We start from the raw sequence: 48,489 nt of genomic DNA, 5'->3' as shown, positions 1-48,489 counted from the left end.
GACTCGTGCTTTTTTTATTTAGTGTAAACGAAAGTTTTATTTCATTGTATGAGTGACAAACACAATGCCCAATTGTGATTCATATCATATATATAACAAACCGATGTATATTTTTCAGAAAAGTGTTAAGGAATAGGGGTAAGTATATTTTTATTCAAAATAGAGGGGAGGAAATGTCCTATATCGTTCTCGGGTAGATGAGAATGATTAGGATGAAAATATGGAAACAAAATATGAGGTTTGCATTGTATGTGAGAATACGAAAGATGATGGTATACATGTGCACACGAGTTTTATATGTGATGCTTGCGAGCGGGATATGGTAGAAACTGAAACGAATGATCCTAAATATATATATTACTTACAACAACTACGAAAAATTCAAATATCATATTTATAAATAGGCACACATGCCTATTATTTTTTTTGTTTTAATATCTCTGTATAATAGGTAGAGAATGAAAAGTAAGGAAGGAATGAATATGAATCAAAATCGAATACCTTTATATGAGGCATTAATCCAGTTTAAAGATAAAAGCCCCTTATCTTTACACGTTCCAGGTCATAAGAATGGTTTGGATTTTCCAGAGAGAGCACAAGTCGGGTTTAGTGATGTGCTTTCTATTGATGTAACAGAATTAACAGGATTGGATGATTTACATAGTCCGTTTGAATGTATAGATGAAGCACAGCAATTGCTGGCTGATGTATATGGTGCGAAAAAGAGTTATTTTTTAATTAATGGTTCTACAGTCGGAAATTTGGCAATGATTTTATCATGCTGTAAGGAACATGATATTGTTCTCGTACAAAGAAATTGCCATAAGTCTATTATCAATGGTTTGAAGTTAGCTGGGGTGAATCCAGTGTTTTTAGAGCCTTGGATTGATAAATTGTATGGCGTACCAGTTGGAGTCCAGCATGAGGTTATTAAGAGCACCATTGAACGATATCCAGAAGCAAAGGCATTGATTTTAACACATCCCAATTATTATGGTATGGGAGTTGATTTAAAGGAGAGTATTATGTGTGCACACGCACAGAAAATCCCTGTTTTAGTAGATGAGGCACATGGGGCCCATTTTTGTATAGGAGACCCATTTCCTAAGTCAGCATTAGAATACGGTGCAGATATAGTTGTACATTCAGCTCATAAGACATTACCTGCTATGACTATGGGATCGTATTTACATATCAATAGTAATTTAGTGAATGAAGAAAAAGTTTCTTCCTATTTAAGTATGTTACAATCTAGCAGCCCGTCTTATCCAATTATGGCTTCGTTAGATGTAGCTCGCTTTGCATTGGCAAATATGAAGGAGAAGGGTTGTCATGAAATTGTGGAGTTTGCGAGGCGATTTAGAGAAGAATTGCAGCGTATCCCACAGATCACTGTTTTACAGTATCCTTTGCAAGATGAAATCAAAGTTACGGTGCAAACACGCTGTGAGCTTTCTGGATATGAATTACAATCCATATTTGAAAAGCTAGGCATATACGTAGAAATGGCAGATCCATATAATGTTCTATTTATCTTACCATTGCAAGTGAATGAGCAGTATATAAAAGCAATAGAAGTCATGCGGGTGGCACTAAGTAATTATACAGTAACAGACAAGATACCATCTATTCGGTATACTTACAAAGGGAGCTTTTCTTCTTTACCATTTACTTATAAACAATTAGAAAAGTATAAGAAAAAAGTCGTGTCTTTACAAGAAGCTGCAGGGATGATTGCAGCAGACATGGTTATTCCTTATCCACCGGGCATTCCATTACTTATGTATGGAGAGGAAATTACTACAGAACACATTGAACAAATCTCTTATTTAGAAGAAATAGGTGCTCGTTTTCAAGGAAATATAAAATATATGAATGTATATGATATAGAAAGAAAGTAGGTTTTAGGATGAAGGGATTATTTGTAACGATTGAAGGACCAGAGGGTTCGGGTAAATCGACCTTAATTACAAAGTTATTACCGTACTTTGAGAAGAAAGAGCAGAAAGTGATAGCAACGAGAGAACCAGGAGGTATCGCAATTTCAGAAGAAATTCGTGAAATCTTACATAAGCAAGAGCATACGATGATGGAAGCACGTACAGAGGCATTATTATATGCTGCAGCACGTAGACAACATTTAGTAGAAAAAGTCATGCCAGCTCTGGAGAGAAATTACCTTGTATTATGTGACCGTTTTATTGACAGTTCCCTTGCTTATCAAGGATATGCAAGAGGACTAGGCGTGGATAAGGTATATGAAATCAATCGATTTGCAACAGAAGACTGTATGCCTAATTTGACAATCTATCTAGATATTGAACCAGAAGTGGGGTTAGCACGCATTGAAAAGGATGCTAATCGTGAAGTAAATCGTTTAGATATGGAAAGTATAAAATTTCATAAGCGCGTTCGTGAGGGGTACTTACAGCTTGTAGATCGTTTTGCAAACCGTATAGTTGTTGTAAATGCAGATCAGCCAATGGAAGAGATTATGGAAGAAGTTATTCAGCTTATAGAAGATAAATTGTTATAATAGAAGGAAAGTATAAAATAAGTGAGGTATGCATTATGACGAAGACGTGGGAGCAGCTTTCTGCTATACAACCCATTGGTGTAAAGATGTTGATGAATAGTATTGCAAAAGGGCGTATATCCCACGCTTATTTGTTAGAAGGCGCAAAAGGAACTGGCAAATATGAAACGGCAATTCAAATGGCAAAAAGCTTTCTTTGTTTACAAAGAAAAGGTGTAGAACCGTGTCAAATGTGTACGAATTGTCGACGGATTGATTCAGGAAATCATCCGAATTTACATGTTGTAAAGCCAGATGGGTTATCTATTAAAAAGCAACAAATCCATGATTTACAGGAAGAGTTTTCAAAGACAGGTTTAGAGGCGAATAAAAAAGTATATATTATTGAGCACGCAGACCGAATGACGGCAAATGCGGCTAATACATTATTGAAATTTTTAGAAGAACCAAGTAGTGATACAACGGCTATTTTACTTACTGAACAAAGTCATCAAATTTTAAATACAATTTTATCTCGTTGCCAAGTAGTAACATTTAGGCCTCTCGCAGCAGAAGCTTTAATTGAGAGATTGCAGGCAGACGGGGTTACAGTTTCTTTAGCCACCCTTGCAGCACAGCTTACGAATAGTTTTGAGGAAGCATTATCACTGTGTAATGATGAATGGTTTGCACAAGCACGAACTTTAGTGATAAAATTATGTGAAGCGCTCGAAAAAGATACCGCCTCTCTTTTTTTTGTACAAGAAAAGTGGGGAAAACACTTTGGAGAGAAGGAACAATTACAACAAGGTTTAGATATGCTACTCCTTATTTATAAGGATTTATTATATGCTCAACTAGGAGAGGAAGATCGTCTTGTCTTTCAGGAGCAAAAGGAGATGTTTCATTCTTTCTCCTATGCTCAGAAGCGCATTGTATCAGCTCTTTTTAATATATTAGAAGCAAAAAATAGAATCAACGCTAATGTAAATGCGCAGCTTGTGTTCGAACAGTTAGTGTTGCGGTTGCAGGAGGGATGACCGTTTTGTATGATGTAGTAGGTGTTCGTTTTAAGAAGGCCGGAAAAGTGTATTACTTTGACCCGAACCAATTCGATATCTCAGAAAATGAATTTGTGATCGTGGAAACAGTACGAGGTATTGAATATGGGAAAGTAGTTATTACAAAAAAACAAGTTGATGAAAACGATGTTGTACTACCGTTAAAGAAAGTTATTCGTATTGCGAATGAAAATGATCGTACAATTGTTGAAGAGAACAAACATGCAGCGAAAGAAGCATATCAAGTTTGTCAACAAAAGGTAGGAGAACACAAGCTTGATATGAAACTTGTAGATGTAGAATATACATTCGATCGTAATAAGATTATTTTTTATTTTACAGCAGATGGTCGTATTGATTTCCGTGAGCTTGTAAAAGATTTAGCTGCAATTTTCAGGACAAGAATTGAGTTAAGACAAATAGGTGTTCGTGATGAAGCAAAAATGCTTGGTGGTATCGGTCCTTGTGGTCGTATGCTTTGTTGTTCTACATTTTTAGGTGATTTTGAACCCGTATCTATTAAAATGGCTAAGGATCAAAATTTATCATTAAATCCTGCGAAAATTTCTGGTTTATGTGGTCGATTAATGTGTTGCTTAAAATATGAGAATGATGAGTATGAAGCGGCAAAAGAGCAACTTCCTGATTTAGATCAACGTATACAAACACCGCATGGTCTTGGACGCGTCATCGGATTAAATATTTTAGAAAGATTAATTCAAGTGGAACTAGTAGACAAGGAACGGATAGTAGAATATACGTTAGATGAATTAATTAATGAAGGGGTCGTTTCGAGTCAAACCACAGATTAATGAGGTGGGTGCTTGTGGAGAAAAAGGATATTTTTGCAGCAGTTTCTAGTATGGAAGAGCAAATTGGACATTTATATAAGCAGTTGGGAGAATTAAAGCAACATCTGGCAGAGTTACTTGAAGAAAACCAACATATTAAAATGGAAAATGAGAATTTGCGACGTCGTTTTGAAGAAGTACAGAATAAGGAAAAACAAAAAACTCAAAAAAGAAAAGAAATGAAACCGAAAACTGATATTGGCGAAGGGTACGATAACTTAGCCCGTTTATATCAAGAGGGTTTCCATATCTGTAATTTACATTATGGAAGTGTACGTAAAGAAGGAGATTGTTTATTCTGTCTGTCATTTTTAAATAAAAAATGAAATTACCTTTCCAATATATTGGAAAGGTAATTTTTTATACATAAGAGTAAAGATAAGATCAAATCGTTTTTGCTTTTACGAAATAGGGTAGGTTAACTATAAGAAAGGGAAGAATATATGCACTTATATGAAGATGAACGTTTAGATTATTTACTAGCAGAGAAAATGAAAATTATTCAAAGCCCCTCTGTGTTTAATTTTTCTTTAGACGCAGTATTACTTGCAAACTTTGCATGGGTTCCAATTCAAAAGGGAAGTTTGCTGGATTTATGTACAGGAAATGCCGTGATTCCGCTGTTATTAAGTACGAGAACGAAAGGCACGATTACTGGTGTAGAAATTCAAGAGCGTTTATATGATATGGGGATTAGAAGCATTCAGTATAACAATTTGGAAGAACAAATTCATGTAATACATGGAGATTTGAAGGATATGCCAGAGAAACTCGGGCGTCATAAGTATGATGTTGTAACATGTAATCCTCCTTATTTTCAAACACCAAAAACATCTGAAAAAAATATGAATGAACATTTAGCGATAGCTCGCCATGAAATTATGTGTACATTAGAAGATGTCGTTTATGCTAGTAGCCAGCTTGTAAAACAAGGTGGCAAGGTAGCATTTGTCCATAGGCCAAGTCGATTGCTTGACATAGTAACACTCATGAGAAAGTATAAGATTGAGCCAAAACGTATGCAACTTGTATATCCAAAGGCCGGTAAAGAGGCAAACACATTGTTAATTGAAGGCATTAAGGATGGAAATGCAGACTTGAAGATTTTGCCGCCTCTTTTCGTATATGAGGAAAATAATGAGTATACAAAGGAGCTTCGTTCGATTTTATATGGAGAAAAATAAACATTATTTTTACGTAGTAGAATGTTCAGATGGAAGTTATTATGCAGGATATACAAATCATATAGAAAAACGAATTCAGACCCATAATAGTGGTAAGGGAGCTAGATATACACGTGCTAGGCTCCCAGTTGTTTTAAAATACCTAGAGACTCACGAGGATAAACGAACAGCGATGCAAGCTGAATATCATTTTAAACAGTTAAAGCGAAAAGAGAAAGAAGAATACATACAAAAAGGAGAACGTTATGTGGCAGCAGAAAAGCTTTCAAGAAAATGAAAAGGGTGTCTTATATTTAGTTCCAACACCGATCGGTAATTTGGAGGATATGACGTTTCGTTCAATTCGGATATTGAAAGAGGCTGATATCATTGCTGCTGAAGATACACGGCAGACGAAAAAGCTTTGTAACTATTTTGAAATTGAAACACCAGTTATGAGTTATCATGAGCACAATAAGGACGTAAGTGGACAGAAAATTTTAGAGAAGCTAGCAGATGGAAAAACAGTAGCTCTTGTAAGTGATGCAGGTATGCCTTGTATTTCTGATCCAGGCTACGACATTGTTGTAGCAGCTGTAGAGGAGCAATATTATGTTATTCCACTTCCTGGGGCAAACGCGGCTCTTACAGCATTAATTGCATCAGGATTAGAAACGAGACATTTTTATTTTTATGGGTTTTTACAAAGAAATAAAAAAGAGCGCAAAGCGGAATTAGAAAAGCTTCGCTATGTTCCAACTACTATGATGTTTTATGAAGCACCACATCGGTTAGATGATACGCTAATTTCTATGAAAGAAGTACTTGGAGATAGAGAGATTGTATTGTGCCGAGAGTTAACGAAAAAATTTGAGGAATTTATTCGTGGCTCGATAGAAGAAGCGATTGAATGGACAAAGCAAAATGAAGTTCGTGGTGAATTTTGTATATTGGTATCTGGTTCAAAAGAGGAAGCTACTCCAGAGGAACAATGGTGGGAAGTTATATCAGTATACGATCATATCGAACATTACATAAATGAGCAAGGAATGTCTTCAAAGGATGCAATTAAAAAAGTTGCAAAAGATCGAGATTTGTCGAAACGAGACGTCTATCAAATCTATCATGTCGATAAAAAATAAGCTTCTCATAATTGAGAAGCTTATTTTGCTGTTTGAATATATTGTTGTAGTTCGTTTAAGACTTGTTCAGCGCCTTCTTTGCTTAAAATAATTTTGCCTTCAGCTAAAGAAAGGTTACCATCAGATACTTCACCAGTTACTTGGCAAGTCATGTTTGGCTTATATTTTTTTAGGATGATTTTTTCGTCATCAACGTAAATTTCAAGAGCATCCTTTTCAGCAATGCCTAATGTACGACGTAATTCAATTGGAATTACAACACGGCCTAATTCATCAACTTTACGAACGATACCAGTAGATTTCATATTCGTTATCCTCCTCATATTCTGTTAGTTTGCGAGTCTATATTTTAATTCGTCATTTTTCGACAAAATACCCTATGAACATATGATACCAATCATTTACATTTCCGTCAATTCTTAAATTATATATTTTATGAAAGAATTATAGATTTTTATACTTCTTATATATAATAGAAAATGAAAGAATTGTACAAGTATTTTTAAATTTTATCAACTTTTCAGAAAAAACACTGTATATTTTTTTAGAAATGAGTAATAGATGATAAAGATAATCGAGCATTAATTCGTTTTTATGCGTCAGTTTTTGATATACTGTTTATAAATACATATGAGGTCATTTGGGAGGCTTAAAACAATGACAGAGGAAAAGAAAACCTTTTATATTACTACTCCAATTTATTATCCGAGCGGAAAGCTTCACATTGGACATGCTTATACGACGGTAGCAGGAGATGCAATGGCGCGTTACAAGCGCATGCAAGGGTATGACGTTCATTATTTGACAGGTACTGATGAACACGGACAAAAGATCCAAAAGAAAGCAGAAGAATTGAACGTTACACCACAGGCATATGTTGATAACATTGTAGCAGGAATTAAAGAACTGTGGGAGAAAATGGACATTTCTTATGATGACTTTATTCGTACAACGGAAGACCGTCATAAAGAAGTTGTCGAAAAGATTTTTAAACAACTTGTTGATCAAGGTGATATTTACCTTGATGAATATGAAGGATGGTACTCTGTACAAGATGAAACATTCTATACAGAACACCAGCTTGTTGATCCAATTATGGAAGGTGACAAAGTAGTTGGTGGAAAAAGCCCAGATAGCGGTCATGCTGTAGAACTTGTTCGTGAAGAATCTTATTTCTTTAGAATGGGTAAATATGTAGATCGACTATTACAGTTCTATGAAGAAAACCCACACTTCATCCAACCTGAATCTCGAAAAAATGAAATGATTAATAACTTCATTAAACCAGGTTTAGAAGATTTAGCAGTTTCACGTACTTCTTTTGATTGGGGAGTTCGTGTACCAGGTAACCCAAAACACGTTATTTATGTATGGGTAGATGCATTGTCTAACTACATTACGGCATTAGGATATGGAACAGATAATGAAGAGAAGTATAAAAAGTACTGGCCAGCGGATGTTCATTTAGTAGGAAAAGAAATTGTTCGTTTCCATACAATTTATTGGCCAATTATTTTAATGGCATTAGATTTACCACTGCCGAAAAAGGTGTTTGCTCATGGCTGGATCTTAATGAAAGATGGAAAAATGAGTAAATCAAAGGGGAATGTAGTTGATCCTGTTACGCTAATTGATCGTTATGGATTAGATGCACTGCGTTATTATTTACTTCGTGAAGTACCATTTGGATCAGATGGTGTATTCACACCAGAAGGCTTTGTAGAACGCATTAACTTTGATCTTGCGAACGACTTAGGGAACTTATTAAATCGTACAGTAGCGATGATTGATAAGTACTTTGATGGAGAAATCCCTGCTTTTAAAGAAAATGTAACAGAGTTTGATCAAACGTTAGTAGCATTTGCACAAGATATATTGAAAAAAGTAGAAGAAGCAATGGAGAACATGGAGTTCTCAGTGGCATTAAGTTCTATTTGGCAATTGGTTAGCCGTACGAATAAATATATTGATGAAACACAACCTTGGGTATTAGCAAAAGATGAGAATGACCGTGATAAACTTGCTTCTGCAATGGCACATCTTGCAGAAATGCTTCGTCAAACAGGCATTATGCTTATGCCATTCTTGACAGCAACACCAAGTAAAATCTTTACGCAACTTGGCCTTACTGATGAAGCATATCATTCTTGGGATAGCCTTTCTACGATTGGTTGTATTCCTGCCGGTACGAAAGTGGTTAAGGGACAGCCGATATTCCCACGTCTAGAGGTGGAAGTAGAGGTTGAGTATATTAAAGAACAAATGAAAGGTTCTGCTCCTAAAGTGGAAGAGAAGAAGGAAGAGGAACCAAAAGCAGAAGAAATTACAATTGATGATTTCTTTAAAGTAGAACTGCGTGTAGCAGAAGTAATAGAAGCAGAGCCTGTAAAAAAGGCGGATAAATTGCTAAAGATTCAGCTTGATTTAGGGACAGAAAAGCGACAAGTTGTTTCTGGAATTGCTAAGTTCTATACACCAGAAGAATTAAAAGGGAAAAAAGTTATTTGTGTAACGAATTTAAAGCCAGTGAAATTACGTGGTGAATTATCACAAGGTATGATTTTAGCAGGCGAAGAAAACGGAGTATTATCGTTAGCGACAATTGATCAAAGTTTACCGAATGGTACAAAAATCAAGTAATCCTGACAAAATAAGAGATGTTTCACGTGTAACATTCGTGAAGCATCTTTTTTCGTATGAGGAATCTTTTTAAAAATTCCTTTTTTGTATTAAGATTGTACTATCGTTTTTATTACGTTGTTAGGATAGAGATTTTGAAACATGATAGAGTTTATTTCAAATAAAAGGAGTTATTTGCTATGTTGTTTGATACACATTCACATTTAAATGCAGAGCAATTTAAAGAAGATTTACAAGAGGTCATTGTAAGAATGAAAGAAGCTGGGGTTTCATATACGGTTGTAGTTGGTTTTGATGAAGCAACGATAAAAAAGGCCATGGAACTTGCTGAAACATATGATTTTATTTATGCAGCAGTTGGTTGGCATCCGGTAGATGCAATTGATATGACAGAAGAGCATTTAGCTTGGCTAGAAGAGTTGGCAGCGCATCCAAAAGTGGTTGCTCTTGGTGAAATGGGATTAGATTATCATTGGGACAAATCCCCGAAAGAAGTACAGAAAGAAGTATTTCGTAAACAAATTCAGTTGGCAAAGAAAGTGAATTTGCCTATTATTATACACAATCGTGATGCAACGCAAGATATCGTAGATATTCTGGCAGAAGAAAATGCAGCTGAAGTGGGAGGGATTATGCATTGCTTTAGCGGAAGCGTTGAAGTGGCACAGCAATGTATTGGCATGAATTTCTTAATTTCATTAGGCGGACCAGTAACTTTCAAAAATGCAAAAAAACCGAAGGAAGTTGCAATGGAAATTCCAATGGAAAAGCTATTGATAGAAACAGATTGTCCATACTTAACACCACACCCGTTTCGTGGTAAGCGAAATGAGCCAAGCTATGTAAAACTTGTAGCAGAAGAAATTGCTAACTTAAAGGGTATTTCGTATGAAGAAGTCGCAAAGATCACAACTGAAAACGCAAAAGGTTTATTTGGTATTGAATAAGGGGAAATGGAGAGCAAGATTTTTTTAAAAAAATCGTTTTATATAATTCCTTTTTTCTAAAAAAGATGCTAGCGATAATAAACAGTGAGGAAAACTTAGTTAATTAGCGGCTATTTGTATGAGGAAGAAAACAGGTAAAGAGTAAAGTGTTACAATAAGAAGAGTAGGCAGAGGATTTTTTTACCTCTGCTTTTTAAATTGTATCAATGGGAAAATAATAATGGAAAAGTATTCGTTTTTTTGTTTTACTAAGTAGAGACGAAATGAGTGTGGAGGCAGTCATGAAAATTAAAGAGATTATCGTTGTAGAAGGTAAAGATGATACAGTTGCAATTAAGCGGGCTGTTGATGCAGATACAATTGAGACGAACGGTTCAGCAATCGGTGATCATGTCATTGAGCAAGTCAAATTGGCACAGCAAAAACGAGGCGTTATTATTTTGACAGATCCGGATTATCCAGGAGAGCGTATTCGAAAAATTATTTCTGAAAAGGTTCCAGGTTGTAAGCATGCTTTCTTACCGAAAGAAGAGGCACTTGCAAAAAGAAAAAAAGGAGTCGGGATTGAACATGCTTCGAATGAATCTATTCGCCGAGCTTTAGAAAGTGTTCATGAAGAAATGGAAGCTTATACGAGCGAAATTAGTTGGAGCGACTTAGTGGATGCTGGTCTAGTAGGTGGCGAACAGGCAAAAAGTCGTAGAGAAAAAATGGGTAAACTATTAAAGATTGGTTATACAAATGCGAAACAGTTACATAAACGTTTACAAATGTTTCAAGTTTCAAAAGAAGCATTTGCGGAAGCATATAAACAAGTATTGCAGGAGGAAAAGAAATGAAGGATATCGCAACGCCGAATCGTACGAAAGACATTGTTGAAAAGTACGGATTTTCATTCAAAAAGAGTTTAGGGCAAAATTTTTTAATTGATACAAATGTATTAAATCGTATTGTTGATTATGCAGAAATCGGACCTGAGAGTGGGGCTATTGAAATTGGTCCTGGTATTGGAGCATTAACAGAACAATTAGCAAAACGTGCTAAAAAGGTAGTAGCCTTTGAAATTGATCAACGCTTATTACCAATTTTAGATGAGACGTTAGCTCCTTATGGGAATGTAACAGTTATTAATAAGGATGTTTTAAAGGCAGATGTGCATGAAGTATTTGGAGAGCAATTTGAAGAAGGGCAAGACGTAATGGTAGTAGCTAATTTACCTTACTATGTTACAACACCAATTTTATTTAAGCTGCTCGAAGAAAAGCTACCTGTTCGCGGATTTGTTGTTATGATGCAGAAGGAAGTAGGCGATCGTTTAGCTGCGAAACCAGGAACGAAAGATTACGGTTCTTTATCTATCGCAATTCAGTATTATACAGAAGTAGAAACAGTCATGACAGTTCCTCGTACTGTATTTGTACCACAACCCAATGTAGATTCTGCAGTTATCCGTATTTTAAAACGTCCACAACCGATTGTAGAAGTGACAGATGAGAAATTTTTCTTTGAGGTAGTAAGGGCAAGCTTTGCACAACGTCGTAAAACATTAATGAATAACTTATCAAATAATCTAAATGGTTTCCCAAAGGATAAAGAGTTATTAGAGTGTATTTTAACAGAAGTAGGCATTGATCCAAAACGAAGAGGCGAAACATTATCAATCGAAGAATTCGCGGTGCTGAGCAATGCATTAGTCTCTCATAAACAATAAAAAGACAGCTCGAATCGAGCTGTCTTTTTTGTCACCCTTTTCACTCCAAATTCATACGTTAAAAACAGAACATGGTTAGTGAGATGGCCTAATGAGTTTGGAGGTAGGATGATGGCTGTACATGTTGGAGACTTAGTGGAGCGACAATCGTATAATCGAGATATTCTTTTTCGCATTACAGAAATAAAAGGTGAGATTGCAATATTGTTTGGAGAAGAAGTTAGGCTCATAGCAGATGCACCGCTTGAAGATTTAATTCATATTGATCAGAGAGAGTATAAAAAAAGAGCAAGGCGTGAAAAGGAAACGATGGAACAGACGTACCGACTGTTTCATCAAGACTACGTTTTAATGAAACAACGTCATGAACATAATTCTACAGGTGGATATACGAGTGAAGTTAATTATTTTCAAATGCCAGGTAGGGTTTTGCATATAGATGGAGACCCGTTATATTTAAGAAAATGCTTAGATTTATATACAAAGATAGGAGTTCCTGTGCAAGGGATACATTGTAAAGAAACAGAAATGCATGAAAAGGTAGTCGATTTAATCGATCACTTTCGTCCAGATATTTTAGTAATTACAGGACATGATGCATACACAAAATCAAAAGGGGTTGTGGGCGATTTGGCGGCTTATCGTCATTCTAGGCATTTTGTACAGGCTGTTCGCGAGGTAAGGAAAAAATATCCCTCTTTAGATCAGTTGGTCATTTTTGCTGGAGCATGTCAGTCTCATTTTGAAGCTTTAATTAGAGCTGGTGCTAATTTTGCTAGTTCACCATCGCGTATTAATATTCATGCACTGGATCCAGTGTATGTAGTGGGTAAGATTAGTTTTACTTCATTTATGGAGCGCGTAAATGTATGGGATGTTGTTCGGAATACGATTACTGGGCAAAAAGGACTTGGAGGCATTGAGACTAGGGGACTTTTACGAACAGGGTTACCTTTTCAACATTATGAAGAGTGAGCAAGGTATATATGTGCCTTGCTTTTTTTTATGGAAAAAGGCGTGTACCTTAAACAAGGGTTTGTAAGTGTTTGGATAAAAAAAGATAAGAACGTACAGACTAGATAATGATTCTTTTACAATATAGTAATTCTTCTATCTATTCGAACGCATTAGGCTCTTGCGCAGGTATTGTCCATTATATAGACAATGATTGGGATAGATATATCACGTATTTATGTATTCACTCTAAATTACAGCGAGGTGTAGCAAAGAATATGTCAAAACGTTTAGATGAAATTAAAAGCGAATTAGATCATCATCTTGGGAAGCGGCTTATGTTAAAAGCGAATAGTGGAAGAAGAAAAACGGTGGAACAATCGGGTGTACTAGCAGAAACGTATCGTTCTGTTTTTGTGGTACAGTTAGATCAACAAGAGGATATGCTGCAGCGTGTTTCCTATAGCTATGCGGATGTTTTAACAGAGACGGTGGAACTGACATTTTATGATGATCCTCATAATGAGGTTATTTTAGGATAATTACTCACCACATTACATATATTCCCACAAATAAAGAGGGACGTTTTTTTGTAAACTAATTATACCGTAGCAAAATAAGGAGGGACCCTGCATTGAGTAGACGAAGAGGAGTCATGTCAAATCAGTTTAAAGAAGAGCTTGCAAAAGAGCTTGGATTTTATGATGTTGTTCAGAAAGAAGGATGGGGCGGAATTCGTGCGAAAGATGCTGGAAACATGGTGAAACGTGCCATTGAGATTGCAGAGCAGCAATTAATGAAACAAAACCAGTAGTTGTAAGATAACTTCTATGCTACGGTAGCCGAGGATAAATTCCTCGGCTTTTTGCACGCTAAAAGGTATCATCATTTTGCATAAGTAGTTTCATTCTGAATGCTTTTCGTTATAATTAGGGAAGTGTCATCGTCTTACTATAAATTTATGGTAAAATAAACGATAAAAGATTGAGTACATAGAGTGGGTGAATAGATTGAAGCTACTAGTGAAAGCACCAGCAAAGATTAATCTGTCGTTAGATGTACTAGGGAAAAGACAAGACGGTTATCATGAAGTGAAAATGATTATGACAACAATTGATTTAGCAGATCGTTTAGAACTAACTGAGTTATCAGAAGACCGTATTGAAATTGTATCCCATAATCGGTATGTCCCAGACGACCAGCGCAATTTAGCTTATCAAGCAGCGAAATTATTAAAAGAAAGATTTCAAGTGAAGAAAGGCGTATCTATTTCTATTGAAAAAACAATTCCAGTGGCAGCAGGATTAGCGGGCGGAAGTAGTGATGCAGCCGCTACATTGCGAGGGCTTAATAAGTTATGGAATTTAGGATTAAAAATAGATGAACTAGCGGAACTTGGAGCAGAAATCGGATCTGATGTATCCTTTTGTGTATATGGTGGAACAGCGATTGCTACAGGACGAGGGGAGAAGATTGAACATATAAAGACTCCGCCTTCTTGCTGGGTTATTTTAGCTAAGCCCCATATCGGTGTATCTACTGCTGACGTATATGGGAATTTAAAATTAAATCGTGTTACACATCCAGATGTAGAGCAGATGGTTGAATCTATTAATAGTGGTGACTATGATGGGATTTGTGATGCTGTAGGGAATGTACTGGAGGATGTAACATTTAATATGCACCCCGAAGTCGCGCGCATTAAGGCACAGATGAAGCGATTTGGTGCAGATGCAGTTTTAATGAGTGGTAGTGGACCGACTGTATTTGGATTAGCACACCATGATTCACGTATGCATCGTATTTATAATGGTTTAAAAGGATTTTGTGAACAAGTATATGCAGTACGTCTATTAGGAGAGCGAGAAACGCTTGAATAAAGGCGTATAATACGTTATGATTTGTTTAGAATATTCGTGATTTGGGGGTGAGAGTGTGAAAATTAGACGGAGTACAAGACTAGTCGATATGACTTACTATTTATTGCAAAATCCTCGTCAGTTAGTTTCTCTCACTTTTTTTGCTGAACGGTATCAATCAGCTAAGTCTTCTATTAGTGAGGACTTAGTGATTATTAAGCAAACGTTTGAGCAACAAGGGGTCGGCACATTGCAAACGATACCAGGGGCAGCAGGAGGAGTGAAGTATATTCCATATATTAGTGAGGAAGAAGCAGATCTGATTATTAATGAGCTTTGTAGTTTATTTGAGAATCCAGATCGTATACTTCCGGGTGGATACTTATATATGACAGATCTTTTAAGTAATCCGCGTTATATTAATGGAGCCGGTCGCCTATTTGCTTCTGTATTTGCAAGACAACCAATTGACGCAGTTATGACGGTAGCAACAAAAGGAATTCCGCTTGCATATGCGGTAGCGAATTATTTAGATGTACCGGTGGTAATTGCAAGGAAAGATAATAAGGTAACAGAAGGACCAACAGTTAGTATTAACTACGTATCAGGTTCATCTAAGCGCATTCAAACGATGACTTTAGCAAAGCGTAGTCTTCCAGAAGGTTCTAATGTTTTAATCATTGATGACTTTATGAAAGCTGGAGGCACAATTCAAGGCATGATTAGTATGTTAGAGGAATTTAATGCGAATGTCGTTGGAATTGGTGTGTTAGTAGAGTCAACAGATATTGAAGAAAGACTAATTAATAACTTTGTTTCTTTAATCCGTTTATCCGAAGTGGATATTAAGGAGAAAACAATTCAAGTGGAGAAGGGGAATTATTCACTTGCGCCATTTGATGAAGGGCTTGTAGAAGCTGAATAAAAAGGTAAAGCATACGCTTTATCTTTTTTTATAAATAAAGTAACAATAAAATAATAAAAGGGTGAGAAAATATGAAAGTAGTTCAAACAAATCAAGCACCACAAGCAATTGGTCCGTATTCACAAGGGATTATCGTGAATAATATGTTCTATAGCTCAGGACAAATTCCGTTAACAGCAAGTGGAGAGCTTGTAACAGGTGATGTAAAAGTACAAACGGAACAAGTATTTCAAAACTTACAGGCTGTATTAGAAGAAGCGGGAGCATCATTTGATACAGTTGTAAAAACCACTGTGTTTTTAAAAGATATGGATGACTTTAATGATGTGAATGAAGTATACGGGACATATTTTTCTGCGCATAAACCAGCTCGTTCTTGTGTGCAAGTTGCAAAATTACCGAAAGATGTTTCTGTCGAAATTGAAGTAATTGCCCTTGTAAAATAATCTTTTGTAAGCGATAACGTCCATTAATTCTTATATTCAATTAAAATAAAAATTTTTATCTTAAAAATTTTTAAAAAATTAAAGGGAAAATAGAAAATTTGTGGAATTTATACAAACATATCGCTTATTTAGAAAAGGGTGGTGAACACAAGATGGAAGTGACTGACGTAAGATTACGCCGCGTAAACACAGAAGGCCGTATGAGAGCGATTGCCTCTATTACTCTAGACCATGAATTTGTTGTTCATGATATTCGTGTAATTGATGGCAATAATGGATTATTTGTAGCAATGCCAAGTAAACGTACTCCAGATGGGGAGTTCCGTGATATTGCACATCCGATTAATTCTAACACACGCTCTAAAATTCAAGATGCGGTTTTAACCGAGTATCACCGTTTAGGCGAGTTAGAAGAAGTTGAGTTTGAAGAAGCAGGGGCTTCGTAAAATTCGAATAAAAAGAGCTCGAATAAAAAGAGCTCTATAATTTTGTAACAAACTCCTGTAAACACTTACAGGAGTTTGTTTTTTATTTGCAAAGTCATGTCGATTTACTAGTATTCCATTTTTGGCTATGGAAATAAAAGAATCCCTCCACTCGCTTACTCCGTTTGTTTTCATGCGGCATGGGATCCCAAAAGGCCCTGACCGCTACTATGCAAGGGCGGGTGATCTCTCCCACCCAAAAAGAGGGGGTTATTGCAGTTTTGTATTTATTTCCGCTAATTAAAACTTCACTTTATTCTCCACATTATTTGTAAACTTCTAATTTCTTCAAAATCATTCGAAATAGTATATCTTATTTCCTAAAAAAAGATACTAAAGAGTAAAACATCTTCTAAGAAGTATGGTAAAATTTAATAGTTATGCTGTGTTTCTTGAAATATATAGTGATTTAGGATAATATCTTTAATGGATAAATAGGTTGCGATGGAGGGTCTATATGTCAAACAGATTTGCAGTGATTCTAGCTGCAGGTAAAGGCACACGTATGAAGTCTAAGTTATACAAAGTGCTTCACCCTGTGTGCGGGAAACCGATGGTACAGCATGTAGTCGATCAAGTATCTCAATTAGGATTGCAGAAACTTGTAACGGTAGTTGGACATGGTGCTGAAAAAGTGCAAGAACAATTAGGGAACGTAAGCGAATTTGCATTACAAGCAGAACAACTTGGTACAGCGCATGCTGTTGATCAAGCTGCTGATGTGCTTGCAAATGAAGAGGGAACAACTTTAGTTATTTGTGGTGATACACCACTTATAACGGCGGAAACAATGGAGGCATTGTTAAAGCATCATGAAGAAGCAGGGGCAAAAGCAACGGTGTTAACAGCATACATAGAAGAACCTGCTGGATATGGCCGTATTGTTCGTAATGAAAACGGTCATGTTGAAAAAATCGTTGAGCATAAAGATGCAAATGAAGTAGAGCTATCTATTAAAGAAATTAATACAGGTACGTATTGTTTTGATAATAAAGCACTATTTGCTTCACTTTCTAAAGTTTCAAATGATAACGTACAAGGTGAATATTACCTTCCGGATGTTATTGAAATTTTGAAAAATGAAGGTCATATTGTATCGGCGTATCAAACGGAGCATTTCGATGAAACGTTAGGTGTTAACGACAGAGTCGCTCTATCGCAAGCGGAAGTTATTATGAAAAACCGTATCAATCATAAGAATATGGTAAATGGTGTTACAATTATTGATCCAAGTAACACATATATTTCTGCAGATGCAATTATCGGCAGTGATACAGTTCTTCAGCCAGGTACGATTATTGAGGGGAAAACTGTCATTGGTTCTGATTGTGAAATTGGACCGCACACAGTAATCCGCGATAGTGAAATTGGAGACCAAACAACAATTCGACAATCTACTGTACATGACAGTAAGATTGGTACAGAAGTTTCAATTGGGCCATTTGCACATATTCGCCCAGACTCAGTCATTGGTGATGAAGTACGCGTTGGAAACTTCGTGGAAATTAAAAAGACTGTTTTTGGTAATAGAAGTAAAGCTTCACACTTAAGTTATATCGGGGATGCACAAGTTGGAGAAGACGTGAATCTTGGTTGTGGTTCAATTACGGTGAACTACGATGGCAAGAACAAATTCAAAACAGTTATTGGAAATGGCGTATTTATTGGTTGTAATTCAAACCTTGTCGCTCCTGTAACAGTTGAAGATGGTGCTTATGTTGCGGCAGGATCTACAATTACGGAGACTGTTCCATCGAAAGCATTATCAATTGCACGTGCACGTCAAGTTAACAAAGAAGACTATGTTGATCAATTGCTGAATAAGAAAAAATCATAATGTGGAGGGTTAATCTAGATGTCGACTCAATATCTAAATTCTAATTTGAAAGTATTCTCTTTAAACTCTAATAAGGAACTTGCTGAGCAAATTGCAAAGCATATTGGAGTAGGGCTAGGAAAGTGTTCTGTTGACCGTTTTAGTGATGGAGAAGTTCAAATTAACATTGAAGAAAGTATTCGTGGTTGCGATGTATTCATTATTCAATCTACAAGCTTCCCAGTAAACGAACATATCATGGAATTACTTATTATGATCGATGCATTAAAACGTGCATCTGCAAAAACAGTTAATATCGTTATTCCTTACTATGGCTATGCGCGTCAAGACCGTAAAGCGCGTTCTCGTGAACCAATTACATCGAAACTTGTAGCAAACTTGCTTGAAACAGCAGGTGCAACTCGTGTAATCACTCTAGATTTACACGCTCCACAAATTCAAGGATTCTTTGATATCCCAATCGATCATCTAATGGGTGTACCGATCCTTTCAGATTACTTCGAGACAAAAGGTCTTAAAGATATCGTAATCGTATCTCCTGACCATGGTGGCGTAACACGTGCAAGAAAAATGGCGGATCGCTTAAAGGCGCCAATCGCTATTATTGATAAACGTCGCCCACGTCCGAACGTATCGGAAGTAATGAATATCATTGGTAACATTGAAGGTAAGACAGCAATTTTAATTGATGACATCATTGATACAGCTGGTACAATTACATTAGCAGCAAACGCTCTTGTTGAGAACGGTGCTTCTGAAGTATATGCTTGCTGTACACACCCAGTTTTATCTGGTCCAGCAATTGAGCGTATCCAAAATTCAAATATTAAAGAGTTAGTTGTAACAAACTCTATCGTATTACCAGAAGAGAAGAAAATTGATAAAGTACATGAGCTTTCTGTTGCTCCATTAATCGGAGAAGCAATCATCCGTGTTTATGAAGAAGAATCTGTGAGTGTATTATTCAATTAATTGGATAGAATGAGACGTAACCAAATTTGGTTACGTCTTTTCGTATCGTAAAAAGAAAGTAGTGGTACAAGAATGAAATTAATAGTAGGACTTGGGAACCCAGGTAGAGAATATGAATTAACAAGGCATAATATTGGGTTTATGGGAATTGATGAGCTTGCGAAACGATGGGGTATTTCTTTAAATGAACAAAAGTTTAAAGGTATGTACGGTTCAGGTTTTGTTAATGGTGAAAAAGTAATTTTATTAAAGCCGCTTACGTATATGAATTTATCCGGAGAAAGTATCCGTCCGCTTATGGATTATTATAAAATCGATGTAGAAGATTTTGTTGTCATGTATGATGATTTAGATATTCCAGTAGGTAAATTGCGCCTTCGTATGAAAGGTAGTGCAGGCGGTCATAATGGTGTGAAATCGACAATTTCTCATTTAGGAACACAAGAATTCCAACGTATTCGTATGGGAGTTGATCGCCCGAAAAACGGTATGAAGGTAGTGGATTATGTATTAGGGCGTTTCACAGCAGAAGAGTTGCCAGAGGTAAATGCATCCATTGAAAAAGCTGCGGATGCATGTGAAGAGTGGTTAAAGAAGCCATTTCTTCAAATCATGAATACTTTTAATGGTTAATGTTTTCATTTGGAATATTTTATGATGTTTTTATCCATACTAGTAGTACTTGTACACTTAGGAGGATAGTATGGAAGGACATTATTACTGTAGACATTGTGGAGATAACGTAGGTTCCATTACCGCAGAAAAGGTACACAGCACAGTTTTACTTCAACTAACAGAGCAAGAACGATTGGATATGATTCATTTTCATGAAAATGGAAATATATATATAAAAACAATCTGTGAGTCATGCCAAGAAACGCTCTCATCTTATCCGGAGTATTATGAGTATGAAAAGTTTTTGCAATAAAATGTTGTCGCTTTGGCGTGTCCAAAGCATTTTTCTGTTTTCTTTTCCAAAAATATTTGCATAAAAATAGATTAACTTGCTCTTTTATGTTGAGAGGGGTCTTGAAAATGATAGGGTTATTAGAGCAATTTTATAAAAATAAGGAAATACAATCCATTATTAATGGGCTAGAAGAAGGGTTGAAGGAACAGCTTGTATCTGGTATGGCAACCTCTTCTCGTTCTTTATTAATGGCTGCTTTATATAAAAAGACAAAGCAGTCACAGCTTGTTGTTACACATAACTTATTTCAAGCGCAGAAAGTATATGAGGATTTGGTCTCTTTACTTGGTGAACAGGATGTATGGTTATATCCTGTTAATGAATTAATTGCGTCGGAAATAGGAGTCGCAAGTCCAGAACTAAAAGCGCAACGTATTGAAGTATTAAATCGTTTAGCGATGGGAGAGCAGGGGATCATTGTTGTTCCAGTTGCTGGATTACGTAGGTTTTTACCAATTAAGGAATTATGGAAGCAAAAACAAATCGAAATCAGTCTAGGGCAAGAGATTGATTTAGAGGCATTGCTCCATACATTACACCATATTGGATATGAACGTAAATCAATGGTAGAAGCCCCTGGGGAATTCAGTTTGCGTGGGGGCATATTAGATATTTATCCGCTAACTGAAGAATTACCGTTTCGTATAGAATTCTTTGATACGGAAGTAGATTCTATTCGTTTATTTGATGTAGGGGAACAACGCTCACAAGACAAAAAAGACAGCGTGAGGTTCGGTCCTGCGACGGAATTTTTATTTTCAAATGAGGAATTGAAATTAGGGGTAGAGCGTCTTGAAGAGGGTTTAATGAAGACGATGCAGAGGCTCTCTGATGATAAAATCAAGACAGCAGTACTTGAAACGGTTAGTCATGAGATAGAAGTATTGAAAAACGGACAGACAATAGAACAAATGTTTAAATATTTATCTATCTTTTACAAGGAGCATGCTAGTCTAATAGATTATTTACCTGAGAATGGTGTTGTTATTTTAGACGAAATTTCACGTATTCAAGAAACGGCAGCACACCTTGAGACAGAAGAAGCGGAATGGTATACATCGCTTTTAAGTGACGGGGCAATTATTCAAGATTTAGTATTCTCGCACCAATTTGAAGAATTTCTACATCATAAAAAAAGAAGCTTTGTATATTTAACATTATTTTTACGTCATATTGCGCATACGCATCCGCAAAATATTGTTAATGTGACGTGTAAAACGATGCAAGATTTTCATGGACAGATGCAGCTGTTAAAAACAGAAATTGATAGATGGACTGAAGGGAATTTCACGACAGTTGTATTAGGAACGGATGAAGAACGCGCAAAAAAATTACAATATATTTTAAGTGATTATGATATTGAAGCAGACATTATAGAATCCACAGATATATTGCTTCCTGGACGCCTTCAAATTGCTGTAGGTGATTTACACGCAGGATTTGAGATGCCGATGCAAAAGCTTGTTGTGATTACGGAAAAAGAGTTGTTCCATAAGAAAGTAAAAAAATCACAGCGCAAACAAAAGTTATCGAATGCAGAACGTATTAAAAGCTATTCAGAGTTAAAAGTTGGAGACTATGTTGTTCATGTTAATCATGGTATTGGTAAGTTTTTGGGAATTGAAACACTAGAAATTAATGGCGTTCATAAAGATTATTTAAACATTAAATATCAAGGTAACGATAAGTTATATGTGCCAATCGAACAAATTGACCAAGTGCAAAAATATGTAGGATCAGAAGGTAAAGATCCGAAAGTTTACAAATTGGGCGGAAACGATTGGAAGAAGGTCAAAACAAAGGTAGAGAAATCTGTACAAGATATTGCGGATGACTTAATTAAGTTGTATGCAGAGCGTGAGGCTTCAAAAGGATATGCTTATACGCCGGACACTGCAGAGCAACAAGAATTTGAATCATCTTTCCCGTATCAAGAGACAGAAGATCAGCTGCGTTCTATTGAAGAAATTAAAAAAGATATGGAACGTGGACGTCCGATGGATCGACTTTTATGTGGTGATGTTGGATATGGAAAAACAGAAGTTGCGATTCGGGCGGCATTTAAAGCAATTATGGATGAAAAGCAAGTTGCAATTTTAGTACCGACAACGATTCTTGCACAACAACACTATGAAACGATTCGAGAGCGTTTTCAAGACTATCCAATTAATATTGGATTGTTAAGTAGATTCCGTACTAGAAAACAGCAAAATGAAACAATTAAAGGTTTAAAAGATGGGACAGTTGATGTTGTTATTGGAACACATCGTATTTTATCTAAAGATGTAACTTATAAAGATTTAGGTTTACTCATTATCGATGAAGAACAACGATTTGGTGTTACACATAAAGAGAAGATTAAACAATTGAAAGCAAATGTTGACGTGTTAACATTAACAGCAACGCCAATTCCTCGTACGCTTCATATGTCTATGCTCGGTGTACGAGACTTATCTGTTATTGAGACGCCGCCAGAAAATCGTTTTCCGGTACAAACATATGTAGTTGAGTATAATCCAGGCTTAATTCGAGAAGCGATAGAGCGTGAACTTGCAAGGGGCGGTCAAATTTATTTCCTATATAACCGCGTTGAAGATATTGAAAGAAAAGCAGATGAAATCTCTATGTTAGTCCCAGAGGCGCGTGTGACGTATGCACATGGGAAAATGAATGAAGGTGAATTAGAATCTGTCATGCTGTCATTTTTAGATGGGCAACATGATGTTCTCGTAAGCACAACGATTATTGAAACAGGTGTTGATATTCCGAATGTTAATACATTGATTGTATTTGATGCGGATCGCATGGGATTATCCCAGCTTTATCAGCTTCGTGGACGTGTTGGTCGTTCAAACCGTGTTGCTTATGCATACTTTGCGTATAAACGTGATAAAGTGTTATCGGAGGTTGCTGAGAAGCGTTTACAAGCAATTAAAGAATTCACAGAGCTCGGGTCAGGGTTTAAAATCGCGATGAGAGATTTATCTATTCGTGGTGCCGGTAACTTGCTAGGAGCTGAGCAACATGGGTTTATTGATTCTGTCGGATTTGATCTATATTCTCAAATGTTAAAAGATGCGATTGAACAGCGTAAAGGGACAGAGGGAATTGAAAATACGATTGATGTTGAAATTGATTTGGAAGTAGATGCATACTTGCCAGATGCGTATATTTCAGATAGTAAACAAAAAATTATGATGTACAAACAATTTAGAGGGGTCTCTACGATTGAAGATATTGAGGAATTACAAGAAGAAATGATTGATCGTTTCGGGGATTATCCGCAAGAAGTTGGATATCTATTACAAATTGCAAATATTAAAGTGTTAGCAATGAAAGAACAGATCGAGTTAATTAAACAAACAAAATTTGAAGTAACATTTTTATTCTCAGAGCAAGCGAGTCAAAATATTGATGGTGGAAAATTATTCATGCTTGGTAATAGTTTTGGTCGCATGATTGGTCTTGGTATGGAAGGTTCTCGTTTGAAAATTGTGATGAAAACAAATGGATTAGAGACATCGAAATGGTTAACGATCGCCGAAAATTTATTAAAAGGCTTACCTGACGTAAAAAAAGAAGTAATAAATGCCTAAAACAAAATAAAAAATGCAATTCGACGTGCATAGAAGAACTAATGTGTAAAATACTATGTCTAACAGTTGGTGATTTTTACATGAACAGGTAAATTCACCACTTTCATCATCAGTAGAAAGTGAGGCAGCATTAGAATGAAAGCAACTGGAATCGTACGTCGAATTGATGATTTAGGTAGGGTGGTAATTCCGAAAGAAATTCGTAGGACTCTTCGTATTCGAGAAGGAGATCCACTCGAAATTTTTGTTGATCGCGATGGAGAAGTGATTTTGAAGAAATATTCTCCAATTAGTGAATTAGGTGATTTTGCAAAAGAATATGCAGATGCTTTATACGATAGTTTAGGACATAACGTACTCGTGTGTGATCGCGATTCTATTATCGCTGTATCAGGGGTATCTAAAAAAGAATACTTAAATAAAAGTGTTGGTGAGTTAATCGAAAAAACGATGGAAGATCGAAAATCTGTTGTTATGACAGATGAAAGTGAAATTTCGATTATCGATGGTGTGACGGAAAAGGTTAGTTCTTATACAGTTGGTCCAATCGTTGCAAATGGAGATCCAATTGGAGCTGTTATCATCTTTTCAAAAGAAGAAATTATTAGTGAAGTAGAGCATAAGGCAGTAAATACTGCTGCAAGCTTTTTAGCAAAACAAATGGAGCAGTAATTTTTCTTAATTATAATGTTTTTTCGGAAAGGTTATATTTCATGAAAAGGTAGCGTTTTGCTACCTTTTTTATTGTATAAAGTGACACTTTAATCAGCCGTTGGATCCCGCTTTGATTGTTAGTCGAAAGAATCGGTCTTTAACGGATAGTTGACTCACGGCCTGCCTTCTTTGTTTTTACTGAATTTTGAGGTGATAGTCTTACTGCCCGTTAATACGGGGTAAATCTAAAAAGGAGCCTGTTTTTTTCTTTGTGATATAATACGAGGGATGAGAATAGGAAAAGGAGTTTTCTCGTATGGAAGCGAAGAAGTATCAAGCTTTTTGGCGCGGGGCTATTATATTAACAATTGCAAGCTTTGTTACGAAAGTATTAAGCGCATTTTACCGTATTCCATATCAAAATATAGCGGGGGATATTGGATTTTATATATATCAACAGATTTACCCGTTTTATGGATTGTGTTTAACCTTAGCTACTTATGGTTTTCCCATTATTATTTCTAAAATGGTAGCCGAGCGTTTGGAACAAGGAAAACCGAAAGAGGCAGAAGAAATTATTTGTGTTTCCTTTTGGTTTTTGTTAGGTATTGGTTGCATTGGATTTTTTACATTGTTCTTTGGTGCTCACACAATTGCATCAGTCATGGGCGATGCAAATTTAGATAAGTTGCTAAAAGTTATTTCATTTTCGTTTTTGCTAATGCCTTTTTTATCTGTTGCAAGAGGATACTTTCAAGGGTTTAACAATATGATGCCAACAGCTGTATCACAAGTAATTGAACAAACAATTCGTGTGTCTATTATTGTGTTTTTATCGCTGTTTCTTATAGCGTACAATTTTGATTTATATACAGTTGGTGCGGGTGCGATGTTAGGGTCAATTGCAGGTGGATGCATCGGTATCATTGTGCTTTTATTTTATATGCGACATGATGTCCGTTCGATTTTCTGGCGAAGATGGAAGGGAATTCGAAATAAAAAAAAGATGATTCGTATTCTTTTTTGGCAGGGAATAGCTATTTGCGTTAGTAATTTAGTTTTAATTTTTATACAAATGGCCGACTCAATGTCATTTTACACGCTGCTTATGCAAGCGGGAGAACCAGCAGAAATGGCAAAAGTATTAAAAGGCGTGTATGACAGAAGCATTCCTCTTATGCAGCTTGGAACAGTTGTGACGACCTCGTTTTCACTTTCACTTATTCCGATTATTACGGCAGCAAAAGAAAGAGGAGATCATCTGTTTATCCAACAAAAGGTGCAATTAGCGATGAAGATAACTTTTGTAATTGGGATGGCGGCTGCATTAGGATTAGCGTGTATTATTAAACCGGCAAATACGATGTTGTTTGAAAATAGTGAGGGTTCAGATGTATTAGCGATTTTAGCTGTTTCTATTTTATTTAGTTCCTTATCTATTACAACAGCTTCCATTTTGCAAGGGCTTGGCCAAACAGCGAAGCCGGCATTGGTTGTTGCATTTGGAGCGTGTTTAAAATTATTGCTCAATTATATGTTAATGCCGCAATTTGGTGTAACTGGGGCAGCGGTTGCGACAGTAATTTCGCTCATGGTTATCGCTTTATTAAATAGTGCCTTTCTTATTCGAATTGTAGAAGAACCACTCATTCATAAACAAGGTATATTTAATGTAATGATCAGCGGGTTAGGAATGGTCATTATATTAATGTTATTTATGCGGATTTATGAAGGGTTTGGACTAGCAAGTGATGAAGGATATAGAGGATTAGCTACAATTGAGGCGTTACTAGGTGTGGCGATTGGCGGGTTGGTATATCTATTTTTAATTATGAAATTAGATGTTTTTACAAAGAAAGAGTTAGGAACTGTTATGAAGCGAGAAAAGGTACAAGCTTCATTGAAGAAGAGTGGATAGAGGTGACTGGTTGTGAGTGGAGTAATCACGATTTTAGGATTAGGTGCTGGTGAATTAGATCAGCTGACAATGGGAGTGTATCGAAAGATAAAAGAAGCAGATTATATGTACGTGCGTACGAAAGAGCACCCTGTTATTGGAGAGTTAGAAAAAGAGGGAATAAAGTATACATCTTTTGATGATGTATATGAGGCACATGATACATTTGAGGTTGTATATGAAACAATTGCAAATACGTTAATAGAAAAAGCGCAAGATAAAGATATTATATACGCTGTACCGGGTCATCCACTTGTTGCAGAACGAACTGTTCAACTGCTATTGCAAAAAGGAAAAGAAAAGCAAATTGAGGTGCGAATTGAAGGTGGACAAAGCTTTTTAGACCCAATGTTTGCGAGTTTGAAGATTGATCCAATTGAAGGGTTTCAGCTTATTGATGCGACTTCATTTGAACGTGGTCAATTAGAATTACGCCAACATTTAATTTTTTGCCAAGTATATGATGCGTTCGTAGCATCTGAAGTGAAGCTGACGTTAATGGAAATGTTACCCGATGAATATGAAGTGTACATTGTAACGGCTGCAGGCACATCGTTTGAGCAAGTGAAAAAAGTGCCACTCTATTTGTTAGATCATGAAACAGAGTTGAATAACTTAACGAGCGTGTACATCCCACCTGTTGCTGATCGTGCTTCTTTATATCAACAATTTGATGTGCTAAGGGAAATCATTGCTGAGCTCCGTGGACCGAATGGTTGCCCATGGGATAAAAAACAAACCCATCACTCGTTAAAGAAATATTTAATCGAAGAGGCATATGAAGTGTTAGAAGCAATTGATGAAGAAGATGATGATCACTTAGTTGAAGAGCTTGGTGATGTGTTATTACAAGTTATGCTTCATGCTCAAATTGGAGAAGATGAGGGTTGGTTCTCGGTTGACGATATTATCCGAACGCTATCTGAGAAAATGGTACGTCGTCACCCGCATGTATTCGGAGATACAGATGTGGAGAATGCGGAAGAAGTTGTTTCAAATTGGGAGGAAATCAAAAAACAAGAAAAGGGACATGTAAGGGAATCTATTTTAACAGGTATTCCTAAAAGCCTACCGCAATTACTACGTGCGTACGAAATCCAGAAAAAGGCCGGAACGGTTGGCTTTGATTGGGATGATGTACAGCCGATGATGGAGAAAGTTTTTGAAGAATTGAAAGAGTTCCAGCAAGAGGTTGAACAGCTGGATAAAGAAAAAATGTTAGGTGAATTTGGAGATTTGCTATTCGCCTTCGTTAATATTGCTCGTTACTATAAATTGAATCCAGAAGAGGCACTCCATACAACGAACGAAAAATTCATGAGCCGTTTTATTTATATGGAAGCGAAAGTAGCTGAAATGGATAAGGAAATACAAGAGTTAACGTTAGAGCAAATGGACGCTTTATGGGAAGAAGCAAAACAGATAGAGAATCAATAAGGGGGAGAATGAGATGCGCTTAGATAAATTTTTGAAAGTATCGCGTCTAATTAAAAGAAGAACCTTGGCAAAAGAAGTAGCGGATCAAGGAAGGATTGCGATTAATGGGCAAGCTGCAAAGGCAAGTTCTGATGTAAAAGTAGATGATGAACTAACAATCCGTTTTGGACAAAAAGTAGTAACTGTAAAAGTAAACGAATTAAAAGAAACAACGAAAAAAGAAGATGCAGCTAACATGTATACAATAGTTCGCGAAGAGAAAGTGAAAGCAGAAGAAGGCTTGTTCTAAATTATTTTTTCCTCTCATACATTATTTACTAGATCGTATAAAGCTATGGGGGGATTGACGTGAATAAGGGTTATTCAACTATACCTTCTAACCAACAGAATGTTTCTGTAGAGCATGATATTATTATGCGTGGTAGACGTGTGATAGATATTACGGGTGTCAAACAAGTAGAGAGTTTTGATAGTGAAGAATTTTTGCTAGAAACTGTAATGGGTTTTTTAACGATTCGCGGTCAAAATTTACAGATGAAAAATTTGGATGTAGAAAAAGGTATTGTATCTATTAAAGGGAAAATTAATGAGATGCTGTACATCGATGAGAATCAAGGGGAGAAAGCTAAAGGGTTCTTTAGTAAGTTATTTAAATGAGTTTAACAATTCAACTGTATACAATGCTTTCCATGATTGGAATGGGTGCTTGGATTGGCGCGGCATTGGATACATACCAACGCTTCCTGCAGCGATCACAGCGTAATCGTTGGCTTGTATTTATATATGATATACTGTTTTGGATTGTCCAAGCACTGTTTGTCTTTTACGTATTGCTAATTGTAAATGAAGCTGAATTACGTATATATGTCTTTGTAGCTTTGCTTTGTGGTTTTGCGGCATATCAAAGCTTATTGAAAGCAGTGTACATGCGAGTGTTAAATTTTCTCATTTATGTTTTTGTGCAAACGATACAATTTTTTATTAAAATTGTACACCTACTTATGATAAAACCTGTTATTATTATAGCGCAGCTTATTATTGCTTTTATATTATTTTTATTTCGTATAGTACTTTCAATTGGGAACGTGTTATGGAAGTGTTTCAGATGGATATTACTTTTTGTATGGAAAGTTTTTTTCTGGCCTGTTCGATTTCTTACTTTGCTCATATGGAAACTTCTCCCTAACCGTGTTAAACTTTTTATAAAGAAATATGTAGGGTTACTACAACATACGAAAAAATTGACAAATTATACTTTTCGCATTTGGGAGCGTATAAAAAAGAAGTTAGGGGGACCTCGGAAATGAGGGAACTGAGGCAAAGATTGATTGAAGAACAGAATCCAAATTCTGTTAAAGAACATATAATACAACAGAACGAAAACCGAAGGCGATTATACCGCCGTTTAGCCGTTTTTTTTGTTTTTGCTTTTACAATTATTGCGAGTATTAGTGTAACATTTTATCAGCAAAATGGTTCCATTAAGGCAAAAGAAGTAAAGATTGAAGAGATGCAAAAAGAATTGGATTCATTAACAAAGCAAGAAAAAAAACTAAAAGATGATGTTCAAAAGTTGAATGATGAAGAGTATGTTTTAAAGATTGCTAGGAGGGATTATTTCTTCTCTGGAAAAGGGGAGATAATTTTTCCTGTTTCTAAGTAGGTGTTGTCTTATTGACACTATATTTTAGGATTATATATAATAAAGTAAAATTTGACTTTTTAATCACTAAGGAGGAGCATTTTTTTTATGTCAATCGAGGTAGGCAGCAAGTTACAGGGTAAAGTAACAGGTATTACAAATTTTGGGGCTTTTGTCGAGCTGCCAGAAGGCTTAACGGGTCTTGTTCATATTAGTGAAGTTGCTGATAATTATGTGAAGGATATTAACGAACACTTAAAAGTAGGCGACCAAGTAGAAGTAAAAGTTATTAATGTTGAAAAAGATGGGAAAATTGGCCTATCTATTAAAAAGGCGAAAGAACGTGTAAGACCAGAAGGCGATCGTCCACGTGGTGAATATCAACGTGGTGGAGATCGTGGTGGAGATCAACAACGTTCTGGTGGACGTCCACAACGCAATCGTTCTTTTAACAGAGATAACCGTGGTGGCCGTGATAATGGCGGCAATCAAAAAGAAACGTTTGAGCAAAAGATGGCACGCTTTTTAAAAGACAGTGAAGATCGTTTAACTTCTTTGAAGCGTAATACAGAATCTAAACGTGGTGGCCGTGGCGCTCGTCGCGGATAAAACGAACGTTTTATTCTTAACATATAGAGAGGCGCCCGGAGTAAATCACTTGGGGTGCTTTTTTATGTAAATACGTATATTTCAAAAAAAATATTTTTTTCTTTGAAACGTGTTGACTTTAAAAAGAATTTGATATAAGATACTAATTGTCCGTTAAATACGATGACATGGCGGTGTAGCTCAGCTGGCTAGAGCGTACGGTTCATACCCGTGAGGTCGGGGGTTCGATCCCCTCCGCCGCTATATTTATTTTAACGGCCCGTTGGTCAAGTGGTTAAGACACCGCCCTTTCACGGCGGTAACACGGGTTCGAATCCCGTACGGGTCATCTAAAAAGATCATGCATAGTGCATGATCTTTTTTTGTTAAGAAATTGTAAATAAGAACAAAGCTTCTACAAAAACACCCTATATTTTCAGAATTTTACATCTATTTAAGGTGTTTAAGCTTAGCAACTTGTATATATATAGGTTTATTTTGAATAAAAAGTCGAACGATTATGTAGGTGTGAACTGTTGTTTTGACAAAAATCCCAATAATTATCTTTTATAATGACAGTAATTAAACTATGCAGGTGGTGTTAAAAATATGCCAAAAGCAGGAAGGAATACTGTGAACACAAGTACACTAGCCATGAATGATGGACAACTCAGATCGATAACATGGACAAGCAAGTTGAAAGTGAAGTTAGAGCAAGTTTTCTTTAGATGGGGATTTGTTATTGCTGTCATCGGTTTTCTTTTAGGACGAGCATATATATTAACGAATATTTTACCGTTTGCACTACCGTTTTTTGCTGCTGTTTATGTGATGAAACGCGATAAGATGCCGCTCGCATTTCTTGCTCTTATGGGTGGTGCGCTTTCCGTTTCATTAGACAATCTACTTTTTGCCTTTGCATCTATTTTTACTTTCTTCATTTATAATATCTTTTTTAGCCGTTTTACACGTAAAATTGTTGGACTTGTACCGTTTCAAGTATTTATCTCCGCATTAACCGCACATCTCGCTGTTGTTTTCTTCGCACAGCAAACTGTCACTATGTATGACTTGCTCGTAAGTACCATTGAAGCAGGGCTGAGTTTTGTTTTAACAATGATTTTTTTGCAAAGTGTACCATTATTAACAGAAAGAAAGGGAAAACAACAAGCGCTAGAAACGGAAGAAATCGTTTGTTTAATTATATTGCTTGCATCTGTATTAACGGGGACAACAGATTGGTTTATTTACGACGCTTCAGTACAACATATTTTCACGAGGTATTTAGTATTGTTATTTGCCTTCGTTGCAGGGGCGGCTACGGGTTCTACAGTAGGAGTTGTTACAGGGTTAATATTGAGTTTAGCGAATGTAGGTAGTTTATCTCAGCTTAGTCTATTGGCTTTTTCGGGTCTGCTTGGTGGATTATTAAAAGAAGGGAAACGTCTTGGTGTGAGTTTAGGGTTGTTAATTGGAACAAGTTTAATTACCTTATATGTCGACAAACAAGTAAATATTATAACAACTTTAATAGAATCTGGCGTAGCGATAGGATTCTTTTTACTAACACCAAAGATAATTATTGATCGGCTTGCTAAATTTATGCCAGGAACACAAGAGCATTCTCAAGATCAACAACAATATTTAAGAAGAATGCGTGATGTGACAGCTAATAAAATTAATCAATTTGCAAATGTGTTTTCCGCGTTATCTAATAGTTTTTCGGTATATGGATATGTAGAGGAAGAGGATGAGGAAACAGAAGCTGATTTATTTTTAAGTACGATTACAGCAAAGACGTGTCAGTCGTGTTTCAAAAAAGATCAGTGCTGGGTAGTGAATTTTGATAAAACGTATGATTATATGAAACAAATTATGAATGAAACGGAAGAAGGAACCCTTCAACATAATCGTAAGTTAGTTCGTGAATGGGAAAAGCACTGCGTAAGAGGAAAAAAAGTAACGGATTTAATGGAGGGAGAATTAGGTCATTTCTATGAAGGACAAAAGTTACGGAAACAAATGAAAGAGAATCGTAGAATTGTTGCCGAACAATTATTAGGTGTCTCAAAGGTAATGGAGGATTTTGCAAAAGAAATTCAACGTGAACGGGAAAATCACCAGGTGCAGGAAGAGCAGATTTTACAAGCGTTTCGTGATTTTGGTGTTGAAGTGGAACATGTTGATATCTATTGTTTAGATAGAGGGAACATTGATATTGAAATGATGATTCCAGCAGCATCTAATCAACATGGTGAATGTGAAAAGTTGGTTGCACCTATGCTTTCGGATATTTTAAAGGAAAATATTGTTGTGAAACATGAAGAACCTTCTGCTTATCCAAATGGTCATAGCATGATATCTTTTGGATCGGCGAAAACATTTTCTCTGGATACAGGGCTTGCTACAGCAGCAAAAGGCGGCGGATTTGTATCAGGAGATTCGTACGCAATGATGGACTTGAGTGTTGGTAAGTATGCTCTTGCTATTAGTGACGGCATGGGGAATGGACAAAGGGCGCATATGGAAAGTAAGGAAACTGTAAAATTATTACAAAAAATATTACAATCTGGTATTGATGAAGAAATCGCGATTAAGTCTATTAATTCCATTCTTTCGCTCAGAACGACAGAAGAAATGTTTACAACACTTGATTTAGCCATGGTAGATTTACGTGATGCTAGTGCTAAATTTTTAAAGATTGGTTCAACCCCAAGCTTTGTAAAACGTGGGAGTAACGTTTTGAAGATAGAAGCAAGCAACTTGCCGATGGGAATCATTGAGGATGTTGAGGTAGATGTTGTTGGCGAACAACTAAAAACAGAGGACATTCTAATTATGATGAGTGATGGGATTTTTGAAGGGGCACAGCATGTAGAGAATCATGAATTGTGGATGAAACGTAAAATTAAAGAACTCCAAACAGACGATCCTCAGGAAATTGCTGATATCATTATGGAAGAGGTTATTCGTTCTAGTGACGGATATATCAATGATGATATGACGATTGTTGTTGCTAAAGTAAAGAAGAATATGCCAAAGTGGGCTACGATTCCAATGATGGGTAAGCAAGCACAATAAGGAAGTAGGGTCTTTCTCAGTTATGAGGTCTAGGGTGATACCTAGACCTTTTTCTTATTGAAGAAAGTAGCTTTATTTTTCTTGTGAAGATAGGAGAGGGATGTAAGATAAAATGTGAAATTTGTACATCTTTTTTTTGCACAAAGTTTGTAAAAGTTGTACCATTATAAGCAAGGTAAAGTATGTTATTGTTTGGTTTGAATGAAAGGTGATTGCGAAGTTGAAAGATACATTTGTTGAAAAAGTAGATGAGTTTGCGAAGCGGCATGATGTATTAGAGGAACATTCGACAATTGTTGTAGGGGTTTCTGGAGGCCCTGATTCTTTAGCTCTGCTATATTATTTGTTAGAGAAAAGAAAAGAGGCAAAATTAAAGATTGTAGTCGCACATGTGGATCATATGTTTAGAGGAGATGAATCCTATGAAGACTTACAATTTGTGGAGAACCTTTGCCGGGAGATCGGAGTTATTTGCGAAACGATAAGAATTAATGTATCGCAATATCAACAGCAATATGGAATGAATGCACAGATGGCTGCTAGGGAATGCCGATATGCATTTTTGGAAAGAATAATGAAGAAATATGAAGCGTCATATGTAGCTCTTGGACACCATGGAGATGATCAAGTGGAGACCATTTTAATGCGTCTCGTCCGTGGAAGTACGTCAAAGGGGTATGCTGGAATTGCTGCGAAGCGCCCTTTCCATAGTGGGTATTTAATTAGACCTTTATTAGCAGTAACAAAGAAAGAAATCAATGCGTATTGTAAGAGGATAGGCATTACGCCACGTATAGATCCGAGTAATGAAAAAGAAGTATATACGAGGAATCGATTACGTAAACATGTTTTACCGTATTTAAAAGAGGAGAATCCTCATGTGCATGAGCAATTTCAAAAATTTAGTGTACTTATGCAAGAGGATGAGGCGTATTTGCAGGAATTAGCTTTTGAAAAGATGAATAAAGTAATTACAAAAAAAAGCAATAAAAATATCGTCTTATCAATTCCTGCCTTTGAATCCATGTCTATGCCTTTACAAAGGCGAGGGATTCAACTAATATTAAACTATCTTTATGAATACAAGATTCCATCTTCGCTTTCTTCTATACATATTGACAAAGTTATTGCATTTTTTAAACGAACACATCCTTCAGGCTCGCTTGATTTTCCTGCTGGTTTGAAAATTGTTCGTACATATGAAGAGTGTAGTTTCCGATTTGAGCAAGAAATTGCTTTGCCTTTTTCGCAAGTTTTATCAATACCAGGAGCCATTACATTAGCAAATGGGAATGAACTTGTAGCAGAAGTAAAAGAAGAATTACCGAGTAACATGAATGAAACAGTATTTGTTGCTAAGTATAATGATATATCATATCCTCTTCTTATACGCTCTAGGGAAAATGGAGATCGCATGTCAATAAAGGGTATGAGCGGTACAAAAAAGATAAAAGCTATTTTTATTGAGGCAAAAGTACCAAAAGAAAAAAGGGAAGAGTGGCCGATTGTTTGTGATGCAAGCGGGAACATTATATGGGTTCCGTTGTTGAAACAATCTGCATTTGCTATTTCATATGAAAAAGCAAATAAGGATAAATATATTATTATTCACTACAAAAGCAAGGAGTCTTCCAGGAGGATAATGAAATGATGAATCAAGATATCGAAAAAGTATTAATTTCCGAAGAACAAATACAAGAAAAGGTGCATGAGCTAGGTGCAATTATTGCAGAGGATTATAAAAATACAGTACCTCTTGCAATCGGTGTATTAAAAGGTGCAATGCCATTTATGGCAGACTTATTAAAAAGAACAGATACATATCTTGAAATGGATTTTATGGCTGTTTCTAGCTACGGTCATTCTACAGTTTCAACAGGTGAAGTGAAAATTTTAAAAGACCTTGATACTTCTGTAGAAGGTCGCGACATTTTAATCGTTGAAGATATTATTGATAGCGGTCTTACATTAAGCTATTTAGTGGACCTATTCAAATATCGTAAGGCGAAATCTGTAAAGATTGTTACGCTACTAGACAAACCAACTGGCCGCAAAGTCGATCTAAAAGCAGATTATGTTGGGTTTACTGTTCCTCATGAATTTGTTGTAGGATATGGCTTAGATTATAAAGAGCAATATCGTAATCTTCCTTATGTTGGAGTATTAAAACCAAGCGTTTACTCAAATTAATTAAATACAGGCGTTATAATTGGATAGGAAAGTTTTTCTATGTTACGATTTACTATAGTGTTTATGCCGTGAGAGGAGGTTAGGAATGAATCGTATCTTCCGTAATACCATCTTTTATTTACTGATATTCTTAGTAGTAATTGGAATCGTGAGCTATTTTAATGGTTCAACACAAAAAACAACATCAATTAGCTACGATAAATTCATTACTAAACTTGAAAAAGGTGAAGTGCGTAATGTGCAGCTTCAACCGAAAAATGGTGTATTTGAGGTAAAAGGACAATTTAGCAATGCTAGTAAAGAAGAGCAATTTGTTACTTATGCACCAAATACTGAAGAATTACAAAAGAAAATTAATGACAAAGCGCAAGGTGCTGAAGTGAAGTACCAACCAGCAGAAGAAACAAGTGCTTGGGTGACATTCTTTACTTCTATCATTCCGTTTGTGATTATCTTCATTTTATTCTTCTTCTTACTAAACCAAGCTCAGGGCGGTGGTAGCCGTGTTATGAACTTCGGGAAAAGTAAGGCAAAGTTATACAATGATGAAAAGAAAAAAGTACGTTTCAGAGATGTAGCTGGAGCGGACGAAGAGAAACAAGAACTTGTTGAGGTAGTAGAATTCTTAAAAGACCCTCGTAAGTTCGCTGAAGTTGGTGCCCGTATTCCGAAGGGTGTCCTATTAGTTGGACCTCCAGGTACAGGTAAAACATTACTTGCACGTGCTGTTGCAGGTGAGGCTGGCGTTCCGTTCTTCTCTATTAGTGGTTCTGATTTCGTAGAGATGTTCGTCGGTGTCGGTGCTTCCCGTGTACGTGATTTATTTGAAAATGCGAAGAAGAATGCTCCTTGTATCATTTTCATTGATGAAATTGATGCGGTAGGTCGCCAGCGTGGAGCTGGTCTTGGCGGTGGTCACGATGAGCGTGAGCAAACGTTAAACCAACTTCTTGTTGAGATGGATGGATTCGGTGCAAACGAAGGTATTATTATCATCGCTGCAACAAACCGTCCTGATATTCTTGATCCAGCATTATTACGTCCAGGACGTTTTGACCGCCAAATTACAGTAGATCGTCCAGATGTAAATGGGCGTGAAGCAGTACTAAAAGTGCATGCTCGTAATAAACCGCTTGATGATAATATTAACTTAAGAGCTATTGCAACTCGTACACCAGGATTCTCTGGTGCGGATCTGGAAAACTTATTAAACGAAGCGGCGTTAGTAGCTGCACGTCAAGATAAGAAGAAAATTGATATGTCTGATATCGATGAAGCGACAGATCGCGTTATTGCAGGTCCTGCTAAGAAAAGTCGTGTTATTTCTGAAAAAGAACGTAACATCGTGGCATTCCATGAAGCAGGTCATACTGTAATTGGTGTCGTGCTTGATGAAGCTGATATCGTTCATAAAGTAACAATTGTCCCTCGTGGTCAAGCTGGTGGTTATGCAGTAATGCTTCCGAAAGAAGATCGTTACTTCATGACAAAACCAGAATTACTTGATAAAATCACTGGTTTACTTGGTGGCCGAGTGGCTGAGGAAATTGTATTTGGTGAAGTAAGTACAGGAGCTCACAACGACTTCCAACGTGCGACTGGCATTGCAAGACGTATGGTAACGGAATTTGGTATGAGTGACAAGCTTGGACCAATGCAGTTTGGTAGCTCACAAGGTGGTCAAGTGTTCTTAGGAAGAGACTTCCACTCAGAACAAAACTACAGTGATGCAATTGCACATGAAATTGATGTGGAAATGCAAACAATTATGAAAGAGTGTTATGCTCGTGCAAAACAAATTCTTACTGAAAAACGTGATAAGCTTGATATTATTGCGAAAACGTTACTTGAAGTAGAAACATTAGATGCAGAGCAAATTAATCATTTATATGATTATGGTAGATTACCGGAACGTACAACATCTTCAGATGATGTGAAAGTAAACATCAACATGAAGAAAGATGATGAAGATACAGAAGATAAGTAAGAAATAAAGGAGTGACAATTGTCACTCCTTTTTTCTATGTTCAGGGAAATTGTGTACTTGTATATAAATTTGAATCTTCTTTACGTTAAAAATTGAAATATTGAACAATCTTTTTGTAAAATGATGAAGATGGAAAAACTGATTATATAGGTATGTATGATATGATGGCAGTATCAGTTTGGTATATACTGCACAAATATAGATTAAATAGGATAAGTGGTGAGAATATGATTTTTGTATTGGATGTAGGGAATACAAATGCAGTGCTTGGTGTATTTGAAGATGGAGAACTTCGTCAACATTGGCGTATGGAGACTGATCGTCATAAAACAGAAGATGAATATGGTATGTTAGTGAAACAGCTACTTGAACATGAGGGTCTTTCTTTTCAAGATGTGAAAGGAATTATTGTTTCCTCTGTTGTACCACCAATTATGTTTGCTTTAGAGCGTATGTGTGAGAAGTATTTTAAAATTAAACCCCTTGTAGTGGGACCGGGAATAAAGACGGGTTTAAATATTAAATATGAAAACCCGCGCGAGGTTGGAGCAGATCGCATTGTAAATGCTGTAGCTGGTATCCAATTATATGGAAGTCCGCTTATTATTGTCGATTTTGGTACAGCAACTACATATTGTTATATTAACGAGAATAAGCATTATATGGGCGGTGTGATTACGCCAGGTATTATGATTTCAGCAGAGGCTCTATATAGTAGAGCAGCTAAACTTCCTCGTATTGAAATTACAAAGCCAAGTAGCGTTGTTGGGAAAAATACAATAAGTGCAATGCAATCTGGTATTCTGTATGGATATGTTGGACAAGTAGAAGGTATTGTAAAACGTATGAAAGAAGAAGCTAAACAAGAACCGAAAGTTATTGCAACTGGTGGATTAGCGAAGTTAATTGCGGAAGAATCTAACGTAATTGATATTGTAGATCCGTTTTTAACATTGAAAGGCTTGCATATGTTATATGAGCGTAATGCGAATTTACAACACGAGAAGGGTGAATGAATAAGGATGAAAGATTATTTAGTAAAAGCATTAGCATTTGATGGTGAAGTTCGTGCATACAGTGTGCGTACAACAAATACAGTAAGTGAGGCACAAAGACGTCATGATACGTGGAGAACTGCTTCAGCAGCACTTGGGCGTTCGTTAACAGCTGGTACAATGATGGGTGCTATGTTAAAAGGTGACCAAAAGCTGACGATTAAGGTGGAAGGAAATGGTCCGATTGGCCCGATTCTAGTAGATGCTCATGCGAATGGAGATGTACGTGGGTATGTAACAAATCCGCATGTTGATTTTGAAGGAACGGAACAAGGGAAATTACGTGTGTATCAAGCTGTAGGTACAGAAGGTTTCGTAACAGTAATTAAAGATATTGGTATGCGTGAGCCATTTATTGGACAATCTCCAATTGTTTCGGGTGAATTAGGAGAAGACTTCACATATTATTTTGCTGTTTCTGAGCAAACACCTTCTTCTGTTGGTGTGGGTGTTCTTGTGAATGGAGATGATAGCATATTAGCCGCTGGTGGATTCATTCTACAAATTATGCCAGGAGCACAGGAAGAAACGATTTCATTTATTGAAGAACGTTTACAAAAAATCCCGCCTGTTTCAACATTAATTGAAAAAGGTCTTTCGCCAGAAGAATTGCTGTATGAAGTATTAGGGGAAGACAAAGTAAAAGTACTAGAAACGATGGATGTTCAATTTAACTGTACGTGCTCTCGTGAACGCATTGAAGCGGTGTTGATTAGTTTGGGTAAGGAAGAACTGAAGCAAGTTCGTGAGGAAGAGGATGAAACAGAAGTACATTGTCATTTCTGTAATGAAAGATATAAGTTCTCTAAAGAAGATATTACAAATATAATTAATAGTCTATAAGGATAATTTCTATTAATTTTCAATCATCCAAATAAATTGACAACTAGGAAAAATTCTGTCAAAATTACAATATAGACAAAACCAATAAAAATACTCGGTGTTAGGAGTGACAGGAATGCGAGTGGCACAATCAGTTTCAGAATTAATCGGGAAAACGCCGATCGTTAAGTTGAACCGCATCGTAGAGCAAGACAGCGCAGACATTTACTTAAAATTAGAATTTATGAATCCTGGAAGTAGCGTGAAGGATCGTATTGCACTAGCTATGATCGAAGCTGCTGAACAAAAAGGATTATTAAAAGAGGGCGATACAATTATTGAACCAACGAGTGGTAACACGGGAATTGGTTTAGCAATGGTAGCTGCTGCAAAAGGATATAAGGCAATTTTAGTAATGCCAGAAACAATGAGTGTTGAACGCCGTAATTTATTGCGTGCTTATGGCGCCGAATTAGTATTGACTCCAGGACCAGAAGGAATGGGCGGGGCAATTCGCAAAGCGACTGAATTAGCAAAAGAGAATGGTTACTTTATACCACAGCAATTCCAAAATCAGGCCAACCCAGAAATTCATCGTTTGACAACAGGACCAGAAATCGTTGAACAAATGGGCGATCAATTAGATGCGTTTATCGCGGGTATCGGCACTGGTGGGACAATCACAGGCGCTGGTGAGGTATTAAAAGAAAAATATAAAGACATCACAATTTATGCGGTAGAACCTGCAGATTCTCCTGTGTTATCGGGTGGTAAACCAGGTCCACATAAGATTCAAGGTATTGGAGCGGGGTTTGTTCCAGATACATTGGATGTAGAAGTGTACGATGAAGTGATTCAAGTTAAAACGGAGCAAGCATTTGAGTATGCAAGAAGAGTAGCCCGTGAAGAAGGGATTTTAGTTGGTATTTCTTCGGGTGCTGTCATTTATGCTGCGACAGAAGTAGCGAAAAAACTTGGTAAAGGGAAAAAGGTACTTGTTATTATCCCGAGTAATGGAGAACGTTATTTAAGTACGCCACTTTATCAATTTGAATCGTAATTAGCACGGTTAAGAAAAAGCATTCCTGAAAAGGGGTGCTTTTTCTTTTTTGTTTGGAAATAGGAAAAGGATGAATGACTAGAAAACTTCATGTAAAATAAGTAGTAGTAAAGTTAATTTATTTTCACTAGCTCCCAAGGATAATCATTTCATACTAGCTATTTATGATTTGAGATAAAGGGTCTAAGGGAGTGGATAAAAGAAGACGGGGTGTTGATATGCAACAAAGAAAATCTTTAGCGCTTTCTATTCCATATCAGTTAGACTTTTTTAAGCAGTACAAGTTCCTTTCTCAAAATAAGCATCAACATATTTTGTTAGAAAGTGGACGCGGGGGTCGCTATAGTATTGTGGGGCTCGATCCTGTAGCGACGATACAAGGGAAGAATGAAACGTTATATATAAGGGAAAGCGGTAAGGAAACAATAGAAAGGGGTAACCCTTTAGATTTAATGCAAAAGTATATGGAGAAATGGAAAACGGAGCATAATTCAGAATATCCTCCATTTCAAGGTGGGGCAATTGGATATTTTAGTTATGATTGTATCCGCTATATAGAAAAACTCCCTTCTTTTGCAAAAGATGATGTGGATATACCTGACATATTCTTTTTATTATTTGATGATGTCTTTGTGTATGATCAACAAGAGGAAGTATTGTGGATTATTACGCATTATATAGATGAACATGAAGAAGCGGAAAGTCGCTTGAATGAATGGAAGAATCTTTGGGTGAAGGAAGCTCCTGAAGTTAAAGTGCCATTTGAAAGTCCTGAAAATAAAAAAGATGCAGTGGCTTTTACAGAAGAAAACTTCATGGAGGCTGTTCAGCGTATTCAAGAATACATTGGAGCGGGGGATGTGTTTCAAGTGAATTTGTCTACGAGACAAGAAAAAACATTGCAAACACATCCGTTAGAAATTTATAAGAGTCTTCGTGAAATTAATCCATCGCCATATATGGGATATTTAGAGCTGGGAAACTTTCAAATCGTTAGTGGTTCACCTGAATTGTTAATTAAAAAACAAGGGAATGAAGTTAGTACACGTCCAATCGCTGGTACACGTTCTCGTGGGAAAAATGAACAAGAAGATGAGAGCTTGGCGAAAGAGTTAATTGAAAATGAAAAGGAACGTGCAGAACATGTCATGCTTGTAGATTTAGAACGTAATGATTTGGGGCGAGTTTGTAAGTATGGGACTGTAGAAGTAGATGAATTTATGGTCATTGAAAAATATTCACATGTTATGCATATCGTTTCAAACGTTCGTGGTGAAGTTGAGTCTGATAAGGATGCTTTTGATTTAGTGAGAGCTGTCTTTCCGGGTGGGACGATTACGGGGGCACCTAAAATACGTACAATGGAAATTATAGAGGAATTAGAGCCAGTTCGCCGTGGGATTTATACAGGTTCAATTGGTTGGATTGGCTATTCAGGAGATATGGAGTTAAATATTGTAATCCGTACGCTTCTTGCAAAGGGTGGCCAAGCATACGTGCAGGCTGGAGCAGGAATTGTAATTGATTCAAATCCAAAAAATGAGTATAAAGAATCGTTGAAAAAAGCGATCGCCTTATGGCGTGCGAAAGAAAGCAGCGAAGAAACGGTTAGGTGAGAGAAATGATATTAATGATTGATAATTATGATTCTTTTACATTTAATTTAGTGCAATTTCTTGGAGAACTTGGACAAGAGCTCGTTGTTAAACGTAATGATGAAGTTACAATTTCAGATATTGAACAAATGAAGCCAGACTTTTTAATGATTTCACCAGGACCTTGTAGTCCGAATGAAGCGGGCATAAGTATGGATGCCATTAAATATTTTGCAGGGAAGATTCCTATTTTTGGCGTGTGTTTAGGACATCAATCGATTGCACAAGTATTTGGAGGAGATGTTGTTCGTGCAGATCGCTTGATGCATGGGAAAACCTCTCTGATGTATCATGATGAAAAAACACTTTTCGCAGATATTCCAAATCCATTTACCGCAACGCGTTACCATTCTCTTATCGTTAAAAAGGAAACTTTGCCAGAATGCTTACAAGTAACATCTTGGACAGAAGAAGGAGAGATTATGGCACTTCGCCATAAAACATTGCCGATTGAAGGGGTACAATTTCACCCAGAGTCTATTATGACCTCTCATGGGAAAGAGTTACTACAAAATTTCATTCGTAGCTATAGCCCGAGTGTATCGTCATGTTAATTTATGTGAACGGCACATATGTGGAAGCGAGTGAGGCGAAAATTTCTCCTTATGACCATGGGTATTTATATGGACTAGGGGTTTTTGAGACGTTCCGCATTTATAATGGCCATCCATTTTTATTAGACGATCATTATGAACGTTTAACGGATGCTCTTTCTGTATTGCAAATTGAGTGGAAGATGACGAAAGATGGCGTACTTCGTATTTTGCAAGAATTACTTGTGCGAAATGGGTTAGACCATGCGTATGTTCGATTTAATGTTTCGGCTGGTATAGGTGAAATAGGCTTACAAACAGAGTCATATGAAGAGCCTTCTATTATTGTATTTATAAAGCCGTTGCCCGTTCCGGGTGAAGTGTTAGAAAAAGAAGGGGTTATTTTGAAGCAAAAACGAAATACGCCTGAAGGAGCATTTCGTTTAAAGTCCCACCACTATTTAAATAACATTTTAGGGAAACGTGAAATTGGAAATGTTGTGAATAAAGAAGGGATTTTCTTTACTGAAGCAGGTCACGTTGCGGAGGGGATTGTTTCGAATCTCTTTTTTATGAAGAAAGGTGTTTTATATACGCCATCTCTGGAAACTGGGATTTTAAATGGGATCACTCGCGCTTTTATTATAAGAATTGCTGAAGTATTAGGTGTACATGTAGAAGAAGGTTTGTTTACACAAAAGGAGTTGCTTTCTGCTGATGAGGTGTTTGTAACAAATTCTATCCAAGAAATTGTCCCGCTTAATCAGATTGAAGGAGTCAATTTTCCGGGTAAAGAAGGAGAGGCTACGAAGGCTTTCGTGGGTATATATGAAATGTACCGAGAAAGCCTTTGGAACCGAAATGAATTGCTAAGAGGAGATGTGTAGTGTGAAGTGGAATTATGATTTGCGCTGCGGCGAATATACATTGGATTTAAATAAAAAGACGTTAATCATGGGGATTTTAAATGTTACACCGGATTCATTCTCAGATGGTGGAAACTACGATGAGGTTAACGCAGCCGTAAGTCATGCGAGAGAAATGGTAGCTGGCGGTGCAGATATTATTGATATTGGCGGGGAATCAACTCGTCCTGGTTTTGCAAAAGTTTCGGTGGAGGAAGAATTAGGGCGTGTAATTCCGATGATTCAAGCGGTTTCGAAAGAAGTGAAAGTGCCTATTTCTATTGATACGTATAAAGCTGAGGTGGCTAAACAAGCGATTGAAGCGGGTGCCCATGTTATTAATGATGTATGGGGAGCGAAGGCGGAGCCGAAAATTGCAGAAGTTGCAGCGCGTTATAATGTGCCAATTATTTTAATGCATAATCGTGAAAATACAAATTATCGCAACCTTATGGCCGATATGATTGCGGATTTATATGAGAGTGTTAAAATTGCAAAAGATGCAGGAGTACCGGATGAAAATATCATTTTAGATCCAGGTATCGGTTTTGCGAAGACGCCGGAACAAAATTTAGAAGCGATGCGTAATTTAGAGCAATTACATGTATTAGGGTATCCAGTACTTCTTGCAACTTCGAGAAAATCATTTATCGGTCATGTTTTAGACTTGCCGGTAGAAGAGCGTTTAGAAGGGACAGGGGCGTCAATTTGCCTTGGAATTGAAAAAGGTTGTGAAATGATTCGTGTTCATGATGTCAAGGAAATGGCGCGTATGGCAAAGATGATGGATGCGATGATTGGCAAGGGGGTAAAGTGATTGGATAAAATTTATATTCATGATATGGAGTTTTATGGCTATCATGGTGTATTTCCAGAAGAGAATAAATTAGGACAAAGATTTAAAGTTGATTTAACGGTGGAATTGGATTTGAAAAAAGCAGGCGAAAGCGATGACTTAGAGTATTCGGTCAACTACGGGGAACTTTTTGAACTTTGTAGGCAAGTAGTTGAGGATCAAACATACAAGCTTGTAGAAAGCATTGCAGAAAAAATAGCGGCGAATATATTGAATCGATACGTAAGTATTTTGCGATGCACAGTAAAGGTTATTAAACCGGATCCGCCAATACCAGGGCATTACCGTGCTGTGGCGGTAGAAATTACGAGAGAACGATCATGAAAAATGTTGTATACGTTGCGTTAGGTTCAAATATTGGTGATCGTTATACTTATTTATCACAAGCGATTGAGCTGTTAAATAAAAATCCTCATATTCGAGTGGAGGATATTTCTTCTGTGTATGAGACGGACCCTGTTGGATATACAGATCAAAATCGTTTTTTAAATCTAGTTATAAAAATTTCTACCAATTTATTGCCGCAAGAATTGTTGGTAGTAACGCAAAAGGTCGAGGTTGGTTTAGGAAGAAAAAGGGAAATTAGATGGGGACCGCGAACCGTTGACCTTGACATTTTGCTCTATAATCAAGAAAATATTGAATCAGAGAATCTTATTGTTCCGCATCCGCGGATGTTTGAAAGAGCTTTTGTTATCGTTCCGTTGTTAGAGATTAATCAAGATATAAAACAAAACATTTCACGTTCACAGGTAGATGAAATGAAAAGGCGAGAGGGAGTAACGGTATGGAAGCAGAAAAATGGGGAAGGCGCATTCGTGCTTTTCGGAAGTTAAAAGGTTATACGCAAGAAGGTTTTGCGAAAGAATTAGGGGTATCTGTATCTGTGTTAGGAGAAGTTGAGAGAGGGAATAGGACCCCTTCTCAAGATTTTGTAGTAGAAGTTGCTAAGACATTAAATATTTCAATAGATGAATTAATGCCAAAGTGAGGATGAAGGGATGAGATAGTCGAGTGTTAAAGATTGCAAACATTGAGATGAAGAATCCGGTTGTGCTAGCACCGATGGCGGGAGTGTGTAACTCTGCATTCCGTTTAACAGTAAAAGAGTTTGGTGCAGGCTTAGTGTGTGCCGAAATGGTAAGTGATAAGGCAATTTTATTAAACAACCAAAGAACGTTAGATATGCTATATATCGATGAGAGAGAGAAGCCGCTAAGTTTACAAATTTTTGGTGGTGAGAAAGAAACGCTTGTTGGTGCCGCGAAATATGTAGATAAAAGTACAACGGCAGATATTATCGATATCAATATGGGTTGTCCTGTTCCTAAAATTACGAAATGTGATGCAGGTGCAAAGTGGCTATTAGATCCAGATAAAGTATATGAAATGGTAGCGGCAGTTGTAGATGCTGTTGAAAAGCCAGTTACAGTTAAAATGCGTATTGGTTGGGATGAGGACCATATTTTTGCAATTGAAAACGCTAGAGCTATTGAACGTGCAGGTGGTCAAGCGGTAGCGGTTCATGGACGTACGCGTGTTCAAATGTATGAAGGGAAAGCGGATTGGGATATTATTAAACAAGTAAAGCAATCTGTAAATATTCCTGTTATCGGAAATGGCGATGTAGAAACGCCTCAAGATGCGAAGCGTATGCTTGATGAAATCGGTGTAGATGGTGTTATGATTGGCCGAGCAGCTCTTGGTAATCCGTGGATGATTTATCGTACAGTAAAGTATTTAGAAACAGGGGAATTGATGCCGGAGCCAACAGTACGTGAGAAAATAGACGTATGTATGCTGCACTTAGATCGCCTTATTGATTTAAAGAATGAAAATATTGCAGTAAGGGAAATGAGAAAGCATGCAGCTTGGTATCTAAAAGGTGTCAGTGGTAATGCGAGAGTGCGTAATGGGATTAATGTTTGTAATACGCGTCAAGATTTTGCCTCCTTATTAGGTGCATTTGTAGAAGAAGTAGAAGCAAAACAAAAAACAATTCATGTTGGTTAAGGAAATGTAGGGGGAGAGTGATTGACATTCTCTTTATCAATTCCTATAATTACGTGAAAGAAAGAAGAGCTGCCAGTTACTTGCTGGCAGTTTTTCTAGTTGAGTAGAAAATGATATACTGTATATATTATAAAATTTAATAGAGCTGGAGTGATATCAATACCATGGATAACATGAACCACGAAGAACTAAATGATCAATTGATTGTTCGTCGCGAGAAGTTACATAATTTACGTGAACAAGGGATCGACCCATTTGGTAAACGTTTTGAACGTACAAATTCAACGAAAGAATTATTAAGCTTGTATGGAGAGTTCTCTAAAGAAGAATTAGAAGAGAAGGAAATCACTGTTTCTATTGCCGGTCGTATTATGACGAAGCGCGGTAAAGGGAAAGCTGGTTTTGCGCATGTTCAAGATTTACATGGACAAGTTCAAATTTATGTTCGTAAAGATGCTGTTGGGGATGAGCAATATGAATTATTTAAGACAGCTGACTTAGGTGATTTAGTAGGGATCGAAGGAAAAGTTTTCAAAACAAATGTAGGAGAACTGTCAGTAAAAGCGACAGGGTTTACGTTATTAACGAAAGCTCTTCGTCCACTTCCGGATAAATACCATGGATTGAAAGATGTTGAACAACGTTATCGTCAACGTTACCTAGATTTAATTACGAGTATGGAGAGTCGCGAAACATTTGTTACTCGTAGTAAAATCATTCGTGAAATGAGAAGATACCTAGATGACAATGGTTATCTTGAAGTTGAAACGCCAATGATGCATGCAATTGCGGGTGGGGCTTCTGCTCGTCCGTTCATTACACATCATAATGCGTTGGATATGGAACTATACATGCGTATTGCGATTGAATTACATTTGAAGCGCCTTATTGTAGGTGGTTTAGAGAAAGTATACGAAATTGGCCGTGTATTCCGTAATGAAGGTGTGTCAACACGTCATAACCCTGAATTTACAATGATTGAATTATATGAAGCGTATGCTGACTATAAAGATATTATGAAACTAACAGAAAATATGATTGCTCATATTGCAAAACAAGTGTTAGGTACAACGACAATCCAGTATGGTGAACAAGAAATTAATTTAGAGCCAGAATGGACGCGCCTTCATATGGTAGATGCGATTAAACAATACTCTGGGGCAGATTTCTGGAATCCAATGAGTGTTGAGGAAGCGCGTGCGCTTGCGAAAGAACATGGTGTAGAAATTAAAGATACAATGGAAGTTGGCCACATTATTAACGAATTCTTCGAACAAAAAGTAGAAGAAGAATTAATTCAGCCTACATTTATTTACGGACATCCAGTGGAAATTTCTCCTCTTGCGAAAAAGAATGATGAAGATCCACGCTTTACAGATCGTTTCGAGCTATTCATTGTCGCTCGTGAGCATGCGAATGCATTTACAGAGTTAAATGATCCGATCGATCAAAAAGAACGCTTTGAAGCGCAATTAAAAGAGCGCGAGCAAGGTAATGATGAAGCGCATATGATGGATGATGATTATATTGAAGCGCTTGAGTATGGTATGCCGCCTACAGGTGGACTTGGAATTGGTATTGACCGCCTTGTTATGTTATTAACAAACGCGCCATCTATTCGTGATGTACTGTTATTCCCGGCTATGCGCCATAAGCAAGGTTAAAAAAGCTTTGGAGATTTCTCCAAAGCTTTTTTGTTTTCTAATATAGTGAAATGAAAATGATTTATTTATTCTATAGAAGAAAGGTGTCTTTATATAGGCAATTGTCACTGTTTTTATACCTTTTACTAAGTTTTAAAATTTTATTAAAAAAACTATTGCATTTTAATAAACGAACTGGTATATTTATATTCGTTGTCACGAAAGACAACAAAGAGAAACGAACGAAAAACAACTTTTAAATAAAAAAAGTTGTTGACGAAAATATAACAAAATGTTATATTGATAAAGTCGCCTCGGCGGCAAACGAGTTCTTTGA

Annotated in this window: 50 protein-coding genes and 2 tRNA genes; 51 read left to right on the top strand and 1 reads right to left on the bottom strand. The window is 36.7% G+C overall.

Going from position 1 to position 48,489, the window contains the following annotated elements:
- The first annotated feature begins 220 nt into the window (after positions 1–220).
- From CN373_RS21605 to rsmI, 9 genes are all read left to right on the top strand, one after another.
- Complete coding sequence (locus CN373_RS21605) at positions 221–400, top strand: sigma factor G inhibitor Gin (protein WP_000448777.1); 180 nt, start codon at positions 221–223, stop codon at positions 398–400.
- A gap of 82 nt (positions 401–482) precedes the next feature.
- Entirely contained in the window at positions 483–1,901 is a 1,419-nt protein-coding gene (locus CN373_RS21600; RefSeq protein ID WP_098360124.1) for an aminotransferase class I/II-fold pyridoxal phosphate-dependent enzyme, read from the top strand.
- Positions 1,902–1,909: 8 nt separating this feature from the next.
- Positions 1,910–2,536 (top strand): dTMP kinase, encoded by a 627-nt coding sequence (gene tmk, locus CN373_RS21595; protein ID WP_000677207.1) that lies wholly within the window; start codon positions 1,910–1,912, stop codon positions 2,534–2,536.
- A gap of 35 nt (positions 2,537–2,571) precedes the next feature.
- Entirely contained in the window at positions 2,572–3,555 is a 984-nt protein-coding gene (gene holB / locus CN373_RS21590) for a DNA polymerase III subunit delta' (RefSeq protein WP_098360123.1), read from the top strand.
- Positions 3,556–3,560: 5 nt separating this feature from the next.
- Positions 3,561–4,388 (top strand): PSP1 domain-containing protein, encoded by an 828-nt coding sequence (locus tag CN373_RS21585; RefSeq protein WP_003194202.1) that lies wholly within the window; start codon positions 3,561–3,563, stop codon positions 4,386–4,388.
- A 14-nt stretch (positions 4,389–4,402) separates the two neighbouring features.
- Positions 4,403–4,753 (top strand): DNA replication initiation control protein YabA, encoded by a 351-nt coding sequence (yabA, locus tag CN373_RS21580; RefSeq protein ID WP_000412052.1) that lies wholly within the window; start codon positions 4,403–4,405, stop codon positions 4,751–4,753.
- A 117-nt stretch (positions 4,754–4,870) separates the two neighbouring features.
- On the top strand, positions 4,871–5,611 hold the full coding sequence (locus CN373_RS21575) for a tRNA1(Val) (adenine(37)-N6)-methyltransferase (protein WP_098360122.1): 741 nt from the start codon (positions 4,871–4,873) through the stop codon (positions 5,609–5,611).
- The gene (locus CN373_RS21570) at positions 5,598–5,888 is read left to right on the top strand and encodes a GIY-YIG nuclease family protein (protein WP_000414355.1); all 291 of its coding nucleotides are present in this window, start codon (positions 5,598–5,600) and stop codon (positions 5,886–5,888) included. The genes CN373_RS21575 and CN373_RS21570 overlap by 14 nt, the downstream gene beginning before the upstream one ends.
- Positions 5,857–6,732 carry a 16S rRNA (cytidine(1402)-2'-O)-methyltransferase gene (rsmI, locus tag CN373_RS21565; protein ID WP_000267794.1) on the top strand — a complete coding sequence of 292 codons (876 nt, stop codon included), beginning with the start codon at positions 5,857–5,859 and terminating at the stop codon, positions 6,730–6,732. The genes CN373_RS21570 and rsmI overlap by 32 nt, the downstream gene beginning before the upstream one ends.
- Positions 6,733–6,752: 20 nt before the next feature.
- Here the strand turns inward: rsmI and CN373_RS21560 are convergent, their stop codons facing one another.
- Positions 6,753–7,037, bottom strand: a complete 285-nt coding sequence (locus CN373_RS21560; protein ID WP_000843038.1) for an AbrB/MazE/SpoVT family DNA-binding domain-containing protein — start codon at positions 7,035–7,037, stop codon at positions 6,753–6,755.
- Between the two features lie 352 nt (positions 7,038–7,389).
- Between CN373_RS21560 and metG the strand changes: the two genes are divergently transcribed.
- The 42 genes from metG (at position 7,390) to lysS (ending at position 48,173) form a co-directional block, all read left to right on the top strand.
- Positions 7,390–9,372, top strand: a complete 1,983-nt coding sequence (gene metG / locus CN373_RS21555) for a methionine--tRNA ligase (RefSeq protein ID WP_000134088.1) — start codon at positions 7,390–7,392, stop codon at positions 9,370–9,372.
- 179 nt (positions 9,373–9,551) lie between these two features.
- The gene (locus CN373_RS21550; RefSeq protein ID WP_098360121.1) at positions 9,552–10,319 is read left to right on the top strand and encodes a TatD family hydrolase; all 768 of its coding nucleotides are present in this window, start codon (positions 9,552–9,554) and stop codon (positions 10,317–10,319) included.
- 281 nt (positions 10,320–10,600) lie between these two features.
- Positions 10,601–11,158: a ribonuclease M5 gene (rnmV, locus tag CN373_RS21545; protein WP_033664593.1), complete on the top strand. Its 558-nt coding sequence runs from the start codon at positions 10,601–10,603 to the stop codon at positions 11,156–11,158.
- Positions 11,155–12,030: a 16S rRNA (adenine(1518)-N(6)/adenine(1519)-N(6))-dimethyltransferase RsmA gene (gene rsmA, locus CN373_RS21540; RefSeq protein WP_098360120.1), complete on the top strand. Its 876-nt coding sequence runs from the start codon at positions 11,155–11,157 to the stop codon at positions 12,028–12,030. Before rnmV ends, rsmA begins: the two co-directional genes overlap by 4 nt.
- 111 nt (positions 12,031–12,141) lie before the next feature.
- Positions 12,142–13,005 carry a sporulation peptidase YabG gene (gene yabG, locus CN373_RS21535; protein WP_000268235.1) on the top strand — a complete coding sequence of 288 codons (864 nt, stop codon included), beginning with the start codon at positions 12,142–12,144 and terminating at the stop codon, positions 13,003–13,005.
- Positions 13,006–13,262: 257 nt separating this feature from the next.
- Positions 13,263–13,526: a biofilm formation stimulator Veg gene (veg, locus tag CN373_RS21530; RefSeq protein WP_000044344.1), complete on the top strand. Its 264-nt coding sequence runs from the start codon at positions 13,263–13,265 to the stop codon at positions 13,524–13,526.
- 92 nt (positions 13,527–13,618) lie between these two features.
- Positions 13,619–13,798, top strand: a complete 180-nt coding sequence (gene sspF, locus CN373_RS21525) for an acid-soluble spore protein SspF (RefSeq protein WP_001985066.1) — start codon at positions 13,619–13,621, stop codon at positions 13,796–13,798.
- 196 nt (positions 13,799–13,994) lie between these two features.
- Positions 13,995–14,864, top strand: a complete 870-nt coding sequence (ispE, locus tag CN373_RS21520) for a 4-(cytidine 5'-diphospho)-2-C-methyl-D-erythritol kinase (protein ID WP_000772107.1) — start codon at positions 13,995–13,997, stop codon at positions 14,862–14,864.
- 55 nt (positions 14,865–14,919) lie between these two features.
- Positions 14,920–15,768, top strand: coding sequence for a pur operon repressor (gene purR / locus CN373_RS21515; RefSeq protein WP_000702476.1), 849 nt, complete (start codon positions 14,920–14,922; stop codon positions 15,766–15,768).
- A gap of 71 nt (positions 15,769–15,839) precedes the next feature.
- Positions 15,840–16,214, top strand: coding sequence for a RidA family protein (locus CN373_RS21510; protein ID WP_000869809.1), 375 nt, complete (start codon positions 15,840–15,842; stop codon positions 16,212–16,214).
- A 152-nt stretch (positions 16,215–16,366) separates the two neighbouring features.
- On the top strand, positions 16,367–16,660 hold the full coding sequence (spoVG, locus tag CN373_RS21505) for a septation regulator SpoVG (protein WP_000454042.1): 294 nt from the start codon (positions 16,367–16,369) through the stop codon (positions 16,658–16,660).
- 496 nt (positions 16,661–17,156) lie between these two features.
- Positions 17,157–18,536, top strand: coding sequence for a bifunctional UDP-N-acetylglucosamine diphosphorylase/glucosamine-1-phosphate N-acetyltransferase GlmU (gene glmU / locus CN373_RS21500; RefSeq protein WP_098360119.1), 1,380 nt, complete (start codon positions 17,157–17,159; stop codon positions 18,534–18,536).
- Between the two features lie 18 nt (positions 18,537–18,554).
- A complete protein-coding gene (locus CN373_RS21495) occupies positions 18,555–19,508 on the top strand; it encodes a ribose-phosphate diphosphokinase (RefSeq protein ID WP_000107421.1) in 954 nt (317 codons plus the stop codon).
- A gap of 72 nt (positions 19,509–19,580) precedes the next feature.
- Positions 19,581–20,141: an aminoacyl-tRNA hydrolase gene (gene pth, locus CN373_RS21490; protein WP_000767703.1), complete on the top strand. Its 561-nt coding sequence runs from the start codon at positions 19,581–19,583 to the stop codon at positions 20,139–20,141.
- 70 nt (positions 20,142–20,211) lie between these two features.
- Entirely contained in the window at positions 20,212–20,436 is a 225-nt protein-coding gene (locus CN373_RS21485) for an anti-sigma-F factor Fin family protein (RefSeq protein WP_000398471.1), read from the top strand.
- 107 nt (positions 20,437–20,543) lie between these two features.
- Positions 20,544–24,074 (top strand): transcription-repair coupling factor, encoded by a 3,531-nt coding sequence (gene mfd, locus CN373_RS21480; RefSeq protein WP_000579720.1) that lies wholly within the window; start codon positions 20,544–20,546, stop codon positions 24,072–24,074.
- 135 nt (positions 24,075–24,209) lie between these two features.
- On the top strand, positions 24,210–24,746 hold the full coding sequence (spoVT, locus tag CN373_RS21475; protein WP_000648304.1) for a stage V sporulation protein T: 537 nt from the start codon (positions 24,210–24,212) through the stop codon (positions 24,744–24,746).
- A 298-nt stretch (positions 24,747–25,044) separates the two neighbouring features.
- Positions 25,045–26,646 carry a putative polysaccharide biosynthesis protein gene (locus CN373_RS21470; protein ID WP_000387597.1) on the top strand — a complete coding sequence of 534 codons (1,602 nt, stop codon included), beginning with the start codon at positions 25,045–25,047 and terminating at the stop codon, positions 26,644–26,646.
- A gap of 12 nt (positions 26,647–26,658) precedes the next feature.
- Positions 26,659–28,122: a nucleoside triphosphate pyrophosphohydrolase gene (mazG, locus tag CN373_RS21465; protein ID WP_000017227.1), complete on the top strand. Its 1,464-nt coding sequence runs from the start codon at positions 26,659–26,661 to the stop codon at positions 28,120–28,122.
- A 13-nt stretch (positions 28,123–28,135) separates the two neighbouring features.
- A complete protein-coding gene (locus CN373_RS21460) occupies positions 28,136–28,411 on the top strand; it encodes an RNA-binding S4 domain-containing protein (protein ID WP_001234874.1) in 276 nt (91 codons plus the stop codon).
- A gap of 59 nt (positions 28,412–28,470) precedes the next feature.
- On the top strand, positions 28,471–28,779 hold the full coding sequence (gene yabP / locus CN373_RS21455) for a sporulation protein YabP (RefSeq protein WP_001032660.1): 309 nt from the start codon (positions 28,471–28,473) through the stop codon (positions 28,777–28,779).
- On the top strand, positions 28,776–29,429 hold the full coding sequence (gene yabQ / locus CN373_RS21450) for a spore cortex biosynthesis protein YabQ (RefSeq protein ID WP_098360118.1): 654 nt from the start codon (positions 28,776–28,778) through the stop codon (positions 29,427–29,429). The genes yabP and yabQ overlap by 4 nt, the downstream gene beginning before the upstream one ends.
- Positions 29,426–29,785: a cell division protein DivIC gene (gene divIC / locus CN373_RS21445; RefSeq protein WP_098360117.1), complete on the top strand. Its 360-nt coding sequence runs from the start codon at positions 29,426–29,428 to the stop codon at positions 29,783–29,785. Before yabQ ends, divIC begins: the two co-directional genes overlap by 4 nt.
- Positions 29,786–29,872: 87 nt before the next feature.
- Positions 29,873–30,373 carry a S1 domain-containing RNA-binding protein gene (locus CN373_RS21440; RefSeq protein WP_000021455.1) on the top strand — a complete coding sequence of 167 codons (501 nt, stop codon included), beginning with the start codon at positions 29,873–29,875 and terminating at the stop codon, positions 30,371–30,373.
- Positions 30,374–30,542: 169 nt separating this feature from the next.
- Positions 30,543–30,616, top strand: a tRNA-Met gene (locus CN373_RS21435).
- A gap of 13 nt (positions 30,617–30,629) precedes the next feature.
- Positions 30,630–30,701, top strand: a tRNA-Glu gene (locus CN373_RS21430).
- Between the two features lie 260 nt (positions 30,702–30,961).
- Complete coding sequence (gene spoIIE / locus CN373_RS21425) at positions 30,962–33,433, top strand: stage II sporulation protein E (protein WP_001123559.1); 2,472 nt, start codon at positions 30,962–30,964, stop codon at positions 33,431–33,433.
- Positions 33,434–33,653: 220 nt separating this feature from the next.
- Positions 33,654–35,084, top strand: coding sequence for a tRNA lysidine(34) synthetase TilS (gene tilS, locus CN373_RS21420; RefSeq protein WP_000655477.1), 1,431 nt, complete (start codon positions 33,654–33,656; stop codon positions 35,082–35,084).
- The gene (hpt, locus tag CN373_RS21415) at positions 35,081–35,623 is read left to right on the top strand and encodes a hypoxanthine phosphoribosyltransferase (protein WP_000981837.1); all 543 of its coding nucleotides are present in this window, start codon (positions 35,081–35,083) and stop codon (positions 35,621–35,623) included. The genes tilS and hpt overlap by 4 nt, the downstream gene beginning before the upstream one ends.
- Positions 35,624–35,708: 85 nt before the next feature.
- Positions 35,709–37,610, top strand: coding sequence for an ATP-dependent zinc metalloprotease FtsH (gene ftsH / locus CN373_RS21410; protein ID WP_001079655.1), 1,902 nt, complete (start codon positions 35,709–35,711; stop codon positions 37,608–37,610).
- A gap of 227 nt (positions 37,611–37,837) precedes the next feature.
- A complete protein-coding gene (locus CN373_RS21405) occupies positions 37,838–38,626 on the top strand; it encodes a type III pantothenate kinase (protein ID WP_000578363.1) in 789 nt (262 codons plus the stop codon).
- A 6-nt stretch (positions 38,627–38,632) separates the two neighbouring features.
- Positions 38,633–39,508 carry a redox-regulated molecular chaperone HslO gene (gene hslO / locus CN373_RS21400; protein ID WP_098360116.1) on the top strand — a complete coding sequence of 292 codons (876 nt, stop codon included), beginning with the start codon at positions 38,633–38,635 and terminating at the stop codon, positions 39,506–39,508.
- 115 nt (positions 39,509–39,623) lie between these two features.
- Entirely contained in the window at positions 39,624–40,547 is a 924-nt protein-coding gene (cysK, locus tag CN373_RS21395) for a cysteine synthase A (RefSeq protein WP_001261700.1), read from the top strand.
- Positions 40,548–40,765: 218 nt separating this feature from the next.
- A complete protein-coding gene (gene trpE, locus CN373_RS21390) occupies positions 40,766–42,163 on the top strand; it encodes an anthranilate synthase component I (protein WP_001187435.1) in 1,398 nt (465 codons plus the stop codon).
- Between the two features lie 5 nt (positions 42,164–42,168).
- Positions 42,169–42,756, top strand: a complete 588-nt coding sequence (pabA, locus tag CN373_RS21385; protein ID WP_000602306.1) for an aminodeoxychorismate/anthranilate synthase component II — start codon at positions 42,169–42,171, stop codon at positions 42,754–42,756.
- Positions 42,750–43,622 (top strand): aminodeoxychorismate lyase, encoded by an 873-nt coding sequence (gene pabC / locus CN373_RS21380; RefSeq protein ID WP_000909895.1) that lies wholly within the window; start codon positions 42,750–42,752, stop codon positions 43,620–43,622. The genes pabA and pabC overlap by 7 nt, the downstream gene beginning before the upstream one ends.
- Positions 43,615–44,457 (top strand): dihydropteroate synthase, encoded by an 843-nt coding sequence (folP, locus tag CN373_RS21375; RefSeq protein ID WP_079999426.1) that lies wholly within the window; start codon positions 43,615–43,617, stop codon positions 44,455–44,457. Before pabC ends, folP begins: the two co-directional genes overlap by 8 nt.
- Positions 44,458–44,820, top strand: coding sequence for a dihydroneopterin aldolase (folB, locus tag CN373_RS21370; RefSeq protein ID WP_000358056.1), 363 nt, complete (start codon positions 44,458–44,460; stop codon positions 44,818–44,820).
- Positions 44,817–45,332: a 2-amino-4-hydroxy-6-hydroxymethyldihydropteridine diphosphokinase gene (gene folK, locus CN373_RS21365; RefSeq protein ID WP_000800337.1), complete on the top strand. Its 516-nt coding sequence runs from the start codon at positions 44,817–44,819 to the stop codon at positions 45,330–45,332. The genes folB and folK overlap by 4 nt, the downstream gene beginning before the upstream one ends.
- Entirely contained in the window at positions 45,284–45,487 is a 204-nt protein-coding gene (locus CN373_RS21360; protein WP_000387032.1) for a helix-turn-helix domain-containing protein, read from the top strand. The genes folK and CN373_RS21360 overlap by 49 nt, the downstream gene beginning before the upstream one ends.
- Positions 45,488–45,510: 23 nt before the next feature.
- On the top strand, positions 45,511–46,509 hold the full coding sequence (gene dusB, locus CN373_RS21355; protein WP_000912272.1) for a tRNA dihydrouridine synthase DusB: 999 nt from the start codon (positions 45,511–45,513) through the stop codon (positions 46,507–46,509).
- 164 nt (positions 46,510–46,673) lie between these two features.
- Positions 46,674–48,173 carry a lysine--tRNA ligase gene (lysS, locus tag CN373_RS21350; RefSeq protein WP_000369663.1) on the top strand — a complete coding sequence of 500 codons (1,500 nt, stop codon included), beginning with the start codon at positions 46,674–46,676 and terminating at the stop codon, positions 48,171–48,173.
- Positions 48,174–48,489: the final 316 nt, after the last annotated feature.

Origin of the sequence: Bacillus cereus (assembly GCF_002561295.1) — a bacterium.
In the GTDB taxonomy this organism is placed as follows: Bacteria; Bacillota; Bacilli; order Bacillales; family Bacillaceae_G; genus Bacillus_A; species Bacillus_A cereus_S.
The sequence above is the reverse complement of the archived record's forward strand: the minus strand, read 5'-3'. Positions and strand labels throughout refer to the sequence as shown.

What these genes read in the sequence shown, in the direction of transcription:
- ftsH (WP_001079655.1), top strand. Translation starts at nt 35,709, where the DNA reads ATGAATCGTATCTTCCGTAATACCATCTTTTATTTACTGATATTCTTA.
- rnmV (WP_033664593.1), top strand. Translation starts at nt 10,601, where the DNA reads ATGAAAATTAAAGAGATTATCGTTGTAGAAGGTAAAGATGATACAGTT.
- CN373_RS21510 (WP_000869809.1), top strand. Translation starts at nt 15,840, where the DNA reads ATGAAAGTAGTTCAAACAAATCAAGCACCACAAGCAATTGGTCCGTAT.
- veg (WP_000044344.1), top strand. Translation starts at nt 13,263, where the DNA reads ATGTCAAAACGTTTAGATGAAATTAAAAGCGAATTAGATCATCATCTT.
- mfd (WP_000579720.1), top strand. Translation starts at nt 20,544, where the DNA reads ATGATAGGGTTATTAGAGCAATTTTATAAAAATAAGGAAATACAATCC.
- rsmA (WP_098360120.1), top strand. Translation starts at nt 11,155, where the DNA reads ATGAAGGATATCGCAACGCCGAATCGTACGAAAGACATTGTTGAAAAG.
- folK (WP_000800337.1), top strand. Translation starts at nt 44,817, where the DNA reads ATGAAAAATGTTGTATACGTTGCGTTAGGTTCAAATATTGGTGATCGT.
- lysS (WP_000369663.1), top strand. Translation starts at nt 46,674, where the DNA reads ATGGATAACATGAACCACGAAGAACTAAATGATCAATTGATTGTTCGT.
- pth (WP_000767703.1), top strand. Translation starts at nt 19,581, where the DNA reads ATGAAATTAATAGTAGGACTTGGGAACCCAGGTAGAGAATATGAATTA.
- yabG (WP_000268235.1), top strand. Translation starts at nt 12,142, where the DNA reads ATGGCTGTACATGTTGGAGACTTAGTGGAGCGACAATCGTATAATCGA.
- CN373_RS21570 (WP_000414355.1), top strand. Translation starts at nt 5,598, where the DNA reads ATGGAGAAAAATAAACATTATTTTTACGTAGTAGAATGTTCAGATGGA.
- pabC (WP_000909895.1), top strand. Translation starts at nt 42,750, where the DNA reads ATGTTAATTTATGTGAACGGCACATATGTGGAAGCGAGTGAGGCGAAA.
- hpt (WP_000981837.1), top strand. Translation starts at nt 35,081, where the DNA reads ATGATGAATCAAGATATCGAAAAAGTATTAATTTCCGAAGAACAAATA.
- CN373_RS21470 (WP_000387597.1), top strand. Translation starts at nt 25,045, where the DNA reads ATGGAAGCGAAGAAGTATCAAGCTTTTTGGCGCGGGGCTATTATATTA.
- holB (WP_098360123.1), top strand. Translation starts at nt 2,572, where the DNA reads ATGACGAAGACGTGGGAGCAGCTTTCTGCTATACAACCCATTGGTGTA.
- CN373_RS21360 (WP_000387032.1), top strand. Translation starts at nt 45,284, where the DNA reads ATGGAAGCAGAAAAATGGGGAAGGCGCATTCGTGCTTTTCGGAAGTTA.
- yabQ (WP_098360118.1), top strand. Translation starts at nt 28,776, where the DNA reads ATGAGTTTAACAATTCAACTGTATACAATGCTTTCCATGATTGGAATG.
- spoIIE (WP_001123559.1), top strand. Translation starts at nt 30,962, where the DNA reads ATGCCAAAAGCAGGAAGGAATACTGTGAACACAAGTACACTAGCCATG.
- CN373_RS21600 (WP_098360124.1), top strand. Translation starts at nt 483, where the DNA reads ATGAATCAAAATCGAATACCTTTATATGAGGCATTAATCCAGTTTAAA.
- CN373_RS21575 (WP_098360122.1), top strand. Translation starts at nt 4,871, where the DNA reads ATGCACTTATATGAAGATGAACGTTTAGATTATTTACTAGCAGAGAAA.
- metG (WP_000134088.1), top strand. Translation starts at nt 7,390, where the DNA reads ATGACAGAGGAAAAGAAAACCTTTTATATTACTACTCCAATTTATTAT.
- CN373_RS21485 (WP_000398471.1), top strand. Translation starts at nt 20,212, where the DNA reads ATGGAAGGACATTATTACTGTAGACATTGTGGAGATAACGTAGGTTCC.
- pabA (WP_000602306.1), top strand. Translation starts at nt 42,169, where the DNA reads ATGATATTAATGATTGATAATTATGATTCTTTTACATTTAATTTAGTG.
- glmU (WP_098360119.1), top strand. Translation starts at nt 17,157, where the DNA reads ATGTCAAACAGATTTGCAGTGATTCTAGCTGCAGGTAAAGGCACACGT.
- CN373_RS21495 (WP_000107421.1), top strand. Translation starts at nt 18,555, where the DNA reads ATGTCGACTCAATATCTAAATTCTAATTTGAAAGTATTCTCTTTAAAC.
- rsmI (WP_000267794.1), top strand. Translation starts at nt 5,857, where the DNA reads ATGTGGCAGCAGAAAAGCTTTCAAGAAAATGAAAAGGGTGTCTTATAT.
- CN373_RS21605 (WP_000448777.1), top strand. Translation starts at nt 221, where the DNA reads ATGGAAACAAAATATGAGGTTTGCATTGTATGTGAGAATACGAAAGAT.
- CN373_RS21550 (WP_098360121.1), top strand. Translation starts at nt 9,552, where the DNA reads ATGTTGTTTGATACACATTCACATTTAAATGCAGAGCAATTTAAAGAA.
- CN373_RS21560 (WP_000843038.1), bottom strand. Translation starts at nt 7,037, where the DNA reads ATGAAATCTACTGGTATCGTTCGTAAAGTTGATGAATTAGGCCGTGTT.
- cysK (WP_001261700.1), top strand. Translation starts at nt 39,624, where the DNA reads ATGCGAGTGGCACAATCAGTTTCAGAATTAATCGGGAAAACGCCGATC.
- trpE (WP_001187435.1), top strand. Translation starts at nt 40,766, where the DNA reads ATGCAACAAAGAAAATCTTTAGCGCTTTCTATTCCATATCAGTTAGAC.
- CN373_RS21405 (WP_000578363.1), top strand. Translation starts at nt 37,838, where the DNA reads ATGATTTTTGTATTGGATGTAGGGAATACAAATGCAGTGCTTGGTGTA.
- spoVG (WP_000454042.1), top strand. Translation starts at nt 16,367, where the DNA reads ATGGAAGTGACTGACGTAAGATTACGCCGCGTAAACACAGAAGGCCGT.
- divIC (WP_098360117.1), top strand. Translation starts at nt 29,426, where the DNA reads ATGAGGGAACTGAGGCAAAGATTGATTGAAGAACAGAATCCAAATTCT.
- folP (WP_079999426.1), top strand. Translation starts at nt 43,615, where the DNA reads ATGTGTAGTGTGAAGTGGAATTATGATTTGCGCTGCGGCGAATATACA.
- CN373_RS21460 (WP_001234874.1), top strand. Translation starts at nt 28,136, where the DNA reads ATGCGCTTAGATAAATTTTTGAAAGTATCGCGTCTAATTAAAAGAAGA.
- spoVT (WP_000648304.1), top strand. Translation starts at nt 24,210, where the DNA reads ATGAAAGCAACTGGAATCGTACGTCGAATTGATGATTTAGGTAGGGTG.
- CN373_RS21440 (WP_000021455.1), top strand. Translation starts at nt 29,873, where the DNA reads ATGTCAATCGAGGTAGGCAGCAAGTTACAGGGTAAAGTAACAGGTATT.
- tmk (WP_000677207.1), top strand. Translation starts at nt 1,910, where the DNA reads ATGAAGGGATTATTTGTAACGATTGAAGGACCAGAGGGTTCGGGTAAA.
- hslO (WP_098360116.1), top strand. Translation starts at nt 38,633, where the DNA reads ATGAAAGATTATTTAGTAAAAGCATTAGCATTTGATGGTGAAGTTCGT.